39 protein-coding genes and 2 tRNA genes (2 of these 41 running past the window's edge) are annotated in these 57,671 nt (G+C 54.5%); 21 read left to right on the forward strand and 20 right to left on the reverse strand.

Annotated elements, in window-relative coordinates; genetic code table 11:
* The 4 genes from V3C19_RS04880 to dnaA form a co-directional block, all read right to left on the reverse strand.
* Positions 1-943 carry the 5' portion of a Gldg family protein gene (locus V3C19_RS04880; protein WP_295877021.1) on the reverse strand. Its footprint begins 635 nt before the window's first position, so the window shows 943 of its 1,578 coding nt (coding positions 1-943); its start codon is at positions 941-943; its stop codon lies off the left edge, out of view.
* Between the two features lie 40 nt (positions 944-983).
* Positions 984-1,766, reverse strand: a complete 783-nt coding sequence (locus V3C19_RS04885; RefSeq protein ID WP_295934362.1) for an ABC transporter permease subunit — start codon at positions 1,764-1,766, stop codon at positions 984-986.
* 49 nt (positions 1,767-1,815) lie between these two features.
* The gene (locus tag V3C19_RS04890; RefSeq protein WP_130083519.1) at positions 1,816-2,751 is read right to left on the reverse strand and encodes an ABC transporter ATP-binding protein; all 936 of its coding nucleotides are present in this window, start codon (positions 2,749-2,751) and stop codon (positions 1,816-1,818) included.
* 161 nt (positions 2,752-2,912) lie between these two features.
* Positions 2,913-4,319 (reverse strand): chromosomal replication initiator protein DnaA, encoded by a 1,407-nt coding sequence (dnaA, locus tag V3C19_RS04895; RefSeq protein WP_130083520.1) that lies wholly within the window; start codon positions 4,317-4,319, stop codon positions 2,913-2,915.
* A 525-nt stretch (positions 4,320-4,844) separates the two neighbouring features.
* Between dnaA and V3C19_RS04900 the strand changes: the two genes are divergently transcribed.
* The 3 genes from V3C19_RS04900 (at position 4,845) to V3C19_RS04910 (ending at position 6,944) form a co-directional block, all read left to right on the forward strand.
* On the forward strand, positions 4,845-5,408 hold the full coding sequence (locus tag V3C19_RS04900) for an NUDIX hydrolase (protein ID WP_295934359.1): 564 nt from the start codon (positions 4,845-4,847) through the stop codon (positions 5,406-5,408).
* A 210-nt stretch (positions 5,409-5,618) separates the two neighbouring features.
* Positions 5,619-5,693, forward strand: a tRNA-Met gene (locus tag V3C19_RS04905).
* Between the two features lie 156 nt (positions 5,694-5,849).
* The gene (locus tag V3C19_RS04910; protein ID WP_295934357.1) at positions 5,850-6,944 is read left to right on the forward strand and encodes a type I restriction endonuclease; all 1,095 of its coding nucleotides are present in this window, start codon (positions 5,850-5,852) and stop codon (positions 6,942-6,944) included.
* Positions 6,945-7,096: 152 nt separating this feature from the next.
* Here V3C19_RS04910 and V3C19_RS04915 read toward each other — a convergent pair whose 3' ends face one another.
* Both V3C19_RS04915 and secA read right to left on the reverse strand, forming a co-directional pair.
* Positions 7,097-8,215, reverse strand: a complete 1,119-nt coding sequence (locus tag V3C19_RS04915; RefSeq protein WP_330937164.1) for a GNAT family N-acetyltransferase — start codon at positions 8,213-8,215, stop codon at positions 7,097-7,099.
* Positions 8,216-8,281: 66 nt separating this feature from the next.
* On the reverse strand, positions 8,282-11,638 hold the full coding sequence (gene secA, locus V3C19_RS04920) for a preprotein translocase subunit SecA (RefSeq protein WP_295934352.1): 3,357 nt from the start codon (positions 11,636-11,638) through the stop codon (positions 8,282-8,284).
* A 260-nt stretch (positions 11,639-11,898) separates the two neighbouring features.
* Between secA and V3C19_RS04925 the strand changes: the two genes are divergently transcribed.
* Both V3C19_RS04925 and uvrA read left to right on the forward strand, forming a co-directional pair.
* A complete protein-coding gene (locus V3C19_RS04925; RefSeq protein ID WP_149873774.1) occupies positions 11,899-12,231 on the forward strand; it encodes a hypothetical protein in 333 nt (110 codons plus the stop codon).
* Positions 12,232-12,669: 438 nt separating this feature from the next.
* Complete coding sequence (gene uvrA / locus V3C19_RS04930) at positions 12,670-18,192, forward strand: excinuclease ABC subunit UvrA (RefSeq protein WP_330937165.1); 5,523 nt, start codon at positions 12,670-12,672, stop codon at positions 18,190-18,192.
* A gap of 492 nt (positions 18,193-18,684) precedes the next feature.
* Here the strand turns inward: uvrA and V3C19_RS04935 are convergent, their stop codons facing one another.
* The 4 genes from V3C19_RS04935 to V3C19_RS04950 all read right to left on the reverse strand — a co-directional run bounded on the left by V3C19_RS04935 (position 18,685) and on the right by V3C19_RS04950 (position 23,231).
* Complete coding sequence (locus V3C19_RS04935) at positions 18,685-19,689, reverse strand: DUF3592 domain-containing protein (RefSeq protein ID WP_295934348.1); 1,005 nt, start codon at positions 19,687-19,689, stop codon at positions 18,685-18,687.
* Between the two features lie 668 nt (positions 19,690-20,357).
* Positions 20,358-20,882 (reverse strand): ankyrin repeat domain-containing protein, encoded by a 525-nt coding sequence (locus V3C19_RS04940; RefSeq protein WP_154301778.1) that lies wholly within the window; start codon positions 20,880-20,882, stop codon positions 20,358-20,360.
* Between the two features lie 553 nt (positions 20,883-21,435).
* Entirely contained in the window at positions 21,436-22,734 is a 1,299-nt protein-coding gene (locus V3C19_RS04945; RefSeq protein ID WP_295934341.1) for an RHS repeat-associated core domain-containing protein, read from the reverse strand.
* A gap of 83 nt (positions 22,735-22,817) precedes the next feature.
* The gene (locus tag V3C19_RS04950; RefSeq protein WP_238623798.1) at positions 22,818-23,231 is read right to left on the reverse strand and encodes a hypothetical protein; all 414 of its coding nucleotides are present in this window, start codon (positions 23,229-23,231) and stop codon (positions 22,818-22,820) included.
* 473 nt (positions 23,232-23,704) lie between these two features.
* Between V3C19_RS04950 and V3C19_RS04955 the strand changes: the two genes are divergently transcribed.
* The 5 genes from V3C19_RS04955 to V3C19_RS04975 all read left to right on the forward strand — a co-directional run bounded on the left by V3C19_RS04955 (position 23,705) and on the right by V3C19_RS04975 (position 33,454).
* Positions 23,705-24,751 carry a glycosyltransferase gene (locus V3C19_RS04955; protein ID WP_149873365.1) on the forward strand — a complete coding sequence of 349 codons (1,047 nt, stop codon included), beginning with the start codon at positions 23,705-23,707 and terminating at the stop codon, positions 24,749-24,751.
* A gap of 14 nt (positions 24,752-24,765) precedes the next feature.
* Positions 24,766-27,021 carry an alpha-1,2-fucosyltransferase gene (locus tag V3C19_RS04960; protein ID WP_295931628.1) on the forward strand — a complete coding sequence of 752 codons (2,256 nt, stop codon included), beginning with the start codon at positions 24,766-24,768 and terminating at the stop codon, positions 27,019-27,021.
* 225 nt (positions 27,022-27,246) lie between these two features.
* A complete protein-coding gene (locus V3C19_RS04965) occupies positions 27,247-29,397 on the forward strand; it encodes a hypothetical protein (protein WP_161981246.1) in 2,151 nt (716 codons plus the stop codon).
* The gene (locus V3C19_RS04970) at positions 29,376-32,606 is read left to right on the forward strand and encodes a glycosyltransferase family 10 (protein ID WP_295877267.1); all 3,231 of its coding nucleotides are present in this window, start codon (positions 29,376-29,378) and stop codon (positions 32,604-32,606) included. Before V3C19_RS04965 ends, V3C19_RS04970 begins: the two co-directional genes overlap by 22 nt.
* A gap of 38 nt (positions 32,607-32,644) precedes the next feature.
* Complete coding sequence (locus tag V3C19_RS04975; protein ID WP_130084742.1) at positions 32,645-33,454, forward strand: hypothetical protein; 810 nt, start codon at positions 32,645-32,647, stop codon at positions 33,452-33,454.
* 110 nt (positions 33,455-33,564) lie between these two features.
* On the opposite strand, the gene V3C19_RS04980 is transcribed toward V3C19_RS04975, so the two are convergent.
* Positions 33,565-33,652: transfer RNA gene (locus V3C19_RS04980), tRNA-Ser, on the reverse strand.
* Positions 33,653-34,028: 376 nt separating this feature from the next.
* On the opposite strand from V3C19_RS04980, the gene V3C19_RS04985 reads away from it, so the two are divergent.
* The gene (locus V3C19_RS04985) at positions 34,029-34,316 is read left to right on the forward strand and encodes a TfoX/Sxy family protein (RefSeq protein WP_238623742.1); all 288 of its coding nucleotides are present in this window, start codon (positions 34,029-34,031) and stop codon (positions 34,314-34,316) included.
* Positions 34,317-34,357: 41 nt separating this feature from the next.
* Here the strand turns inward: V3C19_RS04985 and V3C19_RS04990 are convergent, their stop codons facing one another.
* Entirely contained in the window at positions 34,358-35,368 is a 1,011-nt protein-coding gene (locus V3C19_RS04990) for a TlpA disulfide reductase family protein (protein WP_161981248.1), read from the reverse strand.
* 87 nt (positions 35,369-35,455) lie between these two features.
* Positions 35,456-35,956, reverse strand: a complete 501-nt coding sequence (locus V3C19_RS04995) for a GNAT family N-acetyltransferase (protein ID WP_130082530.1) — start codon at positions 35,954-35,956, stop codon at positions 35,456-35,458.
* Positions 35,957-36,149: 193 nt separating this feature from the next.
* Between V3C19_RS04995 and V3C19_RS05000 the strand changes: the two genes are divergently transcribed.
* From V3C19_RS05000 to V3C19_RS05040, 9 genes are all read left to right on the forward strand, one after another.
* Positions 36,150-37,004: a hypothetical protein gene (locus V3C19_RS05000; RefSeq protein ID WP_130082531.1), complete on the forward strand. Its 855-nt coding sequence runs from the start codon at positions 36,150-36,152 to the stop codon at positions 37,002-37,004.
* Positions 37,005-37,066: 62 nt separating this feature from the next.
* Positions 37,067-37,642 (forward strand): hypothetical protein, encoded by a 576-nt coding sequence (locus V3C19_RS05005; protein ID WP_330937166.1) that lies wholly within the window; start codon positions 37,067-37,069, stop codon positions 37,640-37,642.
* 169 nt (positions 37,643-37,811) lie between these two features.
* A complete protein-coding gene (locus V3C19_RS05010; protein WP_295931602.1) occupies positions 37,812-37,958 on the forward strand; it encodes a hypothetical protein in 147 nt (48 codons plus the stop codon).
* Between the two features lie 159 nt (positions 37,959-38,117).
* Positions 38,118-39,875 (forward strand): arginine--tRNA ligase, encoded by a 1,758-nt coding sequence (gene argS / locus V3C19_RS05015; RefSeq protein ID WP_295931598.1) that lies wholly within the window; start codon positions 38,118-38,120, stop codon positions 39,873-39,875.
* Between the two features lie 18 nt (positions 39,876-39,893).
* Entirely contained in the window at positions 39,894-41,498 is a 1,605-nt protein-coding gene (locus V3C19_RS05020; protein WP_295931595.1) for a hypothetical protein, read from the forward strand.
* Positions 41,499-41,526: 28 nt separating this feature from the next.
* On the forward strand, positions 41,527-43,623 hold the full coding sequence (locus V3C19_RS05025) for a M3 family metallopeptidase (RefSeq protein WP_295931593.1): 2,097 nt from the start codon (positions 41,527-41,529) through the stop codon (positions 43,621-43,623).
* Positions 43,624-43,647: 24 nt separating this feature from the next.
* Complete coding sequence (locus tag V3C19_RS05030) at positions 43,648-44,970, forward strand: Gfo/Idh/MocA family oxidoreductase (protein WP_130082536.1); 1,323 nt, start codon at positions 43,648-43,650, stop codon at positions 44,968-44,970.
* A gap of 336 nt (positions 44,971-45,306) precedes the next feature.
* Positions 45,307-45,990, forward strand: a complete 684-nt coding sequence (locus V3C19_RS05035; protein ID WP_295874726.1) for a PEP-CTERM sorting domain-containing protein — start codon at positions 45,307-45,309, stop codon at positions 45,988-45,990.
* A gap of 135 nt (positions 45,991-46,125) precedes the next feature.
* The gene (locus tag V3C19_RS05040; RefSeq protein WP_302387666.1) at positions 46,126-49,818 is read left to right on the forward strand and encodes a glycosyl hydrolase family 18 protein; all 3,693 of its coding nucleotides are present in this window, start codon (positions 46,126-46,128) and stop codon (positions 49,816-49,818) included.
* 241 nt (positions 49,819-50,059) lie between these two features.
* On the opposite strand, the gene V3C19_RS05045 is transcribed toward V3C19_RS05040, so the two are convergent.
* From V3C19_RS05045 to V3C19_RS05075, 7 genes are all read right to left on the reverse strand, one after another.
* Positions 50,060-52,777: a hypothetical protein gene (locus tag V3C19_RS05045; RefSeq protein WP_295931588.1), complete on the reverse strand. Its 2,718-nt coding sequence runs from the start codon at positions 52,775-52,777 to the stop codon at positions 50,060-50,062.
* Positions 52,778-52,941: 164 nt separating this feature from the next.
* Positions 52,942-54,081 carry an AMP-binding protein gene (locus V3C19_RS05050; RefSeq protein WP_295931586.1) on the reverse strand — a complete coding sequence of 380 codons (1,140 nt, stop codon included), beginning with the start codon at positions 54,079-54,081 and terminating at the stop codon, positions 52,942-52,944.
* A gap of 10 nt (positions 54,082-54,091) precedes the next feature.
* A complete protein-coding gene (locus V3C19_RS05055) occupies positions 54,092-54,403 on the reverse strand; it encodes a ribonuclease III domain-containing protein (RefSeq protein ID WP_295931583.1) in 312 nt (103 codons plus the stop codon).
* A complete protein-coding gene (locus tag V3C19_RS05060) occupies positions 54,400-55,230 on the reverse strand; it encodes a hypothetical protein (RefSeq protein WP_295931581.1) in 831 nt (276 codons plus the stop codon). Before V3C19_RS05060 ends, V3C19_RS05055 begins: the two co-directional genes overlap by 4 nt.
* 35 nt (positions 55,231-55,265) lie before the next feature.
* The gene (locus V3C19_RS05065) at positions 55,266-55,850 is read right to left on the reverse strand and encodes an NADH-quinone oxidoreductase subunit C (protein ID WP_295931578.1); all 585 of its coding nucleotides are present in this window, start codon (positions 55,848-55,850) and stop codon (positions 55,266-55,268) included.
* Positions 55,851-55,885: 35 nt separating this feature from the next.
* Positions 55,886-56,467: an NADH-quinone oxidoreductase subunit NuoB gene (gene nuoB, locus V3C19_RS05070; protein WP_067572915.1), complete on the reverse strand. Its 582-nt coding sequence runs from the start codon at positions 56,465-56,467 to the stop codon at positions 55,886-55,888.
* A gap of 365 nt (positions 56,468-56,832) precedes the next feature.
* Entirely contained in the window at positions 56,833-57,087 is a 255-nt protein-coding gene (locus tag V3C19_RS05075; RefSeq protein ID WP_130082544.1) for a hypothetical protein, read from the reverse strand.
* Positions 57,088-57,513: 426 nt separating this feature from the next.
* Here V3C19_RS05075 and V3C19_RS05080 point away from each other — a divergent pair, with 426 nt between their 5' ends.
* Positions 57,514-57,671: the 5' portion of a DUF2089 family protein gene (locus tag V3C19_RS05080; protein WP_130082545.1), read on the forward strand. The gene runs 136 nt beyond the window's last position; 158 of the gene's 294 nt are visible here — the first part of the coding sequence; its start codon is at positions 57,514-57,516; its stop codon lies off the right edge, out of view.

The raw sequence follows: 57,671 nt of genomic DNA on the forward strand, positions 1-57,671 counted from the left end.
TGTATAGTTGCTTGGGGGTGTCCTGCTGGGGTTCCAGCATGATGAACAGGGCGGCGTTCGGCCTGTCCCAGTATCTTTGCAGAACTTCCGTTTCCTGGGGGGTAAGGTCGTATTTGGAGCCGACGATCATGAACCCGGCGGCATCCTCCGGAATTTCCTGCAGGCCGCTCAGGCGGATGGGGACAAGCTGGAGGTTGACGGAGCGGCAGAGGCGGGAAAGGGTGGTGAAGATGCTTTCCTCATTGCTGTTGCTCATGGCTTCGTTGAAGTTGCTCTTGTCCGCCGCGATATACATTTTGCGGGGTTCCCCGTTGGCGGCTCCAAAGATGCCCGCCGTCATCATGTCCTCAATCTGGAGGGCCACGGCTTTCATGCTCTTGCCGTCCGGACCGGGAGCGTACACGATGAAAGAGTCTCCTGAGAGGATGCGCACGTGGGCGGCGTCCGGCTGGTAGTTGCCTGCGGAATCCTTGAGGGCCACTTCCGTGTCTTCCCGGGCGTCAATGACCACTTGGTTTTTCCGGAATTCAACGCCGTAAATCATGGAAATCTCACGGGCCTTGTTCGGCTGGCGCAGGGGGTCCACGTAGTCCACCACCACTTTGCCGTTGGAATAACGTTCGTATTCCTCAAGCAGGGAGCGCATGCGGGTATAGTTCTGCGTGGTACGCAGGAAGGCGAAGGTGATTTTAATGGGAGTTTTGCGGTTCTGGATTTCCGGGGACTGGAGCATGTTGATGCTCTGCTGGGAAATGTCATAGCGCTGGTCTTCCGTAAGGTCCCGGCGGTAGTATTCATGGCAGCCCACGTAGTTCAGGCAGATGACGATGATGCACAGCAGGAAGAGCTTGATCCACGTCATCCAGGGGCGTCTGACCTTGCGGGCGGCAGGCCGGTTTTCCTCCTGGGGAGCCGGGGCGGGTGTTGCTGGTGTTTCACTCATGGATGGAGATGGAAAGGGGGTGAAAAGGCAGGGAGGGGGATCAATGCTTCCAGCGGCGGTGGTCGATGATGCGTATGGAGACGGCCAGCGTCAGGACGGTCATGGTCAGGTAAAAGACAAGGGGGCGCGTGTCAACGAGCCCGGCTGAGAAGCGGTCCAGGTGTTCCGAGCAGGAAATATAGTGAAAGATGCTCGCCGCGGGGAATTCCCCCCAGACCACGGGAATGAGCCCCATGAAGAAGATCAGCACCAGCAGGCCGATGGTGATGATGCCGGAGATGATCTGGCTGCCCGTGAGGGAGGAGGCAAAGATGCCGATGGAGGTGAACCATGCACCTATCAGCAGCAGGATGGCGTATGCTCCGGCCCAGTCCGCCAGACGGTAGGGGAGGGCCATGCCGGCGTCATATCCGTAAGCCCACTGCACAATCAGGTTGGACCAGTCCGCGAGCAGCGGGTACAGCAGCATGGGCAGCCACAGGATGATGTAAAAGACATAGGCGGAAAAGTATTTGCCCAGAACGACCTGCCAGGTTTTGACGGGAGCGGTGAGCAGGGATTCCAGCGTGCCCGTCTTTTCCTCTTCCGCCAGGGAACGCATGGTGATCAGCGGGAAGATGAACAGGAAGTAGAACCAGAACATGGGGGAATGCAGGATGAAGAACAGAATGCCTTCCTTTTGCGGGGCCAGTTGGAACGCCTTGAGCGTGCCGGACAGGGAGACGCTTTGCAGGGCCACAATGAAGGCCAGGATGACCCAGCCGTAGGGGGTCATCAGATAGCTTCTGAGTTCTTTTCTGAAAATGGTAAGTACCGGTGACATGAGAGGAAAAGGGGTGCTGGTTGAGGGGGAGAGGGGGAAAACGGTCGGGCTAGTCTTTGCGGGTCATTTCCACGAATACTTCTTCCAGAGTGGGAGTATGGCGGTAGATATGGCGCAGGGGGCAGCCCTGTTCCGCCAGGAGCCGGGCGGCCTTTTCACGGGTGTCCGTTCCGGCTTCCGCGCGCACGGTGAGCGTGTGCCATCCGTCGGCGTCCGTGCCTTCGTGGATCACTTTCTTGACGTGTTCCATGGCTTCCAGCTTTTCCGTGACCAGGGGGAGGTCCCCGCGGAATTCCAGAGTGATTTTTCCGGCGGCGCGGAGGTTGGCCGTCAGGTTGGAAGGGGTGTCCGCCGCCTTGATCGTGCCCTGGTCAATGATGATGACTTTATTGCAGATCATTTCCACTTCACTGAGGATGTGGGTGGAGAGAATGATGGTGTGGTTTTCTGCCAACCCCTTGATCAGTTCCCGTATTTGGCGTATCTGGTTGGGGTCCAGTCCATTGGTGGGTTCGTCCAGAATCAGCAGGTCCGGCTCGCCCAGCAGGGCGTCCGCGAGGCCCACGCGCTGTCGGTAGCCCTTGGAGAGGGTGCGGATCATCTTGCGGCGCACGGGGTCCAGCCCGCACTGTTCCACCACCTTGGAGACGGAAGGCCATATCTGCTTGGAGGAGATGCCTTTAAGGCGTGCGCGGAATTTCAGGTATTCCGTTACGCGCTGATCGTCGTAAAGCGGGACGTGCTCCGGCAGGTAGCCCAGGTGCTTGCGGGCGTTCAGAGGGTCTTTTACGATGTCGAATCCCGCGATGGAGGCCGTTCCGGAAGTAGGGGGAAGATAGCCGGTGAGCATGCGCAGGGTTGTTGTCTTACCTGCGCCGTTCGGTCCGAGAAAACCTACAATCTCTCCCTTTTCAATCGTGAAAGACGCATTTTTAACCGCTTGAAAGCGGCCGAATTCTTTGGAAAGCTGGTCGGCGTGAATCATAGAATCAGTGGGAACAGGGTGATTCTAATCCAAACCGCCGCAGCCTCAAGCTAATTCTCCCATTTGATCACCGGAGCCGGATGAGGTACCGGCGGGAAGGGGAGGGGAACGGCGCAAGGGATTGGAATTTCCCTGAGGCGCCGGAGAAGGAAAGGCGGAAATCAGCCCTGGAGGTCTTCTTCCAGCCGGAGCACAATATCGCGGACGCGGACGTCGTTTTCCATGCGGGAGGCTACGAGCTTGTTGGCATGAATGACGGTGCCGTGGTCACGGCCGCCGAACGCGTTGCCGATGTCCTTCAGGGAGCATTCCGTCAGGCGGCGGCTCAGGTACATGGCTATCTGGCGGGGGAAGGCAATGCTGTTCGGCCGGCGTTTTCCGGTCAGGTCGCTCACCTTCAGTTCATAAAAGTCCGCCACGCGTTTCTGGATGGTTTCCACGGAGAGGACACGGCTGGTTTCCTCCCGGAGGATGTCGCGCAGGAGCTGTTCGATCTTGGAGATGTCCGGCATGTCTCCAGACAGGGAAGTAAATGTGGCTACGCGGAGCAGGGCGCCTTCCAGCCGGCGCACGCTTTTCTGGATGCGGCTGGCGAGGAATTCCAGAATTTCGTCGGATACGTTCATTCCGGCACGGTCGCGCTTGCTCCGCAGGATTTCCAGCCGGTCTTCGTCTCCGGGCAGGGTCAGTTCCACCGTCAGGCCGGATTCCAGCCGGGCGGCCAGGCGGACGTCCAGGTTGGAAATGTCGCAGGCGGCGGCATCGGCGCAAAGCACGATGGTCTTGTGGGCATGGAACAGGGCGTCAAACGTGTGCAGGAATTCTTCCACCGTCTTTTCCTTGCCGGAAATGAACTGCACGTCGTCCACCAGCAGAACGTCCGCCTTGCGGTATTTGCGGCGCAGTTTGGCAAAGCTCTGGCCGTTTTGGGTGCGGGAAGCGTCAATGAATTCATTCGCGAATTGTTCACCCGTCACGTACACCACGTTTGCGGAGGATTCCTGACGGAGAACTTCATGGCCGATGGCTTGCAGAAGATGGGTTTTTCCTACGCCGGATTTTCCGTATAAAAAGAGGGGATTGAAGAGGGGGCGTTCCGACTGGGCGGCGGAAATGGCCGCCTGGTACGCAAACCTGCTGTCTTCATACATCACGAAGGAGTCAAACGTGTACAAATCATTCAACGCGGCCCTGGCTCCCTGGGGGCGTGTCTTTTTGGCGGTGCGGGCCGGGGATTCGTCCGGCTGGGCGTTTTTTTTGCGTGCGGAGGATTTCTGTGCCGGCGCGTCCGTTTCCTGTTCGGAAGCCACCTCGTCCGCGCAGACAAATTTTACATTGCGTTCCCCTCCCAGAGCCAGCATGGCCGCCTGTTTCAGTTCCGGCGTGTAGCTGTTTTCCACCCACAGGGCGGCCATCGGATCATCGCATACCAGCGTCAGGGTTTTTCCGGAATCTTCCAGCAGGGAAAATTTGGGGAACCACAGTCCGTAAACCTCCGGGGACATGATCGTTTGAAGGGCTCCTGTGATTTTGGTCCATGCTGCTGGCAATTCGGATGAAGGGGTCATTGTTATGAAAATGATGAAGTTGTTTGGTTGTAAAGCCTAGATGGGCTTTTCCCGTCTGGCTGCGAGACCGGACGCGGATAGAACATGACAGTTCATCCGTATCCGTGAAAACTCGCGGCGTCTATCGGAATGGAGAAGGCGAACTCGTCCGCCTCCAGCTCGACATCCCGGCTGACGGGAGCGCCAAATTACTGATTTGCGGCAAGAGAAAAAACATCTTTTTGAATCTTCATGAGTCATCGTTCCCCCGCTTCAAGTTCCACGGGGGTTCCACATCAAAGAATTTTTTAGTCTTGATTCGATCAATAATTTAGTCCTCCTGAGTATATTTCTTTGAAACGTATATTACATTTTTATTATCAATGATTTACTTTGTTGTTTGGGCCTAATGTGACGAAAAGGAAACAATTACGAACGGGCTTATCAAGCACTTACACGAACCGTAGCATGCCGGATTCCGGCATGCTACGGAAGAGGTACGGCGACGTGGTTGACAAGAGCCGGCCGGAAATCTAACGTGGCCCCATGATGAAACATGCGGATAATCCTGAAGAACGGCCTCAAACCCTTTTCCGTGGCAAATTTCTGGAATTGGTCAAGGAGGGCAGATGGGAATATGTACGCAGGGTAAACGCCAACGGAGCCGTCATGGTGATTGCGGTGACGGAAGAGGGAGAATTGCTGCTGGTGGAGGAGTACCGTTTTCCCCTGCATGCACGTACCATTGGGCTGCCTGCCGGGCTTTCCGGGGACGGCGGAGAGGAAAGCACCCTGGAATCCGCGCGCAGGGAGTTGGAAGAGGAAACCGGATATAGCGCTTCCTCCTGGACTTATCTGTTTACCGGGCCTTCCTCCCCTGGACTGACGACGGAAATGGTATCCTTTTATCTGGCGGACGGACTTCGGCAGGTAGCGGAAGGAGGAGGGGTGGACAATGAGGATATTACCGTACACCGGATTCCTCTTTCTTTGGTGCACGACTGGCTGATGGACCAGACAGGACAGGGAAAGGTGGTGGACCCGAAAATTTTCATGGGACTTTATTTTCTGTTCCGCCGGTTTGACGGCTCCGACAGGGAAGAAGGATGATCCAGCCGGGAAGGCGCCGGACAGCATAGCGGCCTCCGTATCCCGGCAGGTTGATGGACGGCGGGGGAACTATCCTGTTCAGCATCAAAAGTTTCTGTGCGTGATGAAGGGCTCCGGCGTCATAAAATATGCCGGTCCCATAAAAACTTCTGGACATTCTTTCCGTTTCGGGCTAAATATCTCCCCGCCTTACGGCACCAACCACTACATGGCAGGGTAGCTCAGTGGTAGAGCAGAGGACTCATAAGCCTTTGGTCGGGTGTTCAAATCACCTCCCTGCTACCAGTTTTGCAAACCCCTTAAATCTTTAGATTTAAGGGGTTTATTTTATCCAACATGATTTTTGTAGCATTTTGGGAAATGGATAAATAGTCGAATACTTGGAATAAGGTCATAAATAACTTGATTGTTAGAGAATAATTTGTAGAAAATCCTACAGCTATGGACCTCATTGATACACTTACCAATCTTTCTTCGCGCATTCCCAAGTTGTTGGAATCAATCCAAACAGAAGAAGCCACGAAAAACGCTCTTGTTATGCCATTTATTCAGGCGTTAGGCTATAATGTGTTTGATCCTTTTGAAGTTGTACCTGAATTTACTGCCGATGTAGGTACGAAAAAGAATGAAAAGGTGGATTATGTGATTGTTCGGGATGGAAAACCTTGCATTCTGATAGAATGTAAATCCGCAGGGACATCGTTGAATATTAACCATGCTTCTCAGCTTTTTCGTTATTTTGGAGTAACGGATGCTCGATTTGCCATACTTACAAATGGTATTCAGTATAGATTTTTCACGGATATCGAGGCCCCAAACAAAATGGATGAGCGTCCATTTTTTGAATTTTCCATGCTCCAACTTGATCAGAAGACCGTTAATGAAGTGAAAAAATTTGCTAAAACACTTTATGATGAAGATAATATTCTAAGCAATGCTTCTGAATTGAAATACAAAAAACAGATACGCAGTTTTCTTTCTCAAGAGCTAGACAGTCCTTCAGAAGAATTTGTGCGGTTGTTTGCTAAACGCGTTTATTCCGGATTATTAACAACTGAGAGAAAGGATCAGTTCACCCAGTTAGTGGGGCAGGCTTTTAGAGAATGGGTAAATACTCTTCTTAATGAACGTTTGCAAAATGCTCTGGATTCTACGACTAGTTTATCATTAGAAGATAAGGCGTCTTCATCATCAGCCCCTTCACCAACTTCGGAAGAAGAAGTGCAAATTATAAGAGATAATGGAGTTGTCACAACGGAAGATGAACTTGAAGGGTTCAGAATTGTACGAGCTATATTGGCTCAGATTATTGATCCTGTCCGAATTTATTTGAGGGATACAAAAAGTTATTGTGGTGTTTTGTTAGATGATAATAATCGTAAACCCCTGTGCCGTTTTTTATTTACTCCCCATCAACTTACCTTGATATTGCTGGATAAGGAGCGAAATGAAGAAAGAATCAAGTTGGAATCTTTAGTTGACCTGTACAAACATGCAGATCAGCTCTTATCCCATGCTAGATTATATTTGGAGTAGTCTCTTCTCAGCAATTCTCTCAGATTCAGAATTCGTTTCTCTTTAAAACAAAGAGGCTGCTTAGTTTTTTTGGGGCCTAAATAAAGGCTTTATCCTTTGAACTCTTTTCTGCCGTTAAATCATAGTTGTAAGTATTACTATCTATGATTAAGTCAGTTGTTATCTTTTAGCCTCAATCCGAAGACTCCGGATTTGCGGCCGCTGAGTTCCAGAGCGCGGAGACGTTCCGGGGGAAGGCTGTCGCGGGAGAATTCCGCATAGTGCATGCGGTCCCGGAAGTAGTGGACGGCGCTTTGAGACAGGGCGAAGATGAAGTCCACGCCCATTTCCTCCGCCTTTTTCCTGGCAAATTCACAGAGCGTGCGGCCGTATCCACGGCCTTCATGGCGGTGCTTGATGTACAGGCAGCCGAGTTCCGCGCTGCGGTGTTCCGGATAAGGGTACACGGCCACGCAGCCCACAATGCTGTCATCCAGCGTCAGGACGTAGTAGTCGTCGATTTTCGCGGCTATATCCTCATAGTTGCGGTCCACCAGTTTGGAGTCCACGACGGAACGGGCGATCATGGACAGGAGTTCCGGGATGTCCTCTTCTTTCAGGGGACGTATTTCCCGGTAGGAGTCCGTGTGGACCATCGTGCCCACGCCTTCTTCCGAGAAGAGTTCCTCCACCAGTACCCCGCGCATTTTGCCGTCCAGCAGGTGCACGCGCGGAATGCCGGCACGGCAGGCTTCCGCGGCCTGGTCCAGCAATTCCCTGTGTGCCAGATTTCCGGACAGTCCGGCAACCTCCGATTCCAGAATGGCGGCGATGGGGTGGCCGTCCCGGGAAGGAACCTTGTGGTCGTTGAGCAGGGCAATGTATTTGGAGGCTCCCAGCGTGTACGCCAGATGAATGGAGTCCGTATCAAACGAGCCCGTGCGCCCGGAGGCTACGACGGGTATCTGATGGCGTCCCAGGATTTCCCGGACGCGTTCGCGGACAAGCTGGCCGCCTTTCAGCGGGGCTTCCACCAGGGCGGAGCGCATTTCACAGACGCGGGTATGTTCGTACAGGGCGTAAGCGTCCGGCCCTTCTGCAATCAGGACGGGCTTCACCCCTATTTCCTGCAATGCATCCAGGTCCAGCAGGGCATCCACCAGTTCCTCCGAGTTCACCAGGGGTTGTTCCACATGTACGGCAAAGATTTTGCCCCTGAAGTAGGGAACATACTCCAGTACGGAACGGACGTTGGTTGATTTATTGGGAGGAAGCGTGGTCAAGGAGTGCACCGAAAGTTTGAAGGCGGAGGAAAGGGCCGTCAAGCACGTTTCCTCCGCCCGAAGACAGGATGGTGTTTAGAATGTGCGGGTTTCCGCGGAGTCCCGGTTGTCCATGGTTTCCGCGAGGTCCTGGGAGTCCAGCGTGACGGCGATTTCCTCATCATCGGAGACAGGAGCGGAAGCCGGTACGGATGCGGTTTCTTCCTTGCGGAGGACGACGCTGACCTTGCGTTTGGGCATCACCAGTTTGGGTTCCGGAGCCGCAGGCTGATAGCCTTCACCGATGGTGGTGGCATCGGAGATGGCGGCCGGAGTGGAGGAGGATTCCTGTTCCGGCTGTTGCGCCGCCTGCTGTTCGCGGGCCCTGGATACCTGTTCGCGCAGGGCGGAGAGCAGGTCCGTCGGCATGCCGTCGAATCCGATTTCCGGGAGGCTGGCTCCGTTTTCCTGCCCGTCGTCGGAGGTCTCGAACTGGGGCAGGCTGGCCAGGAAGTCTTCAAAGGCGTCCAGGTTGGTGGTACTCTTGAAGAGGTTGCCGATGGCTTCGCTCTTGATGCTGTCCATCAGGGTGACGAAGAGGTCGTAGGCTTCCGACTTGTATTCCACGAGCGGGTCTTTCTGGCCCTGGGCGCGGAGGCGGACGCCTTCCCGGAGGGAGTCCATGTTGTACAAATGCTCCTGCCACAGTTTGTCAATGGCCCCCAGGATGATCTGGCGTTCCATGTGGTCCAGGTATTCCGGACGTTCGCGGGAGGCCTTGTCTTCATACGTGGCCTTTACCTTGTCGATCAGGAAGGCGATGGTTTCGTCCAGCGGGCGGTCTTCCAGCTTGGCGGCATCCGCCGTGAGGCCCAGCGGGAAGGAGGAGTTCATCCAGGCAAGCAGCTCGTCGGGATGGGTAATGCCTTCTGCGTCCGGGTCAAGGAATTCGTGGGCGCGGGTGGCGATTACTTCCTCCAGCACGTCGTAGATCATTTCACGCGGGTTTTCCGTGGAGAGTACTTCATTGCGGTAACCGTACACGATTTCGCGCTGCTTGTTCATCACGTCGTCATAGTCCAGCACGTGTTTGCGCCACATGTAGTTGCGCTGTTCCACCCGCTTCTGGGCGGATTCCACGGATTTGTTCAGGAAGCTGTGTTCCAGGGCTTCGCCGTCGGCCACACCGAGGCGTTCCATCATCTTGGTCATGCGTTCCGCCGCGCCGAAGTTGCGCATCAGGTCGTCTTCAAAGGAGATGAAGAACTGGGAAGCGCCGGGGTCGCCCTGGCGGGAGCAGCGGCCGCGCAGCTGGCGGTCGATGCGGCGGGATTCGTGGCGTTCCGTACCCAGTACGAAGAGGCCGCCCAGGTCCGCTACGCCTTCTCCCAGCTTGATGTCCGTACCGCGTCCGGCCATGTTCGTGGAGACCGTAACGGCTCCGCGCTTGCCGGCCAGTGACACGATTTCGGCTTCACGCTGGTGGTTTTTGGCGTTCAGCACTTCATGGGGGATTTTAGCCCTCTTGAGCATGCGGGAGAGGGTTTCGGAGGCGTCCACGCTGGCCGTGCCGATCAGGATGGGCTGACCCTTGCCGTGGAGTTCCTGGATTTTGTTGATGACGGCGTTGAATTTCTCGCGGCGGGATTTGAAGATTAGGTCGTTCTGGTCCTTCCGGATGCAGGGGCGGTTGGTCGGGATGGGAAGCACGTCCAGCTTGTAGATGTCGTGGAATTCCGCGGCTTCCGTTTCCGCCGTGCCGGTCATGCCCGCCAGTTTTTTGTACAGGCGGAAGTAGTTCTGGATGGTGATGGTGGCATAGGTCTGGTTTTCGCGTTCCACTTCCACGCCTTCCTTGGCTTCCACGGCCTGGTGCAGGCCGTCGCTCCAGCGGCGTCCCGGCATTTCACGGCCCGTGTTCTGGTCGATGATGATGACCTTGTCGTCCTTGACCACGTATTCCACGTCTTTTTCGTAAATGCAGTAGGCCTTGAGAAGCTGGGAGGTGGTGTGCAGGCGGGCGCCCGTTTCATCCAGCTTTTTGGTCAGTTCGTTTTTAAGACGGAGCTTGTCTTTTTCCGTCAGGCGGGGATTTTCATCCATTTCCGCAAAGGCGGTGCCGAGGTCCGGGAGAACGAAGTCTTCCGGGTGTCCGGGGGAGATGATTTCACGGCCTTTTTCCATCAGGTCCGCGTCATGGGTTTTTTCATCCACGGTGAAGTACATTTCCTCCTTCAGCTTATAGAGTTCCTTCTTGCGGGTATCCTGGTAAAGGGTCAGTTCGTATTTTTCCACGATGCGGCGCAGTTCCGGGTCCTGCATGGCGCGCATGAAAGCGCGGTGGCGGGGCTGGCCCATTTTCACCTTGAACAGGTTGCGTCCCACTTCTTCCGTCCTGCCTTCTTCCTGGGCTTTCAGGGCCTGGGTCATCAGTTCGTTGCAGAGGTCGGTCTGGGCCTTCACCACGCGTTCGATGGAGGGGCGCAGGTTGTCGTACTGCTGTTCACGGGTAACGACGGCGGGGCCGGAGATGATGAGCGGCGTACGGGCTTCGTCAATAAGAATGGAGTCCACTTCGTCCACGATGGCGAAGTAGTGGCCTCTCTGCACCTGCTCTGATTTGGACGTGGCCATGCCGTTGTCGCGCAGGTAGTCGAAGCCGAATTCGGCATTGGTGCCGTAGGTGATGTCGCAGGCGTATTGTTCGCGGCGCAGCTGGGAAGGCATCATGCTCTGGATGCAGCCGACCGTCAGCCCCAGGAACTGGAAGAGCATGCCCATCCATTCGGAGTCACGGCGCGCCAGGTAGTCGTTCACCGTTACCACGTGTACCCCCATGCCGGTGAGGGCGTTGAGATAGACGGGAAGGGTGGCGACGAGGGTTTTACCTTCGCCCGTGGCCATTTCCGCGATGTAGCCGCGGTGCAGGGCGATGCCGCCGAGCAGCTGGACGTCAAAGTGGATCATATCCCAGAGCTGTCTTTGTCCGCAGATTTCCCGTTCTTCTCCGCAGAGCAGGCGGGCGCCGTGCTTGACGGCGGCAAACGCTTCCGGAAGGATCTGGTTGAGGTAACGTTCCCGGAGTTTGTCGAACTGGGGCGTGATATTGTTCCATGCGGCCTTGCCTTCCTCAATGGAGGCCGGAGTGGCTTCCACCGTGGGGAGGGCAGCGAATTCGTTTTTCAGGGATTCAAAGCGGGCATTCAGCCGGGAGGCGATGCTTTCCAGTTCTTCTTTGGGCGCGGCTTCCACGATGCGCACGGGCGGCAGGTCCATGGGAAGGAAGCGATGCAGGTAGCTCTGCCATTCCCTTGTTTTTTCAAGCAGGAAGTCCTGTCCCTTGCCGTTCCATGATTCCTCAATGGAGACGATTTGTTCCACAATGGGGCGCAGGCGGCGCACTTCACGCTGGTTTTTGGTACCGACAATCTTGGTTAGAATCCACTTAATCATCTTTGTCTTGTTGAAAATTGACGAGGTAGAGGCGCTTTCAGCGATCTAAGAATCGAAAAATACTAGCGGGTGCGGAAAGAAATGCAAGCACGGCCCGCGATTTGGGCAAATCATGACGTGATAGGTTCATTTTTGAATGACATGCCGGGGCGTTGGACCTGATTTTCCTTGCATCCTTATTTTCCCTGCAAGATGTTACAGGAGAAAGGAGAGAACGTTTTATGCCTCATGTTTTCCACAAATTTCCCTGCTGGGTTCCCATGGCCCTCGCCTGTACGCTGGCGGGATGCTGCCATGAGGACGGAACCGTGTGCAAGGACGATATTCATTTGATATCCGGGGAAATTAATGAAGAAGGGAATATTTCCCTTCATTTTGACTTGAATACCCAGTATCAGGGAGACTTGTACGTGGAGATGCAGCCGGAAGGCGATGAGGTCAACGTGTTCCTCTACACCCGACCTGCGGGCAGAACTTCCGGAAAGCTGCTCTATGCGGGCGGTTATCAGCTGGTCATTCCCTGGCCGGAGAATGCCGCCTCCGTGGAGGTCAACCTCTGCGGCATGAAGCTGGATGCATGGACAAAGGAGTAAAGGCCGGCAGCGGAGGCAGGGCGATGTTCAACGGCCGGCCGGCAGGTTCCGGGCAAGATGGATGAGCCAGGTGCAGAACAGGGTGAACCAGCCGAAAAGCAGGAAAAGAGGAATGGTGGACCAGACATTCCGTGCCGGTGACGGGTTTTTCCTTGTTGCGGGACCGCTGCCAGTAATAGATGGATAGATGGCCATGGGGAGGATGCTCCAGAACAGGAGCAGGAAATTTCGGGGGCTCCAAGTCGGAATAAGGTTAAAGCAGGCTGGTTCATGAAAGGGTGGAATGGGACGGTTCCAGAATAATTTTTCCTGAGGGAATACAAGGGAAAAAAGCAGAGGAAATAAAGGAAGCAACGGGAAACCCGCAAGGCGAATGAATTCGGAATCATGACATGTAACGTCATTGGAATGATTCCAAATTGATGATATTATCCGTCCATGAGTCATTGCGATGATGGGCGCATACGCATCCGGGGCGCCCGCGAGCATAATTTGCAGAATGTGGATGTGGATATTCCCCTGGGGCGTTTGACGGTGGTGACGGGGCCTTCCGGGTCCGGAAAGACAAGCCTGGCCATGCATACGCTGTACGCGGAAGGGCAGCGGCGGTATATGGAAACCTTTTCCCCCTACGTACGTCAGTTCATGGACCGCATGGACAAGCCGGACGTGGATACCGTAGAGAATATTCTTCCGGCGATTGCGCTGCACCAGCGCAATTCCGTCAGGACTTCCCGCTCTACCGTGGGAACGATGACGGGACTGAATGATTACTGGAAGTTCGTCTTCGCCCGGCTGGCGTCCGGATTTGATCCGGAGACGGGCCGGGAGATCAGGCCGGAGACGCCCGGTTCCATTGACGAAAAGCTGAATGCGGAACTGCCTCCGGGCACGGAGCTGATGATTTGCCTGGAGGTGCCCCGTACGGAGTCCATTGACCTGTCCACGCTCAAGATGAACCTGGTGGCCCAGGGTTATTTGCGCGTTTTCGCGCATGGGGAGATGCTACGGCTGGAGGACGATGACTGGTCCCTGCCGGAAGGCGAATCCCTGCTGGTCATTCAGGACCGTGTTCGGCTGAATGAGGAACAGAGGGAACGCCGTCTGGAGGCTCTGGAAACGGCCATGCGCCTGGGCGGCGGCGTGGCCCACGTGGTTCCGCGCGTGGACGGAATTTGGCTGCCAGCCATGAAGTTCCGCGGAGACTGGTATCCGCTCATGGAGCCGCGGCCCGGCCTGTTTTCCTTCAATTCACCCCTGGGCGCCTGTCCGGAATGCCGGGGCTACGGCCGCGTGATCACGGTGGACTACAACCGCTGCATCAAGCCGGAATTGAGCGTCAGGAACGGGGCCATCCATATTTTCGAGGGAGAGGGCAAGGTCTTTTCCGAATGCAAGAAGGACCTGATGCGCGCCTGGCGCAAGAGCCCCCGGCAGGTGCGTCTGGACGTGCCCTGGAAGGATTTGAAGCAGTGGGAACGGGACTGGCTGATGTATGGCGACGGCAGTGACCCGGATGAAATGTACGAACGCGGATTGTGGTACGGCATCGCTGGATTTTTCAAGTATCTGGAGAGCCGGACGCATAAGATGCATGTCAGGGTGTATTTGAGCCGCTTCCGGGTTTATCAGGAATGCACGTCCTGCCATGGACAGCGCCTGAGGCCGGAGGCCCTCCAGTTCAAGCTGGGCGGCAAAAGCCTGCCGGATCTGTTCTGCATGCCCATGGATGAGTTGCTGGCCTGGGTGGACAAGCATGTGACGCCGCGTTCCCATGAAGACCCCGGCCTGAAGCATGCCGTGGCCGAATTGCGGAGCCGCCTGGAGTATCTTAATGAAGTGGGACTGGGCTACCTGAGTTCCGACCGCGCCACGCGCACCCTTTCGGGCGGGGAGATCGAGCGCGTCAGTCTGACTACCTGCCTGGGGGCTTCTCTGACGGATACGTTGTTCGTGCTGGATGAACCGACCGTGGGCCTGCATCCCCGGGATACCTCCCGCCTGATTTCCGCCATGAACCGTCTCAAGACACGGGGAAACACATTGGTGGTCGTGGAGCACGAGGAAGCCGTGATGCGCGCCGCCGACTGTCTGGTGGACATGGGCCCCGGCTCCGGCCGCGAAGGGGGGCGCCTGGTGTATTCCGGCGCTCCGGACCGTATTGCGGAGGTGCCGGAATCCCTGACGGGGGCGTTCCTGTCCGGCAGGCGGCGCATCTCCATTCCGCAGAAGAGGCGCAAGCCCAGGAAGTTTTTGCAGATTTCCGGCGCTACCCGGCACAACCTGAAAAAACTGGACGTGAACATTCCCTTGGGCGTGTTCGCCTGCCTGACGGGCGTCAGCGGTTCCGGCAAGAGCACGCTGGCACACGACGTGGTGTATTTGAACGCGCTGGTGGCCAAGGGCGGCGTGTGCGAGGAAGAGCCTGCACACGTGAAGTCCGTCAAGGGCTGGGAGCTGCTTGATGAAGTGGTGATGGTGGACCAGAGTCCCATCGTGCGCACACCCCGTTCCACTCCTGCCGTGTATTCCGGCGTGTTTGAGGAAATCCGCGCCCTGTTTGCGGATACGGAAACGGCCCGCGCCCGCGGGATGAAGCCGGGATTCTTTTCCTTCAACAGCGGCGACGGGCGCTGTCCCCGCTGCATGGGGATGGGCAGCGAGAAGGTGGAGATGCAGTTTCTTTCAGACATTTTCGTCCAGTGTCCCCTGTGCCACGGTGCCCGCTACGGGAACGAGGTATTGAGCGTGTACCGCGACGGCAGGAATATTGCCGACGTTCTGGGCATGACCGTGACGGCCGCCCTGGAATACTTCGGCGGGGAAAAGGGTGCGCGTGCCAGACGCATTGCGGAAAAGCTGGGCGTGCTCCGGCGCGTGGGGCTGGGCCACCTGACGCTGGGACAGCCGCTGAATACGCTGTCCGGCGGGGAGAACCAGCGCCTGAAGCTGGCCAAGATACTGCTGGACCAGATGGGCTCCGGCAAAAACAATCCCAAGATGCTGATTCTGGACGAGCCGGGAACGGGGCTGCATTTTGCCGATATTGAAGTGCTGCTGGCCGTTTTCCGGGAGCTGGTGGAGCAGGGGCATACCCTGCTGGTGATTGAGCACAACCCGGAGTTTATCAAGTCCGCGGATTACGTGATTGACCTGGGGCCGGAAGGCGGAGCGGGCGGCGGCCATGTGGTTGCGGCCGGGACGCCGGAGGAAATCGTGGCGGCCGGCAAGGGCTACACGGGCAAGTACCTCAAGGACGTGCTCGAAGGCCTTCCCTCCGTTTACGATCCGCAGGACGCCGCCATGCCGGATTCCGCGGATATGGATATTCCGGCAGGCGTCATGGCCCTGCGGGGGGCGCGGCACCACAACCTGAAGAACGTGGATCTGGACGTGCCTCGCGGAGAAATGACCGTGCTGACCGGCTTGTCCGGATCGGGAAAAAGCTCCCTGGCCTTCGATATCTTCTTTGCGGAAGGGCAGAGGCGTTTCATGGACGTCATGTCACCGTATGCCCGCCAGTTTACCGAGCAACTGGAAAGTCCGGACATTGACCGCCTTACGGGTCTGCCCCCTACGGTGGCTATTGAGCAGAACATGTCCCGCGGAGGTACCAAGTCCACGGTGGGGACGGTTACGGAAATCTGGCAGTTCCTGCGCCTGTTGTATTCCAAGCTGGGGCAGGCCTATTGCCCGAAGTGCGGAGTGCCGGTAGGCAAGCGTTCGGAATCGGAAGTAGTGGAACTTGTTTCCCGGCAGTTGAAAAAGCATGGCAGGCTGGCCCTGCTGGCGCCCCTGGTGCGCGGGCGCAAGGGGCATTACGCCGATCTGGCGCGCTGGGCGGAAGGCAAGGGGTATGAAGAATTGTGGGTGGACGGAGGCCTGGTGCCGCTGAGCGGCTTTCAGCCCCTGGACCGTTATTCCAGCCACGATCTGGACCTGGTGATGAGCCGTCCGGAAAGTTCCTGGACCCCGGATGAAGTGGCGCAGGCGGTTCACGCCGCGCTGGACATGGGGGAAGGTTTCCTGCAGGTGCTTCCCCCCGGTTCCTCCTCTCCGGAGTTGATGGGCGTGAAGCTGGCTTGCGCCTCCTGCGGCCAGTCTTTCCCGGAACTGGAGCCGTACACGTTTTCCTTCAACTCTCCCCGCGGCTGGTGCCCCGTCTGCCGGGGGCACGGCGTGGTGGGCAAGCGCAAGATGAAGGAAGACCAGGCCCAGTCCCTGCTGGAAGCGGAGTTGAAATACGACAAGGAGCTTGCCAAGCAGGTGGATGACGAAAAGGAGGTAAAAACATGCCCTGCCTGCCGCGGCGTGCGCCTGAATGAATTTGCCCGTGCCGTCAGGCTCCAGGGCGTGACGCCTGGCGAGCTTGCCTCATTGCCGGCCATGGAGGCCGCCAAACTGGTGGAGGGCTGGAAGTTTGAACGTGAAGAAGCCCTGATCGCCCGGGACGTAGTTGCGGAAGTGACGCAGCGGCTCGGCTTCCTCCAGCGCGTGGGGCTGGGGTACCTGTCCCTGGACCGCAGTGCGACGACGCTTTCCGGCGGGGAAACCCAGCGCATTCGCCTGGCATCCCAGCTTGGCTCTCATCTCCGGGGCGTTCTGTACGTTCTGGATGAACCCACGATCGGGCTGCACCCGCGGGACAATGAACTGCTTCTGGGCACGCTGGATGAACTCAAGCGCCGGGGGAATACGCTGCTGGTGGTGGAACATGACGAGGACACGATGAAGCGTGCGGACCGCATTGTGGACATGGGCCCCGGAGCGGGCATTCACGGTGGGCGCGTCATGGCCCAGGGAACTTTTGAGGAATTGGCGGAAATGCCGGATTCCGTTACCGGGCTGGCCCTGCATCACAAGCCGCACCATCCGTACCGCGGCAAACGGCGCCGGATACCTGCCCGCAAGGATGAAACTGCGTGGCTCCGGGTGGAGGGCTCCTGCCTGCATAACCTGAAGAATGTGGACGTGGCTATTCCCAAGGGGCGCCTTACCGTGCTGACTGGCGTTTCCGGAGCGGGCAAGACCTCCCTGATGACCGGAACCATCCGCCTGGCAGCGCGCCAGGCGCTGGGGGACAAACTGACCCGTGAACAGAAGAAGCTGTGGAAATCCTCTTCCGGGTTTGATTCCCTGCGGATGGTGTACGGGGTGGACCAGAGTCCCATCGGCAAGACTCCCAGGTCCACTCCGGCCACTTACGTAGGGTTTCTGGATGATATCCGGACCCTGTTCGCCCAGACGGCGGATGCCCGGCGGCTGGGTTTCGACCGCGGGCGCTTCTCCTTCAATACGGGGCAGGGCAACTGCGAGTCCTGCAAGGGAACAGGCATGCAGAAGCTGGAAATGGACTTCCTGCCTCCCTGCTACGTGCCGTGTGAAACCTGCCGGGGCAAGCGTTACAACGCCGCCACCCTGACCGTGAGGTACAAGGGGAAAACCATTGCGGACGTGCTGCGGATGGACTTCTCGGAGGCGGCGGAATTCTTTGAAAGCCAGCCCCGCATTTCAGATCCCCTCAAATTGCTGGCGGAAACCGGCCTGGGCTATCTGACACTGGGGCAGGCCTCCAACACGCTCTCCGGCGGGGAGGCCCAGAGGCTCAAGCTGGTGACGGAACTCATCAAGGGCCGGCGCGTCAGCCGGAACGCCCTGATGAAAGGCAAGGAACTGCCCGGTGACCTGTACCTCATTGAGGAACCCTCCATCGGCCTGCATCCGCGGGACGTGCGTCTTCTTATCGACGTGCTGCACCGCTTGGCGGACCAGGGAAATACGGTCATTGTCATTGAGCACAACACGGAAATCATGGCGGAGGCGGACTATATTATCGACATGGGGCCCGGACCAGGAGAGGAAGGCGGCCGCATCGTAGCCAGCGGCACCCCGGAGCAAATCGCTCAAAAGGATTCGCCCACAGCGGAATACATACGCCGGGAGTTGGTTGATAGTAAATAGCCGTAACATCTGCAACGCCGTTCCGGATTTTTTCGGAACGGCGTTTTTATGTATGGACAAAGGCCGATTTTGTCAGATGGCTCCTATAATTGTTTATAGAAAATAGGTGAGGGTACAGAATGTGGTGTTAAAATATTTCCAGATATTTTTTTAATATTGTCATTCATCATATCTACTTCATACCATTCATTGTCTATACACACGGAAATGGTATGAATATCATTTCGATAAATACAGGAAACTGCCTGGTTAAAGGGTATGTCAGGCAACGAGGAATACTTTTTCCACAGGACATGCATATCTCCTTCTTGAAAATAGTATAAATATTAGTCTTTATAAATATTACGACCGTGTAGATTAAAGGGATCTTACAAAGACGGACAAAATAGAATACTATGCCCAATTATAAAAATTGTAACCAATATTGATAATATTACGACAAAGTATTTTATGATTTCATAATTTTAAAAAGGAGGACAAATGTTGGTCGGTTCAAGATGTTCTGGTACTACATGCTTGAATATGCCGCCGTTCAAAGGAGGCGGATATTTCAGTTTCCGGAAAAGCAATCGTTTTGGAAGGTTTCTGGAAATAGTACAACAAAGTATTCATTTTAAATACTTTATGGTCAAGATTTGTTTTTCTAAGCTTCAAAAACGCACAGAATAGTAATAGGGAAAATAGTAGTAATAAGCAAAAACAAATAATGAGCCCTATCATACTTGACAATATGGAACTGCCAAAAGTGTATTGCTCCGGATCCTCGGGATTAACATAGAGACGGACCAGATTTCCTTCCATGGCATTTTCCCCATGCTGGTGTGACAGGAAACTTTTCTCATACAGGGAGGTATACAATTTTTTCCCTTTCCAAGAATATGCTACACGGAATCCATCCTTGTGTTCAGATTTCTGCATTTCCTCCACTCTCCCCTGGATTTCAACCCAGTGTCTGGAATATTTATAATTCACGTATTCCACAGATAAAGGAAGACCCGTTAGTATCGTGCCAAAAAAGCATAAAAGAGAAAGCGCCAATGCGGACCGTTTTTTTACGGAATTTATCCGCTTTCTGTATTCATCAAGTAATCTTTTTTCACTGCTCGTATCAATTTCAGCCGTTAATTCCGGATATAGGCTGGAGATCTGGCGGAATAATTTTAATACCAGTGAATAATTACCTGATGAAAGAACAACCTCTGATCTGCCTCTGCCTGCCTCCTGAATTTTGATACTGTATACGACTGGAGCCATCGGGAATACCTGAACCTTACCATTGTTTTTAAAGATATGGGCATTTGAACCGGAAGGACCGCTTTCCAGAATAATACGGGTATCGCCGCTTAAAGGAATCTGCTTTGATGCCATGCGTATTCCCAGCACATATTGGTCAATAACAATTTTAAAATGATCTAAGACAATATGTAATTTTCCAAAAACAAGCAGCAAACTGATGTAGAAAGTTGCAATAATGAAAATCAAAGAAAAAAAGGACATGATTCCCAGAATTATGAAATGGCCATTGGTTTCCTTCTTTAATTCGATGATAAATGAATAGAAAACGACGGGAAAGAATATGCAGATGAAACAGAGGAATAGGAAAACCACGATCACTATCGGCTTAATTCCTGAAATCCATCTGTTATTAAAAATTATTGTATTCATAACATATTTTAATTCAAAAAAAGTATTTTATATACTTAATGAATTTCTGTCAATATTATTAGAAATAAATAACTTATTTAAATTCCAATGCAGGAGTTTTAAATTCGTAAATAGTACTTCCTGGGATAAATTATTGAGTACATTTATTATATAGGGCATGGAAAAATCACCTCTATTTCGTCGTATCATTATTTTCCCATTTCAGCAGCAATACATAAAGTATAAATGCAGAAAAGAAAGCCACAAGAATGGTTCCCCGGGCCAGTACCCATCCCAGTCCATGTGGAAAATCATTAATCATGGCACAAGAAGGAGTATGGGGAAGATAGAGGATGTCAATTTGCTGCCCTTTTATTTTATTATAGACAGGATAATTTTAACTTAATAAGTTCTTTCTGAAAATCTTTTTTTGGAAGAAATTGTCCTGTATATATTCTTATCCTGTTACTGTGCGGCAGGCCTATCTCTCCTATTTCGATCCTGTATATTACTCTATAATTTTAATTATTTTTTACTTCAGTCTCCAGTAATTGCTGGGCTGTTTTTCCATCAGTATTTTTCAAATTCTGGTTAGCTCCTTGTTTAATTAGAAAATTGTAGGCACCTATTTGTCCTGTACGAGCAGCATAATGTAAGGCAGTTTCTTTGTAGGGAAAGGTCATAGAGGGGAGCTTCATTTCATTTGAAGCTACATTAATATCAGCCTTAAATTCGAGTAATTTCTTCATGGTATCAATATCCCCGATAGCTGCCGCCAGCATAAGAGCTGTTTCGCTTCCATTCCATTTTTTATCATATGGATTAAGATTTGGTTGTGGAGTCGTATTTGATGACAAATCCCAGTATGATTTTAATGAATTTCTAATCATATCTTTTCCTACAATGTAGGCAGGAGTATTGTAATGTAGGTAGTAAGGAGGAATATAGGAGTTTTTTGTTTCTTCTTTTTTTTGGGATATGAATGTACAGGACCCTAATAAATTTAATGCCAAAATAACCGAAGGAAATATAATATTAGTTTTCATATTAAATAATTTATGCTACTTTTATAATTTTTAAAGTTTATGTGCATGATTTTCATGAAAAAAACAAGAATCATGCATAGATTTTTGTTATGCTTAAAATAGATAAATAATATTTTATGATTTGTGAACAACTTTTAAAGTAGGATCTTTTTTTAATTTGCATTTTACACAACAGTCGAATTTGGATAAATCTTCTGCTTTCAGTAAAGAATCATTGAGATAAAAAACATGTATCGGAATCATATAATGCGGAGATATCAGGTACAGCTATTCCTTCAACATTAGAATAAATTCTCCAGCCTCCATCGGAAATTACACCATCTTGATGGCATGCCACTAAATAAATACCATATCCATTTGTTGCATTCGATGGATACAATGACGATAAGAATTTTTTAAATTTTCCCATGTCGGCATATATTTTAGATTTATCTTCCTTTTTTTCTATAATTAATTGATTTGTAGACTTTTTTATTCCCGTAGCTGTTGAATATTCATCATGGGAGATTACTGTAATGTATCATATTCCTCTGTAATATTTTTTATAAATATTTTATTTTTCTATGTCTTTTTCTTTGTTTTTATCTAGACAGGCAACCACGTAGATGGCACATCCAAGAAGGTCTGTAATGAACAATTTGTTTGAAACAAAACCGTATAAATTCCAACCTCCTTGTTCCTGGATAGGATCGGGGTTAATCCATCTGCCGTCTGCGGGATTGAGATGGCGGTAATTGTAGTAGACAAGTTCCAGTTCGTCATCCGAGAACTCGCAGGAAAACCTGAACTTGTTCTCCCGGGCCATGTCCCCTTCAGCGGTGAGCAGGCCTCCGAAAGGTGCATATTCGTAGCGGGCTTTTTGTTTCTGCTGGCCGTCAAGGATGGAAGTGACATTCTTCAAGGCATCGTGGATGAAGTAGAGATGCTCTTCCTGCTGTGAAATGTTGTCTTTCCTGCATGTCATCATCAGGACGCGCGTGGCCGTGGGCTCTGTCGGATCCCACAAATAGCTCTTCACCAGCAAGGGTTCGGGATGCATCAAATCCAGTTGGGCTACCTGCAAATAGCCTCGGTACAGGAACCGGGAGTGGCCGGATACTGCCCCATTGACCGTGGCCTTCTTCTCAAGGCGCCTTCCCCGGTAGTCGTAACCGCAGGTGATGGTTGTTCTGCCATCCTGGCTGGTGAAGACGACGGGGCGGTCGTTGGCGTCGTAGGATACCTCCCAGACACACGTTGAAGTCTTGATCCTGGTCTGGTTGCCGTCGGCATCGTAGACGGGGTTAAAATCTTCTACCCCTTCGGCAATATCCGTGTACTGGTTGAGCCGGTTGGATTCGTAGGAGATGTCTTCCTCCAATTCCCGGGCGGTCTTGCGATTGCCGATGTTGTCATAGCAGGACGCAAACCTTCCTCCCCAGCTGATGCGATCTTCCAGCAGTTCACTGCGGCTGTTATAGGTAAAATCTCTTATCGTCGCGGGAGTGGCAGCATCCCATGAGTCCCGTCGTTGAGTGGGACACATCAGCGCGTTGTAGTCGTATTCGTGGCCGGCCGCCAATTCGCCGTCCGCTCCCTTCCTGTAACCAATAGCGGTTACGAGGTTGAGGGCAGGATGGTAGGTGTTTTGGCGGACCATGCCGTTGGGGTAGGTGAGAGAGTGGAGGAAGCCGCTGGTTGGATCGTACTGCCATGTAAAGGGAGAAGCGATGCCTTCCAGATTCATCCCAATAATGCCTCCCTGATGGCCGTAGTCAAGATGGGAGTGCTGCACCGTGCGTGTGCCGAGCATCAGGCGGTATCCGTTGGAACACCCCAAGGCATCGTATTCTTCCTGGGTGCAGCTTTCCACGGTTCAAAAGGAAGTGTCCTGAATCATGCGGCCATAAGCATCGTAGGAAAATTCCCTGGTTCCTGAAGCGTCCCGGACGGAGGTCATTTGTCCGATGTGGTTGTAGGTGAACTTCCATCCGGGAGTAGCGTCATTGTGGGAGGGGAGACGAGTTCCCCGGTGAGAGGAGCATAGGCACAGGTGGTGGTGATACATCTGGCCTTGGTCAATGTCTTCAGACGATTGAGATCGTCATAGGTTTTGGAGACACAGGAACCGTCGGCATAGGCTTTTTTCAGCTCCAGACCGGTGGCTGGATCGTAGAGCCAGGTGGTGGTGTCTCCGTCGGTTCGGCCGGAAGGATCGGTGGTGATGTCGCCTTCGTTTGCACGGAAGGTAGTCAGGGCCACCATGCGGTCGGCTTCGTCGTAGGCGAAGCAGGCCGGCTGAATGGCGGTGCCATATTCTGCCGTCTTTCTGCCGCGTATGTCGTAGGTATAACAGGTTGTTCCTCCCAATGCGTCGGTGATGCAGGCAGGATTGTCACAGCAGGGCAGATAGCTGGTGGTGGTGACATGGCCCGCAGGATCAGTAGTCTTAGCCGGGGCGTCCGGCTACGTCCGTTTCCTCCATAATGGTGTTGCCGCTACCATCGGTTTTTTCCAGAAACATCCCTGTAGAGATGCAGGAGCGCCGTTGTGAAGAATGAATGCCTTCATGGTCAGTCTGGCTTACGCTAACCCCGTTTACGACCAGTGATTCAGCTGTGATCTCCGAAGTGGGAATGCGGCTAACAGAAACCAGCAAAGTAAACACGCCGGAAACGTTATGATATTTGGTGAATTTTTGAGGCGGATGACAACATGCGAAAAGAGAAGGTATCCCTTGCCGGTGGCAGGTATTTCTTTGCCATATTTTCAAAACTTGTCCATTGCCAGGATAAAAGTTCGCGTGCTAGCGTCGCTCAGTGAATCCACTTGAGAATTAACCCATGAGCACCTCCTTAAAGAAAATCTATGTCAACGGCTTCCCCAGCCTCTACGGCGGAGCCGGAACTGAACTCCACCACCAGATACTGGTCTGGAAACACATGGACATTGACGTCCACATCATCCCCACCAACGACGGCTTCCAAAACGAAGCCCTCTACCTGGAAATGCTGGGGCTGGGCGTTCATATCCACGCTCCCAACGACTGGTCCGTCCTGGAAGAAGGGGATGCCATCATCGGATTCTGCAACGGCGAATACCTGGAAAACCTCCCCGCCATCCGCCAAAAAACCAGGCGCACCATCTTCGTCAACTGCATGACCTGGCTCTTCAACAAGGAAAAGGAACTCATGAAGCAGGGGCTCATTGCCATGTTCCTTTACCAAAACGAAGAAGTCCGCCAGAAAAACATGCCCCTGCTCAAGCGCTGCAACGACGACCCCTCCATTGCGTTCATGACCTTCAAGCCCTACTTCCACAACGACTCCTTCCCCTTCATCGCCGAGAGAAGCGGGGAATACTTCGGCTGCGGGCGCATCTCCCGGCAGGACGCGGACAAATTCGCCGCCAACACGCTCCACATCTACGAATACTTCGTCTCCCCCCTCTTCAAGCGTGGCCTGTTTTTGGGCTTCGACCAGAGGAGCCGGGAGAAAATCGGAGAACCCTACGGGTGGATACGCACGGCGCGCGACCAGAGGGAGGTGAGCCAGCAGGACTTCTACAAGCACTGTGAAATAGTGCTTCAGCCCACGGACACGACGGAAAACTGGCCGAGAGTGGGCTTTGAGGCGATGGCCAGCGGCAGCGTGCTGGTGGTGGACAACCGCGGAGGTTGGCGCCAGATGGTGGAGCACGGCAAAACCGGATGGCTGTGCGACCATGAAAGGGACTTCATCTACTACGCCAGCAAGATGGCCTACGAACCGAACCTGAGGAGGGACATGGCGGAGGCGGCTCGTGAGCGGGGATTGGAACTTGGAGGGCTGGAATCGTCGGTATCCAGCTGGGAGGAAATCTTTGAAGCGGTGGAACAGCTTCCTGCCTAGAAAGGAGAAAAGACATGAAAAAGCAAGTGAAGATACTGGTAGGAATCTGCTCGTGCCAGCGGATGAAGGAAAAGAGGGATGCGGTGAGGGAGACGTGGCTGGAGCATCCGGCGGATGGGATAGAATGCGTGTTCTTTGTGGGAGGAAAGGAAGGACTGGAAGAGGAAAGGGGGGATACGGTGGTGCTGGACACAGCGGATGGCTACGACGAGCTACCGGGGAAGGTGAAGTCTTTCTTTCGGTATGCGCTGGAGAACTACGACTTTGAGTGGCTGTTCAAGTGTGATGACGATACGTATGTGGACTTGGAACGTTTGGAATCCGTGGTGGATGATGAGTACGACTTGGTCGGGGATGCGCTGGTGTCCATGCGCAACTCTCCGAGTGGGGGAGCGGGTTATTTTCTGAAAAGGGGCATGGTGGAGAAGCTTGTGGAGGCGCCCGGCTTTGCGGATTGCGGGGCGGAGGATGTGATCGTGGGTGAACTGGTAGGGAAACTTGAAGGGAGGCTGAAGTCGACAGGCCGTCTTTACATGAGCAATGTCCATTACCCGGATGCCGGGAATGACATGGTAACGGCGCACTGGTGCACGCCTGCCATTATGAATGCCCTGTATACTTTCAACCACAGGGTTCCTTCAGTTGTCTGCGACGTGACTCATCTCCACTGGAAGGGTGAAATGCTGTTTTATGCCAACGGAGTGTTCCGGCGCCGTGACACGTCCTGCTATGGGTGGTGGAGTATTGGGCATAAAGGGGAGTTAACGTTGAAATGGCAAATGTGGCCGATGGAACAGCTTCTTTTAGAAGGAGATGCCTATATTGGGTCGGAAATGGAGATTCACCAGCGCCCCGGCATGCCTTCCCTGTACCGATTGTGGTCTGAAAGCAAACTCTCTGCCAGCAGCGCCGAGATCATGGATCAATCTCCTCTGCAGTATATTCATTTGGGGTGCGGTAACCGGAGATTGAATGGCTGGTTGAATTTGGACTCCCCCAACTATGACATTACCCGTCCGCTTCCGTGGAAAGATGACTCGGTAGATGCATTCTATCTGGAATATGGGATTGACAAAGTTACGCCCGTGGAGGCCTGCCATTTTTTTGCAGAGGCATTCCGCTGTTTAAAACCGGGAGGCTTTTTGCGTCTGAGTTTCCGTGATATTCGTTTGATGCACGGAGTGATATCTCCCGCTTTCAAGCAATACATGAAGAAACGGTTTCGGGAAAAGCCGGTTCCGGAACATGACTTGTGCATGCTTATGGAAGCCTACCAGCATCAGTCCCTGTGGAATACCGATTTTTTAAGCTATCTGTTGAAGGAATTCGGATTTTACGTTTCACAGCATGCGCCGGGGGAATCCCGGTATTTGCATCTTCAATGTCTTGAAAGACGCATCGACCGGGACGAACATCCTTTTGATCTGCTGGGCGCCGTTTGTCTGGATGCGGGAAAACCGAAGAAGAGCAGCTCCAGGAGGTTTCTTTCTTTGTCTTCTGACTCAGAAAAGATTTCTCCTGAATACGTGACTACTCAATTCCTTCCAAACTCACGTACAGGCCGGCATTTGTTCCAGATAGCCGCAACTTATGCCCATGCGCTTAGGACGGACGTTGGATGCCGCATTCCCTGGAGGCACGATTTGAACACCTGGAACCTGATGTCTTACTTGGGAAGTGCGTGTTCTCCATGCCCGGATGGCGGCTATTCCGATCCTGTAACATACTGGGAACCCGGATTTTCTTACAGGCCCATTCCGGATACGGTCCGTCGTGGCGCGTTGAGCGGCTACTTTCAGAGTGAACGGTATTTTGAGGATTTTGCTGAAGAAATACGTTCCCTGTTCCAGTCTCTCATAGCGCCCGTGCAGGAAGGAACTGCCGGCGTTCATCTGAGGATAGGAGATTACCTTCAGAGAGCGGATATGTATCACACGCCGGATGGCGCCTTCCTTAATGAGGCGTTTAAAAGACTTTCCGACAATATCAGAACACTGGTTGTTTTCTCCGACTCTCCTGAACTGGCCCGGAAGCTGGTGGAAAGTGTCCCGAAAGCCAAGCGTTTTGAAATAGTCATGGATGAACATGAAACACTGGATGCCCTCCGGGAATTAACGGCCATGCAGGAACTTGTCCTCTCTTGCTCCTCCTTTTCCTGGTGGGGGGCGTGGCTGGGCTCCCAGCAACGGGTTTTCATTCAAAAACAGTGGTTTACCGGAAATATTGAAGATGAACAGGATATTTTCTGCCCTTCCTGGATTAAACTTTAACATTTAAATTTTATGAAATGCGTCTTGATTATATCTTCCGGAGAGATGGCGGAAGGAGCTTCTGAACTGCACCGGATGGGATATGAATTGGAGCTCTATCCTTCCACCCGGGATCTTTCATCCTTGAAGGATACACGGGAGAAGGAAAGCGCCGCATTTATCGGACGGGATCCTTGTTCCGCGGAACGCTCCCATGTGCGTTCCCTGAGAGCATCCTTCATACGGATGCTGGAAGACAGGAGATATGCCGGAAATGATTTGATCATCTTCGGAGAAAGCGATGCCGTTCCCATGGTAGCTTCATCACGTTTGGAGGCGGCTTTGAGGAAAGAGATGAAGGAACACCCGGAAACGGATATTTTCAGGCTTTTTCACCATGCCGTCTGGTCGCCTCAGGGAAATCCATTTGAGTCTGATGAACTTTTGTTTGAAGATTTCAAAACGGGAAAGACCGACTTCAATACTCCCTATGTATGGGGAACGCATGCCATGGTAATCCCCTCTTGCAAACGGGAAAAAGTCATTCAGGTTTTTGCCGATTATCGGCTGCCAACGGATATTGCCTTGGAGGCGGCCAACAGCAACGGGGAGCTTCATATCCGGGTTGCCCGTCACAATTTATTCTACCAGCATGAACGGACAAAAAAAAGACCGGCCTGCCGTATTGCGGCCTGTCTTTCTTCCTACAGGCGCTTAACGGACTTACAGAGGCAAATCTGGTGCATGATGGATCAAAGCTATGAGAATTTCCATGTTTTTGCCGCTGTTAAAGGCATACCGGAAGCTACATACCGAAAGACTGTTCTTCCTCTTTTTGAACATTTCATCCAGGAAGGACGCCTGACAATGAGACTGTTCCCGAATAAAAACCAGCTTTCCAACTTTTTGGATGCAATACGGGATCTGGATATTTCCGACTACGACCTTTTTGCCAAAATTGACGACGATGACTTGTACGGAAGAGACTATTTTAAATCCATCAATGACTTCCATCAACATCTTCCACGGGAATTCAGCAGTTATTACTGCGGCTTCGGCCAATATCTGAACGCCCGTGGGGGTTATCCACTTTGCGGGAATGGCTTTTTCAGCTGTTTTGGACCCACCATGGTATTCAGCAGGGATGTCCTTGAAAAATTAATCACCTGTGAACAGGATCCCGGAAGGATCTCCGAGATTTCTCCCAGGCTGGGACATTCCGGATACGGGTTTACGGAAGACAATCTCATGCACAAGCTCATGATTGACACCGGAAGCTGCAACCGTATCCGTTACGTGCAGGAGATGTCTCTTCCAATGCACCTGGTTATTCAGACCAACAATGCTTCCGTGATGCGGGGGGGACTGGTGCCGGGGGACTTCCGGGGAAGAAACTGGCAGATCTCTCACAGCCGGTTCAATGCCGAATCCTTCATGGAAATCGGTCATCCCCAATGGTACGACATCGTACGTATTTTTGGCGGCAGGGCATGCCGTTTTCAAAGGAATGACTGGGCTGACGTTCTTTCCTTGACCGATGAAGAAGTGACTCTTAAGTGGGACCAATGGGGAACGGAGACATTCAGAAGGAGGGATGATGGTTCGTTTTTCCTTTCAGGAAACGGGGAACAACAGAATTCTCCTTCCTCACAGAGAAAGAAAGTGGCCGTATTATATATCGCCACGGGACGCTATATGGCGTTTTGGAAAGATTTTTATGCAGCCGCCAAACAATATTTCCTTCCAGGCCATGACGTCCGCTATTTTTTGTTCACGGATCATAATGAAGTTAAAACTCCTGATGACGTAACGCTTGTCATCAAGCCGTTCTATCCCTGGCCGATGGAAACCTTAAGGCGTTTTGAAACTTTCTTAAGTGTTCAGAAAGAATTGCAGGAATATGACTACATTTACTTTATGAATGGTACGTTATTGCCGGTTTCCCCCATTGGAGAAGAAATATTTCCGAATGACCGGCAGGGGATTGCAGTAACTCTTCATCCGGGATATTACGGAAACACCCGTTCCTGTTATCCCTATGAAAAGAACGGAATGTCCGAAGCGCGGATTCTTCCCGAACAGGGGGAATACTATGTCGCTGGAGGATTTAATGGAGGAAGGACTAAGGACTTTCTTTCCATGTGCCGGGAACTGGCCGGGGCTGTTAAACGGGATCTTGACAATGGAATTATAGCTGTCTGGCATGATGAAAGCCACCTCAACAAATATGTGGTTGGCAGGCATCCCCTTGTTCTAGGACCGGAATATTTGTTCCCTGAGACTTTGGTATTTAACCGTTATTATCTTATGGGGCTTAAACATAGGGTTAAAATTCTGGTGAAGGATAAATCGCTTTCCAAATATGGGGGGCATGCATGGTTGAGGAAGCTGGTATGAATAATAAAAAATTAACTCGCGTGGCCTTTGCCGACTTTTGGCAGGGATTTAATCCGCATGATTTTATTTTATCAGCAGTTTTAAAGGAACGGCTGAATATGGTTATTGTGGATAATCAGGATGAAGCAGATTTGCTGATTTACTCCGTTTTTGGAAATGCGCACCACTATTTTAAAGGCGTCCGGGTTTTCTATACGGCCGAATCCGTAAAGCCGTTGTGGGATGAATGCGATTATGCCATTTCATTCATGAGGGAGGATGTCCCCTATCCCGAATGCCATTTGCGTCTTCCCAACTGGATGGAAAGGAATTATATAAAGCAGACAGGGGTTGTGGAACAGTATCCCAAGGATAAAAGATCCCTTTTGTCCAGGCATACCCGTTTTTGCAACTTCGTATATTCCAATGGCAACTCTCCGGAAAGAATTTATTTTATGCGCCTTCTTTCCCAATACAAAACCGTAGATTGCGGGGGTACGGTTCTGAACAACATGGGAGAACGTGTTCGGGATAAGATTGCCTTCTGTTCATCCTATAAATTCACGATTGCCTTTGAAAACTATCCCGCTGCCGGCTACACGACTGAAAAACTGATTGATTCCCTGGCCGCCCTTTCCCTTCCCATTTATTGGGGGGCACCGGACGCCGAAAAAGAAGTCAACCCTTCCCGTTTTGTCAATGCCGGGGATTTTTCATCCCCGGAAGCCCTGGCTGAATACATTATCCGGCTTGACCAGGATGAGGAACTTTATCTCAGTTACATGGATGGCCCCGTCTTTGCTCCCGGCAGGCCGGATATTAAGGAATACATGCGCCGTCTGGAGAATTTTTTTTCCATGGTGGCTTCCAATGGGAACATACTGCGTGAATGCAGGCCGCGCCTCAAGGTGACATGCTTGCATCACGGCCATCCCATCATGCCCCGGTATGACGACGGCAAGCAATGGTCGGGAAAAATGGAACTCAGGCTGCCCCGGTTACTGAAAAAATCCGTTTCTTCTATCTTTAAGCCAGCTAAAGAAGACGCAGCCTCGCATTTGATTCCTAAACTGGCCGTTATTCCGGCCAAGAAAGACTCGGAACGCTGCCCCGGCAAAAACTGCCGATTATTTGCAGGGCGTCCCTTGTTCCAGTATTCCGTTTCATATGCCCTTCAGGAAGGATTCATGCCGATTGTCAGTACTGATAGTGAAGAAATTATGGAATACTGCCGCCGGGAAGGTATCCGTTATGTCCGGGAAAAGGTGAATGATAAGAGAATGGAAAATTGCATTCATCAGGTTCTGTCCGGGATCTCTTGCAAAATGTTTGCCATTCTTCAGCCGACTTCTCCTTTTCGCAGGGCCGGGCTTCTGCGCCAGATGGCGGAAGACATGGAAAAAGGAGAAATTCACTCAGCCTATACGGCCCATAGAATTAAAATGATCGGCCATCTGGATGGACAATTCCACGTGGCTCATCGCGAACAGGATGCCAGGAAATTTTTCTATTTCTTTGATGGCAATATTAATGCTATCACACAAAAGCATTTTCAGGAATCCGGAACTCTCTTTGATAATGATTCGCGCCCGTATTTAAACGATTTTCCGTGTTGTTTGCAAATTGATACGGAAGAGGAATGGAAGCTGTTGGCAAGATTGAGCGGAAATGAAGAATATCAGGGTTTGCTGGCTTCTGAAGGACGTGAGAAACGAATATGCATCGTCTCTAATAAACGGAACTTGAAACGCAATTATTCAGCGTTTGTTGATTCCTGTGATAAAATCATGAGGGTTAATAAAATGGATAACCTGAATTCCGGTTTGGCGGGAACGAGAACGGATATCCTTTTGATTTCATGCTTTTATGGGTATCTGGCTTTTTCTCCTGCGGAAAGGCATATGGATATGCTTCCTGAAATCCCGGAAATCTATTTCAATAATGAAGAATTGGGGTGCTCCAATGAATTTGCCTGCCGGGAAGGACTGAAAAACTGGAAATTCATGCCGGGAGCAGTTCATCGGAGTACGCCCAACTTTACAACATTGAGCAAAGCTCTTTGCCTGGCGGATTATCTATTTCCGGATGCCCAACTCTATTATTTGGGAGATACGGATATGAATTTGAGGGCTTCCGGGAGTCCCAAGCATCATGCATCTGTGGAAAATGCCTATATTCAGTCCCTCATCGATCATGGAAGGATAATTCCCATTCTGGAGGACGAGGCCGGGGAGTTTTATTATTCCTCCCCTCTATTGCCAGGTTCTGCTTCTTCAGAGTCCCCCTCAATGAAAGAGGAACCTGCAGAGGACATCGTCATCAGGCATCCCCAGTGGACGGACCAATTCCATATAGAGGGAAAACGGGGACGCAGGCTCCACCGCAATGATGCTGCAGTCATTCTACAGCATGATGAAGAGAAGCTTGTTCTTCAATGGGACAACTGGGGAAGGGAGGAATTTTATGAAATGGAAGAGGGCAACTACCAGTATCTCAGTTATCATTGTACTTCTTCCATCAATGAAGTGAACAAGTACGCGGATGAATTGCTCATCAATCCCTGTGACGGCACTAATTCCGTATGGCTGAACTTTCGGCATCCCTTTATTTGCATGAAGTATCATCAATGGGAAGGGCTTCTTCTGCTGGACCGCATGTGCCTTGATATAGAACGTGAAATAAGAAAGATGCCCTCCCTTAAATCTATTCTTCTGACAGGTATCTGCAAGGATGCTCTCGTAGCGCTGATTTTGGCGGTCCGGTTGAAAAAAGATTTTCCTCATCTCCACATGGGCGTTTGGGGGTGTCCGTGGCCGCTCGATTTCAGTGGCAAATCACCTATGCATCAGGGAAAGTATATTTCTCCGGCGCATGCACAAATAAGGGAGAAAAAAACGTTTTCATCTCTTTTTCAACATTATGGAGACCCCCTGGCGATACTGCGGCAGGAAACATCCTCCGGTCTTCACCTATTTGGCTTTTATAGTTCAAATCCACATTGGTTCTGTGATGCAGACGCCACAAAAAGATTGGAGCCTTATCTGACAAAAACATATGTTCATCAGGCTGAAAGTAATGAGGAAATTGCCCACGTTCATGGAAAAATCACACAATTGGTAAAACAAAAACCGGAATTGATCCAATCATGGATGAAGGAAATGTTTCAGAAAATGATACAAAGTGAATGCGGAGAAAATTCAAATAAATCTGTAATGAGCATATCTGCCTGAGATAATATCATTAATGTTTAAAAACTATTGAAGTTAAAATGCAATCTGGCGTACAAGAAACGGGTTCCTCGAAAGGATATTTGGAACGGGTAGGCTTTCTCCGTATTCTTAATGAAGAAAATACTGTTATTCCCTGTCTTTTAAGCGTAGCTCCCGTTCTGGATCATGTCGTTATTCTTTGGTCGGATACGGAGGACCGCACTATTGAGCTCATGGAAGAATGGAAACAGTATATTGAAGATAAATATGAGTGTCGCCTGAGTTTTCTTCATTATCCGCATCATGTGGTTCCTCCTCATTCAGTTGATGATTTAAGGGCTCTTCCCAAAGAAAACAGAATTGACACCTACTTGAATTTCGGAATGGATTTCATTGGTAATCTCTATGCGGGGAAATCATTCTGTGTCGGCAAAGTTGATGCTGATCAAATTTATTTTACACAGGAATTGGAAGCTGCATACCAAATGATAGGCAAACCGGATGATTGTGTTTCTATCCGGGGGCATAATACTTTGGTTTTCCAGAAAAGGTTAATGATTTATGGGCCGCGACCGGGAAATGGAGGAGGAGATTCATTTATTTGTGGCATGAACAATTTGCCCCGTTATGGAATTGCCGCGCCTTATGAAGTGGATATAACCCGTCACCCCTGGATAAGACCCTATTCTAATACCTGCTGGATGCACTTCATGAGAAAAGCCAGATACGGAAACGTTATCCGGGACTTTCAGGAAAATGAAATCACACCTCTTTCTCAAAATCCTGATTTGGTGAATCGTTTCCGGACTCATATCCTTCCGTTGCTTCAGAAGGCAAACAGTTCGTATGTGGATCTGTCCCTGAATTAAGTCCATAACGCAAAATTGGGTGTCGGAATGCATTTCTCCGGAACAGGCTTCCGGGGGAGGCGTTGTCCTATACCCAGGGATACCCTATCTCTTTACATGGGAAAACAAACTGGCGGAGAGAGTGGGATTCGAACCCACGGTGGGTTTCCCCACGGCGGTTTTCAAGACCGCTGCATTAAACCGCTCTGCCATCTCTCCATGCAAAAAAGCGTGGGCGTAAAATATCTTGAAAATTTTTTGCTGTAAAGCCTGTTTTATGTTCCACATGAGTTCAAAGCGGCAGGGAAAGAGGTGCCCCAGCACCCGTGAACGGGATAAGAACGGATTTGCAGCGGTTTGAGGGGAAGGAGGCAGGGACGGTTTTTCCGCGAAAGGTTCCCGAATCGCGACAGGATTGAAAACGAGTGATGGCGGAACGGATTCCATAAAAGGCATCATGGAGACAAAAGATGTTCGTTTACAGCTTGCAGGGAAGGCCGTGTATATGGGAATATAAGGCATGGCCTCGTCTCCGGATTTTGTAGAGTATGTTTGTTTCCAGCTCCGGCATGCAGGGGAGATTTCCTTCAAAAAAATGTTTGGAGAATACGGTCTGTACTGTGACCGGAAATATTTCGGTCTGGTATGCGACAACCAGTTGTTTGTAAAGGTGACGGTTCCGGGGCTGGAGATGCTTCCGGAACAAGAGCAGGGCAGTCCCTATCCTGGAGCCAAACCACATTTCCTGATGATGGAACTGGACGATGACCAGGCGCTTTCCTCTTTTGTCCGGAAAACTTGTTCGGTTCTTTCGGCTCCCGACGTTTTATCCGGCGGTAAGAAGAATAAAACTTTCGGATCAAAAAGAAACAGGCGTTCGTGAACGCCTGTTTGTATTGGAAATCGGACTGTCCGGCGGAAGAGTTATTTCTCGTCAGAGGTGGGAGTAGCCAGAGCTGAAAGAGATTTTTTCAGGCTGGATGCCACGGTCTGCGTGGCTTCGTTGTCGGACTCCGTGAATTTGTCCACGGCCTGCGTCAGGGATTTAAGGTCCGCTTCCGCTATTTTGCGCCCTTTGGCCTTGCGCTGCTCCAAGGCAGAGATCTTTTTATTGATATCCGCCAGCTTGGGCAGATCCTTGTTGGCTTTCAGCGTTGCCAGGGCTTCATCGAATTCCTTGACGGATGGCACGGCGGTTTTCAGGCGCGTGATGGCAGAGACCGCTTCCAGAGGGTTGGTGCTGATTTGGGCCTGCACCATGTCCTTGGCATCCCCCAGCCAGTCGTCAAAGGCGGCGCACACGGCCTGTGCTTCCTCGTCGTCCGTCTTTTTTCGGAGGGGAGTGATTTTGGATTCGATGTTGTTGCCGTTGGAGACGACCGTTTTTGCCAGTGATTTGTACTTGTTCAGCTCCACGTCTTCCAGAATGGGAAGACCGCGCTCCGCCTTGAGCACTTCCTTTTTAACCAGGTCGTAAAGTTCGGGCGGGTATCCCTTGGCAACGACTTTTCCATTGGCCCCGATCAGAACGGCGTGGGGCAGTCCGCCCGGACATGAGGCTGCCGGGATGTCCAGTCCCTGGTAAACGGGGAAGGAAATATTCTTTTCTTCCAGAAACTGCTTCACCCTGGGGGAAAGTCCCTGCCTGTGGCTTCCAACGACGGTGAACCCCTTGGACTGGTATTTATCCTGGAGTTCCTGAAGGTGCGGCATGCTGGCGATGCATGGCGGGCAGTTGATGCCCCAGTATTCAAAAAAGACGACTTTCCCTTTCAGGCTGGAAGCTGTGATTTTCGGGCCGTGGATGTACTTGCTGTCGTCAAAGGCAGGGTAAGTGACTTTGACCCCCTTGCCGGTTTCCGCCGCATGGATGTATGCTGGCGCCGTAACGGCGGCCAGGGTTCCGGCAAGAAAAAGAGTGGTCAGGGTTCTCATATGAAAGAATGATGGAACATTTTCCATTGAGAGTCAAGCAGGGAACATGCATCCGTCCAGAAGTGCGGGTTTCCTGTGCCGGAGTGCTCAGGCAATGTCCAGGCCCATGATGTAGTCCGTCATGTAATAGCCGTGGCCGATGTGGAAGTCTCCGCGCTCCACTTCCTTCATTCCCATACGGTTGTAAAATTCGACGGCTCTGGTGTTGTATCTGTTGACGTTCAGGCGCATCTGGCAGGGCGCGGGATGGATGCTCCTGATGTAGCTGACTGCCTGGCGGAACAGATAGCTGCCGATGTGCTTTCCCTGGAAGCCGGGCAGCACGTAAATCTTCTGCAGATGGAAGACGCCCGGTCCCTCCGGCTGAACGGAAAGGTAACCGCAGTGTTCCCCTTCATGAATGGCGATGAAGTACACGTGCCCTTCCTCCATCTGCTTGAGCAGGTTGGCGGGGGAATACATCCAGTCCATCATGAATTCCATCTGGTCCCGGGAAAGGAGGTCCCGGTAAGTGGCGGGAAAAGCCTGCTGTGCCAGTTCGTGGATGAGCATGATGTCGTCTTTCGTGGCTTGGCGGAGTGTCGGCATGGCTGCGGATGTTACATGGAAAGGCTTTTCATGAAAAGTGCGGCTTCCGTCCGCCGCCGGAATTTTCCGGCAATGGCTGACTTTTTTCTCCATGTTTCCGGACCGTGGCCTTACGATGAATGACGCAGGCTTTTTTGACGGAAACCGTGGGGGAATCCTGTCTGTAATGTGAGCACCGTATGCACATCCGATCATGAGAGAACCCTATCCCATACAACAATGGCTGCCCGCGGGGCCGCTGAGGGACATGGGGGAAAGATATGTGAGCCAGCTTCCCGACGTGGAGCAGAATCCCATACGGCCGGAATCCCTCGTGCATCATTCGGACCATTCCTGGTCGGAGTACCTGGTGGCGTATTCCCTCCTGTATCCCGGGGTGGTGATTCTCCTGGCCATTCTGGGCGGCGCGGGCATGTGGGCCATGTTCCATTTCTGCAAGAGAAGGGAATACAGGCACCGCATCGTGTGTCCGGAATGCGGTACCGTGATGTATCCCTGCGGCCTCCACTGTCCCAAATGCGGAGCGCCGAATCCCTTTCCCCGCGCCCTGAACTGGCTCGGGTATTCCCGTCTCCGGAAAGTGGTGCCGGAATCCGGAAGAATCAGGCATGAAGAAGCCCTGCGTAGCTTCCGCAGGTGCTTTTACTGCGGGGAGCCGCTGAAGGAACCCACCCTGTTGCAGAAATGCCCGGCGTGCGGGAAGGCCGTGCTCCAGGGGGAACGGTCCGTGGACATTTATGACACCTACATTTCCCGGCGTACCTGGTGGACCTTCGGGGCCGTGGTGTTTCTGGGGATCATCCCCATTCTGGGGCCTCTCCTGGCCTCATCCCTGTACAAGCGGACGCTCATTGACCCCTATTCCCTGTACATGACCGTATTCCGGGAAAGCTTCCTGATGGTATTCCTCTTTCTGTGCCGCCACCTGTTCCGGCTGCTGCCTTTCATCGGCATCATCGGGATGCCGATTCTTTGCCTGACGGAATACCATGTGTACCGCAGGATGTTCCTCTGGAAGACGGAAAAGTACGAATTCGGGGAAAATTAGACCGTCCCGGCAGCGGCTCGGCATTTCCTGCCTTTCCGCTGTCCGGGGAGATGTTGTTGTGAATGGCTGCGCGGGTGATTGACTTGGCGGCGGGACGGCGTACCGTTGCCGTCATGAGAAATCTTTACGCGGTTCTTCCATGCGTGGCCGCCGCCGGCCTAGTGCTGGCGGCCTGTTCCGTGACTTACGGGAACAAGGCGGTGGCTTCCGCTTCAAGCTATGAAGGACTGAAGCCGGGCAGGGCCGCCAAGGCCGACGTTTACGAGGCACTGGGGCAGCCTTCCGACGTGCTGGAGATGGAAAAGGGAGTGTTGTGGACGTACCGCTACCGGAAGGCGAAAAACAATCTGGTGGGCAATATCCCCCTGTTTGGCGTGGGGCTGATCGCCGGAGGCAAAAATGGAGACGTTTATACCGTTCTGGTCCTCTTTGACCGGAAGGGCGTTCTCCAGTCCCGTACGGCGGACCGCCGGAAGCTTTACACGTCCAACCTGGCTTCCCTGAAGCGTTCCGTGGACGACATGATGGAGGACAATTCGTCACACCGGAGGGTGGAAGCGGAAATGAAAAAGATAGGCAAGCCGTTCAGCAAGGAGATCGCCAGGGAAAGCCGTCTGCTGGAATCATCTCTTGATTAGCGGTTGTTATTCTTCTCCTGCTTATCGTCATAAGTATGACAAAAGAAGGAATTTTTTCTATTGCTGTAAATGTATCTTGTACAGTAAGTAGGCGCCATTCCCCGCGGGAACGGTGCGGTTCCTCACTGAACGGTCCCTGTTCCGAGGGGTTCAAACCTGATAGAAAAACATGATGAACGTAAAAAACAAACTGGCATCGGTTCTGGCAAGGGCCTTTTCGCCGAAGGACGCGCCGGAAGGCAACGTGAACAGGGAGGCGAAGGCCTCCAAAAAACTGGAGGACTGGCTGAAATCTTCCAGAATGAGGTCCTTTTAAAAGGATCTGAGAAAACAGGCTGGTTTGGACGTTTCATGCCCGGATCGGCCGGATGGCGGGGGCGAGTGCCGCAACGTGTTGTTTTTACTGGAAAAGATATGTCTTGATGACAGTTGCGCCTTGACTATGGAGGTGGAATGTCCGTTCATCTGAGCAGACATGACCATACCCGGAATACTTGAAGAAAAGTTATCGGCCGCATTGAAGGCGGTATTGGGGGCGGACCTTCCCGCCGATTTTCGCGCCACCGTGGCCCCGTCCGCGGACTTGCGCTTCGGGGACTACCAGAGCAACGCCGCCATGGTTCTGGCCAAGCAGTGCCGAACGAATCCCCGCGCGCTCGCCCAGCAGGTGGTCGACCAGGCGGGGGAGGACGATGTCTGCTCCCTGGAAATCGCCGGACCGGGCTTCATCAATTTCCGCATCAAGCCGGAATTTTACGCCTCGCGGCTGCTTGCCATGCTGGCGGACGAACGGCTGGGCGTGGAGCAGGAGCAGAATCCCAAAACGATCGTGATCGACTTTTCCGCGCCCAACGTCGCCAAGCCGATGCACGTGGGCCACATCCGTTCCACCATCATCGGCGACGCCCTCTCCCGCGTAGCCCGCTTTGTAGGCCACAAGGTCATTACGGACAACCACATCGGCGACTGGGGAACCCAGTTCGGCATGATCCTGTGGGGCTGGAAAAACATTCTGGATGAACAGGCCCTGGCTGCCAACCCCATTGACGAACTGCTCCGCGTGTACAAGGACGTGAACCTGATGTGCAAGGAACAGCCGGAACTGCTGGACACCTGCAAGGCGGAACTGGTGAAGCTCCAGGCCGGGGACGAAGAAAACCTCGCCATCTGGAAACGCTGCGTGGAAGTATCCAAATCCGGCCTTTCCAGGATTTACGACCAGCTTGACATCCACTTTGACTACTGGCTGGGGGAAAGCTTTTACAACGACGCGCTGGCCCCTCTGGTGGACGGCATGATCGCCGCCGGATTCGCCCGCGAAAGCGACGGAGCCATCTGCGTATTTTCCGACGGCTCCGTTCCGCCGAATGAAGACCCCTTCCTGGTTCAGGAAAAGGGCGAATGGCGCGCCAATCCCTGCATTATCCGGAAGGCGGACGGCGGTTTCCTTTACGCCACTACGGACCTGGCCACGCTGGACCACCGGATCAGGACCTGGGGCGCGGACTCCATCTGGTACGTGGTAGGCGCTCCGCAGGCGCTTCATTTCCGCCAGATCTTCTCCGCCCAGCGCCGCCGCGGCATGGACGGGGATTACCGCCACATTGCGTTCGGCTCCATTCTCGGCGACGACCGCAAGCCCTTCAAGACGCGGTCTGGGGATACCGTTTCCCTTCAGGACGTGCTGGATGAAGCCATTGAACGGGCCGCCCGCGTGGTGGAGGAAAAAAGCCCGGACATGCCGGAAGAGGAAAAGAAGCGCGTTTCGGAAATCGTCGGCATCGGTGCCGTGAAATTTGCGGAACTCTCCCAGAACCGGATGACGGACTACGTATTCAACTGGGACAAAATGCTGGCCCTCCAGGGGGACACGGCCCCCTACCTTCAGAACTCCTACGTGCGCGTCCGCTCCATTTTCAGGAAGCTGGACGGCGCTCCGCTGGACTGGACCGCTCCCATGGAGCTCTCCCGGGACGCGGAAATCCACCTGGCAAGACTTCTCGCCCGTTATGGGGAAGTCGTTCCGCAGGTGCTGGACGACTGCCGTCCGAACGTCCTGGCCGCCTACCTGTTCGATCTGGCCCGCGCCTTCCATTCCTTCTATGAAGCTTGCCCGGTCCTGAAATCGGAAGGCGCCGTTCGCCATTCCCGGTTGGCCCTGTGCGAGCTGACCGCCCGAACGCTGGAGCACGGGCTGGGGCTGCTTGGCATCCGCGTGCCGGACAGAATGTAACCAACATCGCCTTATCCCATGCAGCTCCCCTTCAACCGTGTTTTTCTGGCTGCCGCGTGCGGCTTGTGTGCGGTTCTTTCCGCAAATGCCGCTCCCTGGCTGGACCGTCCCGTCCTGAATACATGGAAGAAGGAGGCTGCTGCCGTTCGTCCGGCTCAGGCCCCGCCGCTGCCTCCCGGTGTGGAAATGATGGCCGTCTGCACCTCTTCCCCCGCGGCCCAGCCGCTGGTGCTGGAGGGGATGACGCACCTGCTCATCTTCGGCGACATGAAGGCGTACCGGAAATTTTCCGCCGCCCTGAAGCTGGACCCCGACTGCCTGATGGCGCATTGGGGCGTATGCATGAGCCTCATGGCGGCAGGGCCGGAATTCCAGAAGGAACGCGTGGAATCCATGAAAAGCATGAAGGAGCTGGCGCTTCATCCCGCCTTCCCGGAACATGAACGGGCCTATGCGGACGCCCTGGCCGTGCTGCTCATGGATGGCCCGGAAGAAGCCCGCAAGGCGTGGAAGACCCTGTACGAAACATGGCCGCGCGACCCTTACGCCCCCCTGTTTTACGCCATGCTCCTGCGGGACGGCTTTGATGACCGGGGCAAACCCGGAGAAGGGCAGGAGGAAGCTGTCCGCATCGTGGATGAAGTGCTGAAAAAGCGTCCCGGCTCCCAGGCGGCCCTGTTCATGCGCGCCCTGCTGGATGAAGTGGCTCCCGTCATCCCCCCGGAAACGGTGGAAACCGCCCGCAGGGCCGTGGCCGCCAACCCGCAGTCTTCTTCCGCCCATCACCTGCTGGGCCATTTCCTGTTCCGCACGGGGGATTACCGGGGCGCCTCGGCCGCCTTTAAAAAATCGGAGGACCTGTGCGTAAACTGGGAAAAATCTGAAAAAGTACCCCGCGCCCTCAATGACGCCTACTTCCGTTCCGCCATTTACCGCGCGGTTTCCGAATTCTGCGCGGGCCGTTACAAGGAGGCGGACAGGATAGCCTCCGCTGTCGCCTCCGTTCCTCTGGACAAAGAATATCCCCTCGCCCCCGGAACGCTCCTGCAAATATGGGAGGCCAGGAACCTTCCCGTGCGCCTCATGCTGGCCAATCCGGACCTTCCACGGCAGGAATACGTCCTCAAAGCCTCGCCGGCTCCCCTTCCCAAGGGCTTCCCGGACCTGAGCAACGGCATGATGGCCATGCTCACGCAGTACATGGGGGCCAAATACTCCTTACAGCAGGGCGCGGTGTCCGCCGTATCCGCCCGGTTTGACAAGCTCTCCGGCATCATCCGTCTTCTGATGGACGGCGCGGCAACGGCCAGGCAGCAAATGAGCCTTTCCTACTGGGTCCGCTGCCTGCAGCTCGGCAACGCGTACGCTATGGAAATCCGCGCCATGATGTTTCCGGAATCCGCCAACATCTGGCTTTCCAACGCCATCCGGGACCAGCGCTTCGCTTCCCTTCTCCTGCCCCCGGTGCTGCCGTATCCGGAGGAATGGATTCTGGCTCGCGCCTACCTGAAAGCCGGCAAGAGCAAGGAAAGCCTGGAAATGTGCGAGCAGGGTCTGAAACGCTTCCCCAACCACGCCGGAGTGCTGGAAACCATGAAAAAGGCCCGCGCCGCGGCCAAATAATCCTTTTCAATAAAACCCATTAATCGACATGAACCATCCTTATCTGGACCCCTCCTTCCTGATCTCCTGGTCCCGGCTGACGCCGGAAGCCATCAAGCCGGACATTACGGAAGCCATCTCCCGCGCCAAGACGAACATCCAGGCCATTTGCGACCTGCCTCTGGACTCCCTGACTTATGAAAACACATTCGGCGCCCTGGAAAAAGCCTCCGAGGACCTGAACCGCGGCTGGGGCCGCATCATGCATCTGGACTCCGTGAACGATGAACCCTCCCAGCGCGAAGCCATCGGGGAAATGCTGCCGGAGGTGGTGGCCTTCTCCTCCTCCGTTTCCCTCAACCCCATGCTGTGGAAGGTGCTCAAGGCCGCCGCGGCCTGCGACTGGGTGAAAGACCTCTCTCCCGTGAAGCAGCGCTTCATCCAGGAAACCCTGGCGGACTTCCGCGAAAGCGGAGCGGACCTGCCGGATGAAGTGAAGCCGGAATATGCGGAAATAGAAGCGCAGCTCTCCCTCAAGACCAAGAAATTTGCGGAAAACGTCCTGGACTCCACCAATGCGTGGGAACTGATAGTGACGGATGAGGCGGAGCTTGCCGGCCTGCCGGAATCCGCACGGGAAGCCGCCCGACTGGACGCCCTGGCCAACGGCCACGGTACGGAAGAAAACCCCGAATGGCGCTTCACGCAGAAATTCACCTCCCTCCAGCCGGTTTTGCAATTTGCGGATTCCGACGACTTGCGCCGCAAGGTATGGGAAGGCTCCTGCACCATCGGCAGGGATGGGGAATACGACAACGAAGCCCTTATCGCGGAAATCCTGGACCTTCGCGACCGGAAGGCCCGCCTGCTCGGCTTCGGTACCTTTGCGGACTACACCACCTCCCGCCGGATGGCGGCCAGCGGCGCGAACGCCCTGGACTTCATCAATGACCTGCACAACAAAGTGAAGCCCTCCTTCCTGGCGGATATGGAAGCCGTGCGCCAATACAAGGAGGAAAAAACCGGAAAACCCGTGGAAAAGCTTTCCCCGTGGGAAACCTCCTACTGGGCGGAAAAGCGCCGCCGGGAGCTGTATGCCTTTGACGAGGAAGACCTGCGGCCCTACTACTCCGTGCAGAAGGTCATGGACGGCCTGTTCTCCATTTACTCCGGACTGTACGGAATCACGGTAACGCCCAGAAAAACGGCGGTCGCCAAACCCGGGGAAGAAATGCCGGAAGGCGCGGTGGAAGTCTGGCATCCGGATGTGCTGTTCTATGACCTGCACGACTCGGAAACGGGGGAACACATGGGGTCCTTCTATGCCGACTGGCATCCTCGCGACTCCAAGCGCGGAGGAGCCTGGATGAACTGCCTGAGCGTCGGGGAACCGCCACGCGGCGGCAGCCCGCGGGTGCCCCACCTGGGCCTGATGGTCGGGAACATGACCAAGCCCGTAGGGGACAGGCCGGCCCTGCTGTCCCATATGGAAGTGGAAACCGTCTTCCACGAATTCGGCCACCTGCTGCACCAGCTCCTTTCCGATGTGGAAGTGAAATCCCTGGCGGGAACGAGCGTGGCCTGGGACTTCGTGGAACTGCCCTCCCAGATCAATGAAAACTGGTGCTGGGAACGGGAATCCGTGGACCTCTTTGCCGCCCATTATGAAACCGGTGAAAAAATTCCGGAAGAACTCTTCGCCAAAATGCGCGCCGCGCGCAACTACATGAGCGGCACGGCATTCATGCGCCAGCTCTGCTTCGGCAAGCTGGACCTGGAACTGCATGCCCGCTGGCCCGAATACAAGGGCAGCGCCCTGGAGGAAACGGATGAACGCATTCTGGCGGACTACCGGGTTCCGATGACGCACCGTGGCCCGTCCGTTGCACGCCGCCTCACCCACATCTTTGCGGACCCCACGGGCTATGCCGCGGGTTACTACTCCTACAAATGGGCGGAAGTGCTGGAAGCGGACGCCTTCAGCCGATTCCTGAAGGAAGGGGTGCTGAACCCGCAGACCGGCCGCGACTTCCGCCGCTGCATCCTGAGCAAGGGCAACAGCAAGCCCGCTGCAGAACTCTACCGGGACTTCATGGGGCGTGATCCCGATGCGGAGGCCCTCCTTGTCAAATCCGGCATTCTTTAAACCGTCCGCCTGTCTGCCATACTCATGCCTGAACAAAAAAGACTCTCCCTCGCCGGCATCGGCTGCGGTTCCCGCACCCGGACCTACATGGAGCTGGCCATGGAACGGAAGGACCGTTACCGCATCGCCGCGGCGGCGGACCCCGTGAAGGAACGTGCGGAAGCCGTGCGGGACTTTGCCCCGGAGGAGGAACGCGCCTCCGTCCGCCTGTTTCCGGATGCGGAATCTCTGCTGGCGCAACCGCGCCTGGCGGACGTCGCCATCATCGGCACGCAGGATGACTACCATTACGTCCCTTGTAAAAAGGCCTTGGAACTGGGCTACAACGTCCTGCTGGAAAAACCCATCGCCAAAACGCTGAAAGAAGCACTGGAACTGCGCGACCTGGCGAAACGCCTGGACCGCCGCGTGGCCGTGTGCCACGTCCTGCGCTACACCCAGTTCTACCGCACGCTGAAAAAAATCATCGACAGCGGGGAAATCGGAGACATCGTCACCTTCAACGCCAATGAAGGCGTAGGGGCGTGGCACTTCGCCCACTCCTTCGTTCGCGGCCACTGGGGAAACAGCAAAACCTCCACGCCCATGATCGTAGCCAAATGCTGCCATGACATGGACATCCTCTACTGGCTCATGGGGCGGCGCAAATGCCTGTCCCTCGCCAGCTTCGGGGAACTCTCCTTCTTCACGAGAAAGACGCTCTCATCCCCGCGTCCGGAACGCTGCACGGACTGGACCGCTCCGGTGGGGGAAGATCCCTGGGACGCGCGCAAATACGCCACGGACGACGAATGCAAGCGCTGGCTGGGCATGGTGTACGACCGCGCCCGGGAAGCCACGGCGGAGGAAATCTATGAATGGCTCAAGACCTCCCCGTGGGGCAGGGACTACCTTCAGTGCGACAACGACCAGCCGGACCACCAGGTCTCCATCATGCGCTTTGAAGGCGGCCTGACCGGCACCTTCACCATGACGGCCTTTGAACAGGGGCGCCACATTGAAGTGTACGGCACCAAAGGCAGGATCCGCGCCGGAGCCTTCTACAAGGAAAACGGCCCGGGGGAAATCACCGTGACGCCCCACTTCGGAGGCCGGCCCCGCGTGGTGGAACTGGAAGAACTGGAAGGCGGCTACCAGGGGCACGGCGGAGGCGACTGGGGACTGGTGCAGGCGCTGTATGACGACATACTCACGGTATCCTCCCCGGCAGACATGACAACCTCCATTGAGGAATCCGCCCATTCCCACGTAATGGCCTTTGCCACGGAACACGCCCGCCTGAGCGGGAAGGTGGTGGACGTGGCCGAGTTTGAACGCCGCGTCATGAACGGTGAATTGGCGTATTAAACCATTAACCCGCCATTGTTTTCAAGGGAGCAGGATAGGAAATCCTGCTCCTTTTTTCTATTTTGAATTAAAGTAAATAGTTAATAAGCAAAATGTAGGAATATGGAAAACATCTGCTGCGGATTTCTAATCCGGAAGTCAACGAAAAAATCTGGAGAAAAGTTGATTAGGGATAATAAATATATAAGGATAATAGGAATAACAGGGAGTAGCAAAATCCTCTATCATTCCTATGATCCTTATGCTCCCTGTCATAAGCATTCTTGCGTTGCGGCGTTGATTTATCACGGATTAGAAATCCGGTATCTATAACCAATAAAATATTAATAGCCTCATATGAAGAAAACTCTATATCTCATAGGTTGCCTCGCATTGCTTCCCGCAGCGGAGGCTTCCACCGTGCTGATGGACCTGTCCCCGGTGGATTCTGGAACTACAGGTTTGAACGCGAACGGGATCACTTCCGCGGATGTATGGGGGTATGATCTCATGTCTTGGCATGGCGTTTGGGAGAAGTCGGCTTTGGCGAACCAGGTTGCATTCAGCGCCGGGGCTGTCAGTTTGCAGGTTGGGGGCGCGGCTTCCCAGAACACTGGCGGCAACTTTGCCGGGCTCAAATTTTCTCTGGCCCCTGCCGCTGCTCCTTCTGCCTTGTCCTTTGACATTGCCAAAAGCAGTACGTGGGGTTCCGCTCAGTTTGAATGCACCTACACGTGCGACATTTACGGGTTTGCAGCCGACGGCTCTTCCACGGTTATCGGCACCTGGTCCCTGGCGGATGCGGTTGACAATCTGTCTTCCGATGGCATCCACGTTTCCATCGACCTGAATATGGGTGATGCCTCCTATGATTCCTACGGGCTTATTTTTAACGCCTATAAATCGGGGAGCCAGTCAGGGGGTATGGCCGCGTCGATCACCAATCTTCAGATTTCCGGAGAAATGGTTCCTGAACCGGCTACGGCGTCTCTGGGATTGATAGGCTTGGCCGCCATGCTGATGCGTCGCCGCAGAGGTTGAGTAGAGCTTGAATGGCTTCTGTTTTCTGGGCTGTATGGAATGCCGGAACAAGGGGAGAGAAGTGAATCTTTCCTGTCCGGTGTTCCGGCAGCTTTTTGCTTGTAAAGTGATTCCCATGTTGGATGCTCAATGATCATGTTGAGGAACAACATCTTGCTTAGCCTGATTGCGGCGTTTGCATGCGGGCTGGGTGCTCTGGTGCATGGGGAATCCGCCAGGGAATCCTTTGGTGTTGATTTCGGAAATGCCTCTTCCACCACTCAGGAGGGATGGACCAATGCGTCCTTTACGGCAACCAGGGCCGGAGCGGCCAATACTTTCGTGAATGTCCCGCTGAGCAGGAACGGAGCGGCTTCCTCCTCATCCATCATGGCGGGTAGCTTGTTCGGCAATGCCGTATATCTGTCCGTTTCCGCCAAGGCCAGTGTTGGAAATTTTAATAATCTTCTTTCTTCCAACACACTGTGGACATGGCAGGAAAACTCGGCCAGCCGTGGAACTCACGCAGCGGCCACGCCGGATTCCCCTTCGGCATTTGATTTTCCCAATCATTGCGAGGCATTCAACACCAGCGGACGACTGAGTGCCAACGGTACGCCCGGAGCCACGGCCACGGCGCGCGTATCCCTGTCCGGACTGCTCCCGGGGAAGGAATATACGGTTTCCTTCTTCATGGGGTCCAATAAACCCCAGTACCAGTCCGTTTCCCTGGTTTCCGGGGAATTAAAGGAGGTGAATGCCCTCCAGACTTCTTCGGGAACCTTGAATGGCGCAACCTGGACGGGAGCGGTGAACACGGCGGAAGGAGACATTTACATGGCGGTGGAGTGGAAGGCCTGTGCGGACACTTCCGGCGTTCTGGAATTTGACGTAACCAAGAAGGCGAATGCTTCCGCTTCTGGAAGGATGGAACTGAATGCCCTTACCGTCATGACGGATGGCTCTCCGGCTCCTCCCGCACCGGAGCCGAGGCCCGTCAGCGTGCTGAATAACAGGGCCCTGACTTCCCTTCCTGCCGCGGTCGCGCTGCCTGTGCCGGCGGACACATGGTCCTCTTCCCGTGAAATGACGTGCGAACTCTGGATCAAGCCGGAAGGAGACTCTTCTTCCGGCAGGATTCTGTCTCTGGGAAACATTTCCCTTTCCCTGAACCGCGGAAAACTTCAATTATCCTTCCCGGGGCAGGAAGGGGAAACGGTTCTGGAAGCTTCCGGAGATGTGTTTGCCGCCGGGTCCTGGCATCATGTGGCCGTTTCCCTGGATGCTGAAAACGCCCGCCTGTATGTGGACGGCGCTGCGGCGGGTTCTCTTCCCGGCGCTCCTTTCCTCGCCGCCGCGGAAAAAGCCTGGAACGGCGTGGTGCTGGATGCGGAATTCAGGGGTGCCAGGGATGAAGTGAGGTTCTGGAATGCCTCACTGGGGGATGACATTGACGATTTCTTTCTGACGGGGCCTCTGCCCATGGCGCATCCCAGGTATGACCGGCTGGTCGGACTCTGGAGGCTGGACGGTGATTTCCGGGATGCCAAATGGACGGAATTTGCGGAAAAAACAGGGAGTGCCCTGACCCGTTCCTACCAGGCGGTTGCGCCTGCCGGAGCGGAATTCTCCATCGTGGCGAACAATTCCGTGTTCCGCTACATGCTGGTAACCGGGTATGTGCGTGAAAGCCATATCATGTGGAACTGGCCGAACAGGTCCCACATGATCAATAATTCGGACCTGATTTACATCGGTTCCGCTTCTCCTGCCGCCAATGGAGAAATCAATTTCTCCTACCCGGACAATGATGTGACGGAAAGCAGGGGCGTGCGGCTGCTTCCTTCCGACGGCACGCGGACGAACGTTCTGGAATTCTCCGGGGACGGGGCCTGCATGTACGTAGGCAACGGCCTGGTAACGGGAAACAATGCCAATGCGTTCACCATTGAAATCAACATGGCCCTTTCCGCCGGGGAACAGAACGTCACCCTGTTTGAGAATGACAGCGTGTCCATGACGCTGTCATGGGCGGACGGCCATTACAAGGCCCGTTTGCAGGTGGGCTCTTCCGCCGCCTGGGAGGCGGATTTGCCTGCCATCGCCCTCCATGAATACTTCTGGCTGTCCTTCATCCGGAATTCCGCGGAGGGAACGGGCGTTTTTTACGTGAACGGTTCCGCTGTGGCTACGGCAAAAGCTTCCCCGGGGAATATGAACGGCACGGCGAATGCCGTAGTGGGGCGGGATCTGCAAGGCAGGATTGATGAAATGCGCGTGTGGCATCTGGCCCGGCCGGTGAATCGTCTGGGTACGGAAGTGCAGCCCAATTGGAATGACCGCCTCATTGTCGCCCGCTGGGGCAATAGCGATATCTTCGGGCGCGATACCGCTTCCTGGGCGGAACACCTGCGCAGCCTGCGCAAATGGACGGAGGGCGTTTCCGGCATGCGCATCCGCCTCGGCATTGCCGGTGGAGCGTGGTCTTCCATGATTTCCAATGCCGCCGCGCGTCAAAGATTTGCGGACAACATAGCGGAATTGATCAAAACATACCCGCTGGACGGTGTGGACCTGGACTTTGAATGGATGTATGAGAACACTGCCCAGTGGAACCAGTACGGCATGCTGGCCCAGGCTATCCGCACCGCCTGCCCGGACATGTTCTTCTCCATCTCCCTCCATACGGTTTCCTACAAATTTCCAGCGGCCTACATGCAGTATGTGGACTATTTCACTTTCCAGAACTACGGGCCGTCCATTGACGTGAACACGTACAACAGCATGGTCACGGCATGCGGCAATTTCCGGAAGCAGGGCTTCCCGGACAACAAGATCATTCTGAGCGCGCCCTTCCAGGGAACGCCCGGAGGCTCCAGTCCCGGCGCCTATATCAAGGGATACAGGGACATAGCCGCCAATTGCCCGGAAGCGGACAATCCGGACAACGACACGGCGGTTTATACCTACTCCGACGGAACCAGAACACTCCATTACAACGGTGTAACGACCATCAAGAAAAAGGCCAAATACATCAGCGACCAGAAACTGGCCGGATTCATGTACTGGGACCTGGGTCTGGACTTGGCGGACTCCGCTGGTCGGAACAACTATTTTGACCGCCGTTCCCTGTTGCGCGCCGCCAATCGATATGTCTCTTCCACATCGTTCCCCGACACGCCCTCTCCTTTCTCCCTCTCCCGCGTGGGGGCCGTCCTGCCGGCGGAAGGCGGCACGGCGGACGTGGAAGTGCAGATGGAAGAGGAAAATCTGGGATGGATAGTGACCGTCCGTCCGGAATGGTTATCCGTTTCCGCGGATTCCGGCATCGGCCGAACGACGGTGGTTCTGACGGCCGGAGAAAACAAATCCGGAAGGCCGCGTTCCGGAACGGTTGTGTTCCGGGCGTCCGAGGGGCAGGAATGCTCCGTCAGCGTCACGCAGGAAGCACCTGAAACGGCAGGATATGACAAATGGGTACAGGACAAATTCCCCTCCGGAACGGCGGGGGACCAGACGGCCCCGGAGGCCGCACCCTCCGGCGACAGCATCGTCAACCTGATGAAATACGCTACGGGGCTTGATCCTCTCCGGCCCTGCGGAAGCGTCACCAGCGTGACGGCAAAGGAAGGGGAGGATGGGAAAATGCACCTGGTCCTATCGTGGCCCGTCAATCCGGATGCAACGGACGTGAAGCATGAGGTGGAGGCATCCACGGATCTGGAAACCTGGACCCTGCTGGGTGAAGCGGAGACGGTGGGAAAGACCTCGGCGGAGTTTATGGACCCGGAAGCGGTCGGCACAGGGAGGGAACGCCGCTTTCTGCGCCTGAAAGTGACCAGGGAATGATCCCTTGCCGGGTTTCACCAAAATTCCTTCAAACTCCTTCCGGGGAATGGAGGTCCCTGGTCTTTGTCGTCAAGGGGATACGGACCCTGCGCGGAAAGGAAAATGGGACGGCGCCATGCACTGCCGGACAGGAGCCGCCAGCAGGCTTTCAGCATAAAAGGCGGAGTTCTCCGTTTCCGGCCACGGACGGGGATGGAAAAGACCCCGTTTTTCACTCTGCGGGCATTCCCGCAGGCAGGGATTATTTAACCGCCTTCTTCATCTTCTCCTTGACCCGTTCCACATTGGCCCGGGCGTCTTCATTGCCCAGGGCGGCCGCCTGTTTGTACCATTTTTTGGCTTCGTCCAGGTTTTTAGCCACTCCGTTTCCTCCTTCATACATGGAGCCGAGATTGTTCATGGCCTTGTCGTCTTCCTGTTCCGCACCCTTCATGTAAAACTGGTACGCCAGGGCGGTGTCCCGCTGCGTGCCCAGTCCTTCTTCATGCAGGTAGCCCAGCAGGAAGTACAGCCCGGGAACGGGACGGACCTGGTTCGGCTCCAGCCTGGTCAGAATCTCCAGGGCGGCTTTCGGGTCCGGTTCCATTCCTTCTCCCTTGATCAGCAGCCTGGCCTTTTCCACCAGGGCTTCCGGGTCGTTCGTTTCCGCGGCTTTCAGCACATAATCCCTGTGCAGCTCCTTGTTCGGCTGCACGCCGATTCCTTGCTCGTAATAACGGGCCATGCGCTTGAATCCGCGCACGTCGTTCTTCCTCACCAGTGCGGTGGAAGCGGTCATGGCGGAGGCCTGAAGCTGCTGGCGTTCGGCCGGGTCCTGCACGTTGCGGGCCACGGTTTCGTAATAGGCGGCCAATTCGTCCAGGGCGGTCAGGCTTCCCAGTTCCGCCGCCTGTTCCCAGAACTTCACGGCTTCCGGATTGACGGATGCGGGTTCCGGAACGCTGCGCTCCCTGCCGCTTTCGGTCATCCACGGGGGAACGGCGCCGGGATCGGTTTCATCCCCTCCCGTGGCCGTCTTGTCCGTGCGGGAGGCATCCTTCCTTTCCTCTCCGGCTGCCTGTTCCGTCGCATTCTGGGGATAGGCCGCCTGGTTCGCCAGGAAAAGCAGGGAAGGGATGTGCCCGCGGGAAGCAAGGCCATGCATCATGGCACTGTAGGGCTGAAGGTTCTCGTTGTTGGAGCTCCATATGTCCGCCGCGTCCACATGGCCTTTCAGGGCCGCTCGGAACATCCAGGAATCTCCTTCTGCCATGCGTTTTTCCAGTCCGAACTCATAAATCAGGGCGCGGCCCAGAACGTACATGCCGCAGGGATCGCCCTGTCCGGCGGAAAGACGGGCCCAGGCAAGGGCTTCCGGATAGCCGGACTCCTCGCTCCTGTAGCTGAACAGCATCAGGTAGGCCAGATTGGCCTGGCTGAGGGAATCTCCTTCCCGTGCCTTGTTGCGGAGGGGTTCTATCAGTGTTTCCCACTGTTCCGGCGTGACGTACTCCGCAATGCCTTTCAGCGTGATGAAATCTCCGGTGGCGGCTTTGGCCAGGCAGTCGTTCAGCAGAGTTGCCCCCGGCTCCGAAGCCGGTTTTTCCAGCAGGTCGGGGTCTTCCATCTGGGCCAGGCGCAATTTGGCAAGGGGGTGGCCTTCCTCCGCCGCCATCTTGTACCATGTGCGCATGTTCTCCTGCGCTTCATGGGCTTTTCCCACGGAATCCATCGTATTGGCCAATTCCTCCTTCCACAGCTCGCCGAGCTGGACGCAGGAATCCACGTCCCCCATCTGGGAGGCCAGTTCCAATTCCTTGTGCGTTTTGGCGTAGGGGGGAAGATGGTTGAGCTTTTTCTGCGGAAGCGCGAGCGGTTCTTTCAGGAAGGGCATGGCCCGTTCGTCATGAAGCGCCAGCAGGGCCCGGGCCGCTTCCTGCACTTCCTGTTCCTGCGGAGGCTTGGCCTCGGACAGAAGCTGGGAATACCACGCGCAGGCATTGTTACTGCCCAGTTTCCGGGCTTTGTCGAACATGTCCTGCAGCATCTTTCCGTCCACGGAACCAGTTTTTTCCTTCATGTAGCCGGAAAGTCCGGCCAGCAGGCATTCCAAGTCTCCCCGGGCGCACAGGCTTTTCAGAAATCCCCTGTTTTTTTCCGCATCGGTTCCTTCCGGCATGGCCGCGAGGGTCCGCATGGCCGTGGCATGGCCCTGTTCCGCAGCCCGGGAAAGTGTTTGAACAGCCAAATCCCGCCATTCCTTCCGGCGCGGATCGTTTTGAGGAACGGAATTGCCCAGGGAAAGGGCCAGCTGACCCATGCGCGCCAGCAGGACCGGTTTGGCATTCCTGCCGTGCTTCTGCAGGGTAGCAAGAGTGGCGGCCGGGTCTTCCTTCAGCCAGTCCGTTTTGATGAAGGCAAGCTGGGCCAAGGCGTCCTGGTCCCCCTTGGCTGCCTTCTTTTCCAGCGGCGCCAGATAACGCTTCAAATCTTCCGCGGGAAGATCCGTAACCGTGTACAGGGCCGTCACGGCATCCATATCTCCCTGTTCCGCCAGCTTGCGGCAGTCGGCAAGCCATCCCGCGTGCTCCGGCCGCATGGGGGCGGTTTTGAAAATTCCGAAAATCCCGTAGGGGTCCGTCATCATCAGCCGCGGTGCCGGATGCCCGGACTTCTCCGCCGCTTTCTGGAAAAAGCTCTGCATATGCTCCAGGCAGGCCAGAGGCAGGTCGCCCCGGTTCAGGTAATAAAACCCCATCCAGTACTCCCCTGCCAGCATATTGGCGCGGAAATCGCCCGTCAGGGCCTTGTCGAGAAGTTCTCCGTAAGTCCACCCTCCGTCCATGGGCAGTCGGTCCAGATGCGGTGGCTGAACCTGTCCGGGTTTTCCGGACGCCGTCTCCGTTAATGCCGCAGGAATGTCCTGGGCGTGGGCCAGGGCGGAAAAAATAAAAGGAATAAGCAAAAGACGGGCACGCATGGATTAGTTCTTTTCTAACAGGAAAAACCTATGCCCTACAAGCGTTTTTCACGTGCCCTGATGTTTAAATATTTATTATGTCACGTTCTTTTTCCGGGAGTGGTGGATATGCCTCTGCCCGCACTCCGGAGGGGGAAATGAAAAGCCGCGGAACGGATGCATTCCTAGCAGGGAAAATCCATCCGCTCCCGTTTCTCCGGATGTTGACGCAGCATGGCGCGCAGGGCGATGCGGTCCAGTTTTCCCATGATTGTCAGGGGTATGGGCGTTTCCATGATGGAGCCTATGCGCTGCGGGCCGGGCGCCGTTTCATTCCATTTGCGGGAAGCTTCTTTCAGACGTGCCGCGGAAGGACCGCAGGCCACCAGTTCCGCTCCTGCGCGCGGGTGGGGCACGGCTTCCACCACGGCGCCGGGTGCGCGGTGCCGCAGGGCCTCCTGGACCGCATCCGGATCAACCAGCTCCCCCAGGATTTTGACGAGCCTGTCTGCCCGGCGCAGGAACGTCAGGAAGCGCCCTTCCAGGCGAACCAGGTCGCAGGTGGTCCACCAGTCGCGGGACGGCACGTGTTCCAGCAGGAATTCGCCGTTGTCCTGCGTCAGCAGGCGGCCGCACAGCTTCCCTTCACCCTGGAAGCGTGCACGGCCCAGGGAATCCGCCGCCACCTCCCAGTGCGGGAGGATGGAAAGCCGGTCCGTGTGGTAGGGTTCATTCGGAAAGGCGGTAGCCAGCTGGGAGCCGGACTCCGTCATGCCGTAGCTCTGGACCACGGGCCAGCCGAGCGAGCGGGCGCGCCTGCCTGTCTCCATATCCAGAGCGCCGCCGCCCACGATGATGCACCGGACGGCGGGAGGAGCCTGTATTGCCTCGTTCACCAGGTCGACTACCTGCGTGGGCACCAGGGAGGACCAACAGGCACCGGAAGTTTTCATCAGGTCCGCATAGGCATGGGGATTCCACTTGCCCTCCAGGGTATGTACGGCCGTTCCGGCAAGTCCGGCGCGCAGGTAAATCATGGCTCCCCCCACGTGCCAGACAGGGAGGGGACAGCACCAGTCTCCGCGTTCCGCATGCAGGTGTTCCAGAGCGCCGCGGGCGCAGATGTTCAACGCCTGCCGGGTAAACAAAACGGCCTTGGGCGGGGAGCCGGAAGATCCGGACGTAGCGAATGCGACGAGGTCTTCCACGCCCTGCCGTTCCAGGAAGGCGGCAGCTCGCTGCGCCCATTCGGACAGATGCGGAGGTGCCATCACGCACGGTCCGGCGTTTTGCTCCCAGGGCATGGGTGTTCCGGTAGCGGGCATGGCGGCGGGATTACCTGAGGGCTTTCCGGCGCAGGGTATGCCAGCGTTCCTCCATGCGGGGTCTCAAATTCTGTTCAATCCAGGCGTAGGCGGCTTCCAGCCCCTCCGCCTTGAACATGCGGCCTATTTCCGCTTCCACTCCCGTGGCGTTGCCCGTGCGGCGCAGGAAATCATTGCTGGTGAATTCCACGAAGAGCCTGCCGTTGATGGCTCCTTCTTCCGCCAGAATCCATTCCCTTACATAAAGCGCCAGAATGGCGTCGCCCACCCATGCTTCAATGCGGAGGCGTTCCTCGGTAGCCTTGTCGATATGTCGGTTCATGAAAATCTGGCGATGGCTGACTTGCCGCCCAGCGGGTCCTTGATGGGCGGCGGGGCGATGCCGGGCGTCTTGTCTCCGGCCGGAGGCGCGGCAGGGGCCGGTTGTCCGCCGTCTTTGGGAAGCACGGGGAGCTTGTCCGCAGGAGATGCGGCGGGAACGGCCGGCGGCGGGGCTGCGGAACTGGGCTGCACCGGTGCGGTTGCGGGATTGGGGACCGGGACAGGTGCAAGCGGAACGTCCAGAACGGTATCCCCGGCCTGGCGGCGGTTGGCGGCGTCCCTGGCCTCCAGCTTTTTGCGCAGGGCCGTTTCCGACTCCGAATTCCAGTAGCCGGAATCCAGTTCAATGTAAATGTTGGAATAGGGAAGCGCCGTTTTGGTCTTGATGACCAATACATTGAACTGCTTGGAAGCGTCTTCGATCAGGGAATTGATCGTGCGGCTCATCAGTTCAAAATGCTGGCGTCCGGGAAGCATCTTGTTGATATTGTTGCGGTAGCGCTTGATGCCGGGGGCGTAGTCCTCTGTGACGCTGCGCAGCTCGGAGCTGATCATGATGCGGGGCAGCACGTGGGCCTCCTCTTCCAGAATGTCCAGAACCTCAAGAAGAACTTCGTCGGACTTCTTGTCGGAAACCATGGTCCTGATGCCGGGCCCCGTGTAAGCCGGGAAGGAGGCTTCCGCAATGACAATCCAGTTCCTGGCCCCGACAAGGGCCAGATTTTTATACAACTGATCCTTCCATTCCTGCTCTGCCGGATTGGCGTTCTGGCAGCTGCCGAGCAGGCTGATGAAGCATACTGACAGGATGGAGGCGAAACGGATCATGGGGCGGGCCCTGGCTCGCAGGGCGGAAAACGGGGCTAAAACTTGTGTGACCTGGGTTCGCGGCATGTACTGGGGCAGGCGCCCTGTTCCGTGGCGAACGGCGCTCCCTGGGTGGGGGCTGCTTCCGTAAACGCCACTCCGGGCACTTCCGTGGGCAGGCCCTGGACGGGGAAATCCTTCCGGAGCGGGAAATAGGGATAGCCCTCCCACATCAGGATGCGGCGCATGTCCGGATGGCCGGAGAATTTAATGCCCATCAAGTCCCACACTTCGCGTTCGTGCCAGTTGGCGCCCTGGAAAATTCCGGAGACGCTGGGCACTTCCTCGCCGTCGTCCACCTTCGTCTTGAGGCTCAGGTTCACGCCGGTTTCCGCCTGGGTCAGCGTGTAGATGACTTCAAAGCGGGGGCTCTCGCCCATGTTGTCCACGGAGCAGAGGTTCACCAGCATGTCGAATCCGGCGGAATCCCGCAGCCAGCGGACGACTTCCGCCACGGAATTGCGGGCCACGGTCAGCGTGGTGTCTCCGCGAAATTCATAACGGTCCGTGATGACGTTTCTGCCGAAGCGGTTCAGGACGCTGTCTGCAGCGGTCTTGATCTGTGATTCTGAAGAAGGCATGGAGAAAAGGAGGTAAAAGGTGGAGGAGGGAAGGTTTATTCGATGGGCATTTCCGTGGAAATCGGCATGGGGGAGTTGGCTTCCCTGGGTTCATCCTTCTTGAAGAAGGTGCGGGCGGGATGCTGGGTGTCCAGCTTCTTGCGGAGGGTGAGCAGACTTTCCAGAATGGCTTCCGGCCGGGGAGGGCACCCGGAAATGTAAACGTCCACAGGCAGAATCTTGTCCACGCCCTGCAGCACGGAATAGGAGCGGAACATGCCGCCGGTGGAAGCGCAGGCGCCCATCGCAATGCACCATTTGGGCTCCGGCATCTGGTCCCAGATGCGGCGCACGGCCAAGGCCATCTTGTAGGTCACGGTGCCGGCCACGATCATCACGTCCGCCTGGCGCGGGGAGAAACGCGTCACTTCGGAGCCGAAACGGGAAAGGTCGTACCGGGAGCAGGCCACGGCCATGAACTCGATGGCGCAGCAGGAAAGCCCCATCGGCATGGGCCAGAGGGAATTTTTACGAATCCAGTTGATGGCGGCATCCAGCGTGGTGTAGACGAAATTGCCTTCCGCATTGGGGTCCAATACTCCTGTTTCGTAAATATTCGGTTCGTTTGTGGTGACCATGATGATAGATAAATCTTGCTAAAGCCAGATTAGCGACCTGCCTTCAACTCTCAAGCCTTAATTTGGTTCAATCATGTTTTTCTACGGCCCCGTTCCGCCTGGTCTTTCAAACCATTCGGAGCGGGATGAATAAACCCGCACAGGGTTGCCCCCGTGCGGGTTTTTATCCAACTATATTACCTATGAAACTCAGAACTCCCCATTATGGACGGCGGTCTCTCTACCTCCCGCCACCCGGTTTGTTACTGATGTAGGTTAGAGTCCGCAGGACGGTTTAACGTTCAAAAAAGTTGAAGAAATTATGACAGAAGAGCGGTAGAAATTGCAAATGAACATATTATGTAATTTTTGTCATGAAGGGAGAGTTAACCGCGTTTCTCCCTGTCCTTGGAGGAGCGGATGACAAGATGCACGACCAGCCAGAGGCTCAGGGCAATAGCGGCCACCAGGGCCGGCATGCTTTCCGTAATGTTCCATGAAAACAACACGGCCAAGTCCGCCGCCAGAAGAAGAAGTCCCATGAAACGCCAGTATGGGGATTCCCCTTCATATCGGGAACGTGGAGAAAGCCCCGCCAAAAGGGACGGGACATCCAGCAGAAGGGAAAGAAGGTCGAGCATGGTGTTGGGAAAGGAGGTGGAAACGGAATTTGATGGATGGAACCCGGAATGTCCAGGCTAACTGGCAAGAACCGGAAAATCTCTGTTCCCAAGGCGCGGTCATCAGAAGGGAACGAAAGAAGGAGAATATTTCACATGGTTTGACCTAAGGACGCCTTTTGTTAGCGAAGGTTTGATTCATTTTTATTTGCTTTACGGGCTTTAGGCTGTGCTTTCCGACTAACCGGGCTTGTCCGGTTTTGCAATCTCCGCACAGTTGCGGGATCATTTCAACAGATCTGGAAGAGAACCCTCATGTCCTTTATTTTTCTATTTCCAAGTGGGACGATGCTCAAAATCCTCAGGCGGAAAAATTAAAACGATCTCTCTTGACTTGGATATAATTAAATATACATTGAATAATATTAAAGAGTTTGAGGTATTTTTATGAACATTACGTCAGATTGGTTCACGAATCTTGGGGATGAAGACATAAGTTTCATTAAGAAGTTCATTCTGTCTTCAGGATCATTAAAGGCGGTGGCGCAACAATACGGGGTAACGTATCCCACCGTAAGATTGCGGTTGGACAAGCTGATTAAAAA

The sequence above is a fragment of the Akkermansia sp. AE01SA01 genome, from assembly GCF_036417395.1.
Classification (GTDB): Bacteria; Verrucomicrobiota; Verrucomicrobiia; order Verrucomicrobiales; family Akkermansiaceae; genus Akkermansia.

Bases quoted from the DNA above. Each gene is read 5' to 3' on its own strand.
- V3C19_RS05055 (WP_295931583.1), bottom strand. From the start codon at position 54,403: ATGAACCGACATATCGACAAGGCTACCGAGGAACGCCTCCGCATTGAA.
- V3C19_RS04960 (WP_295931628.1), top strand. From the start codon at position 24,766: ATGAAAAAGCAAGTGAAGATACTGGTAGGAATCTGCTCGTGCCAGCGG.
- V3C19_RS04935 (WP_295934348.1), bottom strand. From the start codon at position 19,689: ATGTCCTTTTTTTCTTTGATTTTCATTATTGCAACTTTCTACATCAGT.
- V3C19_RS05025 (WP_295931593.1), top strand. From the start codon at position 41,527: ATGAACCATCCTTATCTGGACCCCTCCTTCCTGATCTCCTGGTCCCGG.
- V3C19_RS05065 (WP_295931578.1), bottom strand. From the start codon at position 55,850: ATGCCTTCTTCAGAATCACAGATCAAGACCGCTGCAGACAGCGTCCTG.
- V3C19_RS04900 (WP_295934359.1), top strand. From the start codon at position 4,845: ATGATGAAACATGCGGATAATCCTGAAGAACGGCCTCAAACCCTTTTC.
- nuoB (WP_067572915.1), bottom strand. From the start codon at position 56,467: ATGGTCACCACAAACGAACCGAATATTTACGAAACAGGAGTATTGGAC.
- V3C19_RS05035 (WP_295874726.1), top strand. From the start codon at position 45,307: ATGAAGAAAACTCTATATCTCATAGGTTGCCTCGCATTGCTTCCCGCA.
- V3C19_RS04885 (WP_295934362.1), bottom strand. From the start codon at position 1,766: ATGTCACCGGTACTTACCATTTTCAGAAAAGAACTCAGAAGCTATCTG.
- V3C19_RS04995 (WP_130082530.1), bottom strand. From the start codon at position 35,956: ATGCCGACACTCCGCCAAGCCACGAAAGACGACATCATGCTCATCCAC.
- argS (WP_295931598.1), top strand. From the start codon at position 38,118: ATGACCATACCCGGAATACTTGAAGAAAAGTTATCGGCCGCATTGAAG.
- V3C19_RS04940 (WP_154301778.1), bottom strand. From the start codon at position 20,882: ATGAAAACTAATATTATATTTCCTTCGGTTATTTTGGCATTAAATTTA.
- V3C19_RS04985 (WP_238623742.1), top strand. From the start codon at position 34,029: ATGTTTGGAGAATACGGTCTGTACTGTGACCGGAAATATTTCGGTCTG.
- V3C19_RS05010 (WP_295931602.1), top strand. From the start codon at position 37,812: ATGATGAACGTAAAAAACAAACTGGCATCGGTTCTGGCAAGGGCCTTT.
- V3C19_RS04970 (WP_295877267.1), top strand. From the start codon at position 29,376: ATGGTTGAGGAAGCTGGTATGAATAATAAAAAATTAACTCGCGTGGCC.
- V3C19_RS04975 (WP_130084742.1), top strand. From the start codon at position 32,645: ATGCAATCTGGCGTACAAGAAACGGGTTCCTCGAAAGGATATTTGGAA.
- V3C19_RS05030 (WP_130082536.1), top strand. From the start codon at position 43,648: ATGCCTGAACAAAAAAGACTCTCCCTCGCCGGCATCGGCTGCGGTTCC.
- V3C19_RS05050 (WP_295931586.1), bottom strand. From the start codon at position 54,081: ATGCCCGCTACCGGAACACCCATGCCCTGGGAGCAAAACGCCGGACCG.
- V3C19_RS04890 (WP_130083519.1), bottom strand. From the start codon at position 2,751: ATGATTCACGCCGACCAGCTTTCCAAAGAATTCGGCCGCTTTCAAGCG.
- V3C19_RS05005 (WP_330937166.1), top strand. From the start codon at position 37,067: ATGGCTGCGCGGGTGATTGACTTGGCGGCGGGACGGCGTACCGTTGCC.
- V3C19_RS05040 (WP_302387666.1), top strand. From the start codon at position 46,126: ATGTTGAGGAACAACATCTTGCTTAGCCTGATTGCGGCGTTTGCATGC.
- V3C19_RS04990 (WP_161981248.1), bottom strand. From the start codon at position 35,368: ATGAGAACCCTGACCACTCTTTTTCTTGCCGGAACCCTGGCCGCCGTT.
- V3C19_RS05075 (WP_130082544.1), bottom strand. From the start codon at position 57,087: ATGCTCGACCTTCTTTCCCTTCTGCTGGATGTCCCGTCCCTTTTGGCG.
- dnaA (WP_130083520.1), bottom strand. From the start codon at position 4,319: ATGACCCCTTCATCCGAATTGCCAGCAGCATGGACCAAAATCACAGGA.
- V3C19_RS05060 (WP_295931581.1), bottom strand. From the start codon at position 55,230: ATGATCCGTTTCGCCTCCATCCTGTCAGTATGCTTCATCAGCCTGCTC.
- V3C19_RS05020 (WP_295931595.1), top strand. From the start codon at position 39,894: ATGCAGCTCCCCTTCAACCGTGTTTTTCTGGCTGCCGCGTGCGGCTTG.
- V3C19_RS04955 (WP_149873365.1), top strand. From the start codon at position 23,705: ATGAGCACCTCCTTAAAGAAAATCTATGTCAACGGCTTCCCCAGCCTC.
- V3C19_RS04925 (WP_149873774.1), top strand. From the start codon at position 11,899: ATGGCCCTCGCCTGTACGCTGGCGGGATGCTGCCATGAGGACGGAACC.
- V3C19_RS04910 (WP_295934357.1), top strand. From the start codon at position 5,850: ATGGACCTCATTGATACACTTACCAATCTTTCTTCGCGCATTCCCAAG.
- V3C19_RS05045 (WP_295931588.1), bottom strand. From the start codon at position 52,777: ATGCGTGCCCGTCTTTTGCTTATTCCTTTTATTTTTTCCGCCCTGGCC.
- uvrA (WP_330937165.1), top strand. From the start codon at position 12,670: ATGAGTCATTGCGATGATGGGCGCATACGCATCCGGGGCGCCCGCGAG.
- V3C19_RS05000 (WP_130082531.1), top strand. From the start codon at position 36,150: ATGAGAGAACCCTATCCCATACAACAATGGCTGCCCGCGGGGCCGCTG.
- secA (WP_295934352.1), bottom strand. From the start codon at position 11,638: ATGATTAAGTGGATTCTAACCAAGATTGTCGGTACCAAAAACCAGCGT.
- V3C19_RS04965 (WP_161981246.1), top strand. From the start codon at position 27,247: ATGCTGGAAGACAGGAGATATGCCGGAAATGATTTGATCATCTTCGGA.